Source organism: Planobispora longispora, assembly GCF_016863135.1.
Lineage (GTDB): Bacteria > Actinomycetota > Actinomycetes > Streptosporangiales > Streptosporangiaceae > Planobispora > Planobispora longispora.
Genome location: NZ_BOOH01000019.1, coordinates 1 through 57,553 on the forward strand (window position 1 = coordinate 1; position 57,553 = coordinate 57,553).

Genomic DNA, 57,553 nt, shown 5'->3' on the forward strand with positions numbered 1-57,553 from the left:
CCACAGGCCGGCCGCCATCCCGCCGCGGGGCGGGTGCCACAGGACCTCGCAGCTCAGTGGGCACGTCGGCGACCGTTACAGAACCTTGCTCTTGTCGCTCCGGCGCGCGGGTGCTATCACTGCTTATACGTATAACCATCGCGTCACCCCCCTGTGAACAGCGCGAAAGGATTCCTTCACCATGCCGACGAGCCGCATATGAGCGCCCTCAAGACTCCCCCCGCCGAGACCCGCAGGGACGGCCTGCCCAAGCTCCTGACCGTTCTGGGCGTCTCCAACGCCGTCATGTTCGCGCTCTACCTCGGCGTCGGCGGCCTGCTCGTGCAGACGCAGATCGCCGAGATCGACCCCGAGAACAAGGTGTCCAACGTCGCCCTGGTCGCGGGCGTCAGCGCCATCTTCGCCACGGTCTTCAACCCGATCGGCGGCACCCTGTCGGACCGGACCCGCTCCCGCTGGGGACGGCGCAACCCGTGGATCCTCGGCGGCGCCGTCGCGGCGCTGGCCACCATGCTGCTGATGAGCCAGGTCTCGACCATCCCGATGATCCTGCTCGGCTGGTCGCTGGCCCAGGCGATGATGAACCTCTACCAGGCCGCGCTGACCGCGATCGTCCCCGACCGGGTCCCGGAGGAACGGCGGGGCACCGCCTCGGCGGTCATCAGCGTGGCCACCTCCATCGGCATCATGATCGGCACCCAGGTCGCGGCGTTCTTCGTGGCCAGCGTCTCCCTCGGCTACCTGGTCTTCGGCTCGGCCGTGGTCCTCGGCGCGCTCCTGGTCGTCTCCACCACCCACGACCCGCGCCCGGGTGAGTACGAGGTCGCCGAGCGGCCCAAGGTCTCCCTCGCCACGGCGATCCGGGACTTCCTCTCGGCCCTCGCCCACCGCGACTTCATGTGGGTCTTCATCGGCCGCGCCCTGATCATCCTCGGCTACTTCATGGTGCTGCTGTTCACGCTGTTCATCTTCCAGGACTACATCGGGCTGCCGAAGGAGGAGGCTCCCCAGGCCGTCGCGACGCTCACCATCGTCTCCACCCTGGCCGCGATGGTCGCGGCGGTCGTCTGCGGCCCGCTCTCGGACCGGCTGAACCGGCGCAAGCTGTTCGTGACCGTCGCGGGCGTGGTCACCGCCGTCTCGATGCTGCTGCCGCTGCTCTGGCCCAGCATGACCTCGATGCTCATCTACGCCGTCATCCACGGAGCCGCGTTCGGCGCCTACGGCGCGGTGGACATCGCCATCGTCACGCTGGTGCTGCCCAGCAAGGGCGACGCCGCCCGCGACATGGGCATCCTCAACATCGCCAACGCCGGCCCGCAGATGATCGCACCGTTCATCGCGGGAATGATCGTGACCACCTTCGGCGGCTACGGCGCGCTCTGGGTCATCGCGATCATCGTCTCCCTCGTCGGCGCGGTCGCCGTACTCCCGATCAGATCGGTCCGGTAGCGGCCCGGCCGGTCCGCCGGGAGGCCGGATCCGACCGGCGGGAGAAGATGAGTCCGCCATCCATTGAAAGAGAGAAATCCCTGATGAGACTGAACACGTGCGAGTGGGGCTCCGGTGACCGGGTCGCCGTGCTGATCCACGGCATCATGGCCAGTTCCCGGTGCTGGTGGCGGGTGGGACCCGCGCTGGCCGAGCGGGGCTACCGGGTCGTCGCGGTGGACCTGCCCGGGCACGGCGGCAGCCCGCGCGGCGCGGACCCCGCGGACTACTCCCCCGAGGCGCTGGCGGCCTCGGTCCTGGAGTCGGTGCCCGCCGCGCCGGAGCTGGCGATCGGCCACTCGCTGGGCGGTCTGACCCTCGCCGTCGCGGTGGAGCGGCTGCGGCCCGGCCGGGCGATCTACTCCGACCCGGCCTTCCGGCTGCCGGTGCTCGACGGCGTGCCCATGACCGACCTGTTCGTCCAGGGCAAGAACGCCACGTTCGAGCAGATCGCGGCCGCGCATCCCGACTTCCCCCCCGACGAGGTCGAGGTCGAGCTGGAGATGCTCAAGGACTGGGACACCGGCACCGCGCTCGCGCTGGGCCCGTACTGCGGCCGGGACTTCACCCCCGAGCCGGTGGTGCCGTCCCTGGTCCAGCTGGCCGACCCCAGCTTCCTCGTCCCGCCGGACTTCGCCACCGAGCTGAAGGAGAAGGGGTTCGAGGTCCGGACCGTCACCGGCGCCGAGCACACCATCCACCGGCACCTGTACGACGACTTCACGGCCTCGATCGACGACTGGCTCTGACGGCCTCGTCCTCCGCACGGCCGCACGGTCAGGAGCAGATTCCGTCACCGGGAGCCTCGCCTCGATACACGCGAAGGCTCCCGGCTGCCGACAAGCACGGAAGCGCTGCCTCCCCAGGCGCGCGGAGTTCTTCGATCAAGTCCTGCAGATTCACGACCAGTGACCAAATGTAACGGGGATCGAGTTGCATTTCCCTAGGCCACAGTTGCATTTCCTCGGCTCACAGTTACATTTACGCTGTTTCAGTTACATTTGCGTGCGGTGCTGCGGTCAGGTGATGTCCACGATGGGCAGGCGGAGCGCGCCCGGGGCGGCGGCCGGGACGACCGGGTTCTTGGGGACGACGGGCGCCAGGCGCACGTAGGCCGTACCCAGCGCGGGGCGGGCGTCGGTCTCGCCCCGGTTGGGCCAGAACGCCATGGCGCGCTCGGCCTGGGCGGTGATGGTCAGCGAGGGGTTGACGCCCAGGTTGGCGGAGATGGAAGAGCCGTCCACGACGTGCAGGCCCTCGTGCCCGTAGACGCGGTGATAGGGATCGATCACCCCGTCGGACGGCGAGGCCCCGATGGCGCAGCCGCCCAGGAAGTGCGCGGTGGCGGGGATGTCGAACAGGTCGAGCCAGGAGCCGCCGGGCATGCCGCCGATCTCCTCGGCCGCGTGCCTGACGAACGTGTGACCGGCCGGGATCCAGGTGGGGTTGGGCTCGCCGTGGCCCGGCCGGGAGCGGAGCTTCCAGCCGAACGGGCCCTTGCGGGCCGACAGGGTGATCGAGTTGTCCTTGGCCTGCATGACCAGCGCGATGATCGTGCGCTCGGACCACCGGCGGTGGTTGAACAGGCGCGGGACCAGGTGCGGCCGTCTGGCGGCCTCTCCGAGGAACTTCAGCCAGCGCGGAGCGCTCCCGCCGCCGTCGATCAGCAGGCTGCGGAGCATGCCCATCGCGTTGGAACCGTTGCCGTAGCGGACGGGCTCGATGTGGGTGTGCGCGTCGGGGTGGATGGAGGAGGTGATCGCCACGCCGTGGTTGAGCTTCTCACCCTTGACGCTCAGTCGCTCGAATCCGAGCAGCGCCTCGGAGTTCGTCCTGGTCAGCGCGCCCAGCCGGTCCGAGAGCCGGGGCAGCGCGCCGGTGGCCTTCAGGCGGTGGAGCAGGCGCTGCGTGCCGTACGTCCCGGCCGCGAAGACCACCTGCCCGGCGGTGAGCGTACGGCGCCGCCAGGGCGCCCCGGTCCTGCGCACCTCGACCGTGTAACCGCCGCCGCGCGCCGGGCGGACCGCGGCGACCGTGGTCTCCGCGTGCACCTTGGCCCCGGCCTTCTCGGCGAGGTAGAGATAGTTCTTGATCAGCATGTTCTTGGCCCCGTGCCGGCAGCCGGTCATGCACTCGCCGCACTCGGTGCAGCCCCTGCGGCGCGGCCCGGCCCCGCCGAAGTAGGGGTCGTCGACCTCGACGCCGGGCGTGCCGAAGAAGACCCCGACCGGGGCCCGGTGGAAGCTGTCGCCCACGCCCATGCGATCGGCGACCTTCTTCATGATCTCGTCGGCGCGGGTGAGCGTCGGGTTCAGCACCACGCCCAGCATCCGCTTGGCCTGGTCGTAGTACGGCGCCAGCTCCGCCTTCCAGTCGGTGATGCCCGCCCACTGGGCGTCGGCGAAGAACGGGTCCAGGGGTTCGTAGAGGGTGTTGGCGTAGACGAGCGAGCCGCCGCCGACTCCGGCGCCCGCCAGGACCATGACGCCCGTGCCCTTCGCGCCGCGCAGCACGTGGATGCGCTGGATGCCCTTCATGCCCAGGCCGGGCGCCCACAGGAAGTCACGGGTCCGCCAGGAGGTCTTGGGCAGCGTGCTCTCGTCGAAGCGCCGTCCGGCCTCCAGGACGCCGACCTTGTAGCCCTTCTCCGTGAGCCGGAGCGCCGCGACGCTCCCGCCGAACCCCGACCCGATCACCAGCACGTCGTAGTCGAACACGTCGCGGTTTCCCTTCCGGCCCTCGGCCCCGTCCCCTGGCGTCCCCGGCGTTCTCCCGGCTCGCCGGCTCACTTCAGGCGGAGCGCCTTCATGGTCTTGAGCAGACCGGCGAGCGTGTCGGCGTACTTGTCGTAGGTCATGCCGAGGACCGGCTCGAAGCCCAGCCAGGAGGCCTGGCCGGCGATGTTCTGCACCTCGGTGTACTTCAGCAGGCCCTCGGCCCCGTGGCGGCGGCCCAGGCCGGAGGACTTCATGCCGCCCATGGGGGCGTCGTAGGAGGCGTAGGCGGAGCCGTACCCCTCGTTGAGGTTGACGGTCCCGGCCTTGATCCTCCGCGCCAGCGCCCGTCCGCGCGCCGTGTCCCGGGTCCAGACGGAGGCGTTGAGGCCGTAGACGGTGTCGTTGGCCTTCGCCACGGCCTCGTCCTCGCCGGAGAAGCGGTAGATCGAGACGACGGGGCCGAAGGTCTCCTCGCGGCACAGGTCCATGGTCTCGTCCACGTCGGCCAGGATCGTGGGCTCGTAGAAGAGCGGGCCGAGGTCGGGGCGGGCCCTGCCGCCCGCGAGCACCCGGGCGCCCTTGGCCACGGCGTCGTCCACGTGAGCGCTGACCGCGTCGAGCTGGCGCTGCGAGGTGAGCGAGCCCATCTGCACGTTCCAGTCGAGGCCGGAGCCGAGCCGCATGTTCTTGGCCTGCCGGACGAACTTGTCCGCGAACGCGTCGTACACGGCGTCGTGGACGTAGAGGCGCTCGATGGAGATGCACAGCTGCCCGGCGTTGGTGAAGCAGGCGCGCAGCGCGCCCTGGGCGGCCACGTCCAGGTCGGCGTCGTCCAGGACGATCATGGGGTTCTTGCCGCCGAGCTCCAGCGAGCAGCCGATCAGCCGCTTGGCCGCCTCCTCGGCGATCTTCCTGCCGCCCCGGGTGGAGCCGGTGAACGCCACGTAGTCGGCGTCGTCGAGCAGCGGGTCACCGATCTCGGCGGGCTCGCCGAGCACGACCTGCCAGATCTCGCGGGGCATGCCGAGGGAGACCAGCAGGTCGATCGTCCACAGGGTGGACAGCGCGGTCTGGGTGTCGGGCTTGTGCACCACGGCGTTGCCCGCGAGCAGGGCGGGGACGATGTCCGTCACGCCGAGGGAGAGCGGGTAGTTCCAGGGGGAGATCAGCGCCACGACCCCCTTGGGGTGGCGCTCCTCGGTCACCTTGGTGGCGACGGGGAAGATGCCCGCGCGCCGCCTGGGCGCCAGAAGGCCGGGCGCCCGCCGGGCGTAGTAGAGCGTGCAGCCCGCGACGTCGAGGACTTCCTCGAAGGCGTGCCGGCGCGCCTTCCCGGTCTCCCACTGGACCACGTCGAGGATCTCCTCGCGGCGGTCGAGGAGCGCGTCGTGCAGCCGCAGGAAGGGCCTGACCCGCTCCCGCACCGGCAGCGCGGCCCACGCCTCCTGCGCCGCGCGCGCCCGGGCGTGGGCGGCGCGGACGTCCTCGGCGGTGGAGACGGGCAGCTCGGCGAGGGTCTCGCCGGTGAACGGCGCGATGATCGCCTGGGTCTTCCCGCTGGAGGTCACCTGCCGGGAGACGCGCTCGATCATCAGCGGGTCGAGTGTCCGGTTCGCTCCGATAGTGGCAGCCATGACCGAAGGGTATGCGGGGGAACGCATCCATGGCTACTGGTCGGTAGCTATCCGGGCCGAGCGGTGACCGGGCATCCCGGACCGGACGGCGAACCGGACATGCCGGACCGGATGGTGAACCGGGCAGGCGCGGCATCCGTCATGGGGGCATGAGGACATCGATTCGTACGGCGACGCGCGCGGGCGCCCCCTCCGGGACCCTCCGGTGGGGCGCCGTCACCCTTGCCACCGCCCTGCTCGCCACGGCGTGCACCTCCACCGGGACGGACCCCGGCGCGGCCCCTACGAGCGAGCCGGTGAAGCTGGGGAATGTGAAGCTGGTCGCCTACAGCGGATGCGACGACATGCTGACCGGACTGCGCGCGGCGGCAGCCAAGGTCGTCGGACCGTGGGGGCTCGGCCGGCCGGAGATCTACCGCAGCGCCATGCAGGAGGACGCTTCGGCCTCCCGCGGCAAGCAGCAGCCCACGGCTCCGGAGCACTCCACCACGAACACGCATGAGGCCGGGGTCGACGAGCCGGATCTGGTGAAGACCGACGGCAACCGGGTGATCACCGTGAACCGGGGCGTGCTGCGCGTGGTGGACACCGCGACCCGGAAGGTCACCGGGACGGTGAAACTGGTGGACGCCGAGCAGGCGTGGGCCCCGGCGGACCTGCTGGTCAGCGGGGACCGGGCACTGGTGCTGTTCTCCGGCGGCGGGATCATCCCCTTCGGCGCGACCGCCAAGCTCGCCCCCAGCCCGGGACCGCGCTACACGCTGGTCGACCTGTCCGGGGAGCCGAAGGTGCTCGGCTCGATCACCCCGGACGGCTCGCACGTGGACGCCAGGATGGTCGGCTCGACGGTACGGCTCGTGGTGCGCAGCGAGCCCCGCATCGAGTTCCCCGACCCCGGTCCCGACGCCACGGAGACCGAGCGCACGCGCAGGAACGCCGAGACGGTCTCCAAGGCGCCGCTCGAGGCGTGGCTGCCGACGTACGAGGTGACCGACGCGAGCGGCGCCACGACGAAGAAGTCCGTCGCGTGCGAGCAGGTCAGCCACCCGCAGGAGTACACCGGCGCCTCGATGCTGAGCGTGCACACCCTCGACCTGGGGCAGGGCGCCGCGGCGCTGTCGGAGAGCGCGCCGATCAGCGTGGCCGCCGACGGGGACACGGTCTACGGAACCGGCTCCAGCCTGTACGTCACCAGCAACCCCCGCTGGTGGTGGCCCATGCCGGTCGAGCCGATCATCATAGAGGAGGCGCCCGCGGCCTCCCCCGAGGAGACGTCCGGCGGGGCCCCGAACGTGGAGCCGACCCCGGCCGAGGAGACCGTCGCCCCGCCGCCCGAGGGCCAGCCCACCCTCCTTCCCGACCCGGTGACGCCCACCCCGACGGCTTCCGCCTCCACCTCCGCCCCGACTCCGACGCCCACCCCGACCCCCACCCCCACGCCGACGGACACGCCCGACTCCGCCAAGACCCCGGTCGCGCCTCCGGAGGAGACCGAGGTCCACCGCTTCGACATCACCGCGCCGGGCGCGCCCCGCTACGTCGCCTCAGGCAAGGTCCCCGGCAGGCTGCTCAACCAGTACTCGGTGTCCGAGCACGAGGGGCACCTGCGGATCGCGACCACGCTGAACACGGAGAAGAGCAGTTCCAGCGCGGTCTACGTGCTCAACGCCGACACGCTGGCCGAGGTCGGCGAGGTCGGCGGCCTGGGCGAGGGCGAGCGGATCTACTCCGTCCGGTTCATGGGCCCGGTCGGCTACGTGGTGACCTTCCGGCAGGTGGACCCCCTCTACGTCCTCGACCTGCGTGACCCTGCCGCGCCGAAGAAGACGGGCGAGCTGAAGATCACCGGATACTCCGCCTACCTCCACCCGGCGGGTGACGGACGGCTGATCGGCATCGGTCAGGAGGCCGACAAGAACGGCCGCACGCTCGGCACCCAGATCTCCCTGTTCGACGTGAGCGACCCGGCCGCCCCGCGCCGCCTGTCGCAGCTGTTCCAGAAGGACTCCGGCTCCGAGGCCGAGTGGGACCCGCACGCCTTCCTCTACTGGGCCAGGACGGGCATGGCCGTCCTGCCGCTGAACACCTGGAACGGCACCGAGCAGACCAACGGCGCCGCCTTGGTCCTGAAGATCGACGACTCCGCCGTCGCCAAGACCGGCACCGTCGTCCACCCCAAGCCCAAGCCCGTGGGCGACACCCGCGTCGTCCCGTACGACCCGGGCATCCGCCGCTCGATCGTGATCGGCGACAACCTCTGGACGGTCTCCGACCTCGGTCTCAAGGTCAGCTCCATGGCCGACCTGTCCGACCAGGCCTGGATCCCGTTCGACTGATCCGGTCCGGTACGGCCGAGCCGTACCGTCTCCCGCCGCCCCGGAGCGCACGCCGCGCCCGGGGCGGCCGCATGACCGGGTCGCCCGCGATGATCGAGCCGATCGCAAGCCGGCTCCAAGACGGGCACCGGAGACTGCCGGTTCATGAAGGTTCCGGTCATACTCCAGCACAGCATGGTGGAATGCGGCGCGGCGTGCCTGGCGATGGTCCTCGCCGCGCACGGGCGGCGCGTCCCGGTCTACGCCCTCTCCGAGGAGATGGGCATCGGCCGGGACGGGGTCAGCGCGCTGACCCTGGTCCGCACCGCCCGGGCGCACGGCCTGACCACCCGGGCCGCCTCCGTGCCCGCGGCGCGGATCGCCGAGCTTCCGCTGCCGGCGGTGGTGCACTGGCGCAACAGCCACTTCGTCGTGGTCGAGCGGGTCTCCCCCGGCCGGATCGGGATCATCGATCCCGCGCTGGGACGTGTGGGCACCACCCCCCGGGACTTCGCCGACAGCTACAGCGGGGTGGCGTTCACCTTCAGCCCGGGAGCGGATTTCCGCACGGGCCGCGTCGGCGACCGGACGGGCTGGTGGTCCCGGTACCTCCGGGTGATCGTGAGCCGCCATCGCGGCCTGCTGGCGCTGCTGGTCCTGCTCAGCCTGGCCCTGCAGGCCCTGGGCCTGGTGCTGCCCGCCGTGACCGAGACGGTCGTGGACCGGGTTCTCACCGCGGGCGAGGCGGACCTGCTGACCCTGCTCGGGCTGGGCATGGCGGTGACGGCCGCCGCCCAGTTCGCCGTGGGCGCGGCACGGTCCTGGGCGCTGGTCGCGCTGCGGACGCGCGCGGACACCACCCTCCTGGACGAGCTGGCCCGGCGCCTGCTCTCGGTGCCCTTCCGCTTCTTCGCCCACCGGGGCTCCGCCGACCTGGTCTCCCGGATCTCCGGGGTGACCCTGCTGCGCGAAATCCTCACCGGCCAGGCGCTGACCGCCCTGCTGGACGGGCCGCTCGCCGCCGGATATCTCATCGTGGTCGCCGTACGGTCGCCGCTGCTGGGCGCGATCCTGGTGGCTTTCGCGGCGGCGCAGATCATCCTGCTGACCATGACCCACCGCCGGCTCGCCGATCTGACCCACCGGGAGATGGAGGCCCGCAACGAGGCCCAGGGGCAGCTGATCGAGAGCGTCCGCGGCATCGAGACGATCAAAGCGGTGGGGGCCGAGGAACGCGTCCTCGGCCGCTGGTCACGGCTGCTCACGACGCAGATGCGGCGGGCGCGGCGGAACGGGATGGCGCAGGGCCTGCAGGACTCCGCCCTGGCGGCGTTGCGGTTCGGCACCCCCATGGCCCTGCTCTGGGCGGGAGCCTGGCAGGTCACGACCGATCAGCTCAGCCTGGGCGCCATGCTCGGCCTGCAGGCCCTGGCCGCGGCGGCCCTGGCCCCGCTGGCGGCGCTGACCGGCGGCCTGCGCAGCGCGCAGCTCGCCCGGGTGCACGGTGAACGGCTGGCCGACCTGTGGAACACCCGGCCGGAGTCCGGCGTCCGGAACGGTCTCTCCGGGCCCTCCCCCGACGCCCCCGCCGTTCCCCCGGCCGGTTCCGGAGAAGCCGCCGAGGTCGCCGATCCCGAGGACGTCCCCGGCAGGGCGTCCGGCGCTCCGGGCCGCACCGGTCCGGTGGAGATCGAGCTGCGCGGAGTCGGATTCCGGTACACACCCGAGAGCCCCTGGATCCTGCGCGGCATCGACCTGAGGATCCCTCCCGGCCGGAAGATCGCCCTGGTCGGCCGGTCGGGCTCCGGCAAGAGCACCCTGGCCAGGGTGCTGCTGGGCCTGCTCGGACCGGCCGAGGGCGAGATCCGTTACGGCGGGATCCCCCTGTCCGGAGCGGACGCGGGCCGGCTGCGCCGCCGGTTCGGGGTGGTGACGCAGGAACCGGCCCTCTTCACCGGGACGATCCTGGACAACATCACCCTGGGGGACCCGGACGCGCCCCTCGCCCGGGTGCGCGAGGCGGCGCGGCTCGCCCACGTCCACGACGACATCGACGCCATGCCCATGGGCTACCACACCCACCTGACGGAGGGCGGCGGCGTGTCCGGCGGGCAGCGGCAGCGCATCGCCCTGGCCAGGGCCCTGCTCACCGGCCCGGACATCCTGCTCCTGGACGAGGCCACCAGTCATCTCGACACCGACAGCGAGGCGGTCATCGACGCGAACCTCGGCACGCTTCCCCAGACCCGCATCGTGATCGCCCACCGGCTGAGCACCGTCCGCGACGCGGACCTGATCGTCGTGCTCGACGGCGGCCGGATCGCCGAGACCGGCACCCACGAGGAGCTTCTCCGGCTGGGCGGTCACTACGCGCGGCTCGCCGGGAGGCAGGCCGACGGCGAGGCCAGCGGGTTTGCACCCCTTCGCAAGTCGCTTCCAAGACGGCCCTGACAGCCTCTCGATCAAGGAAATCCCGAAAGGGATCCCGATCGGAGGGGGACCCATGAACGACGGTGCGCGCAGCCGGATCGAGGACCTCGCGCCGCTGGGCGAAGAGCTCGACGAGAGCGCCCTGCACGGCATCAGCGGTGGTGCGCCCAGGCTCATCGCGATGACCCACGTCGACCCGCCGGGTTACTGCGCAATGGACTGAGCCCGCGGTCGAGGTAGAGCCGGCCCTTCCCCGGAGACCGGCCCTTCCCGGAGAACAGCACATCCACGGAGAACAGGAGGAACAACGCCATGAACCGGACCGAACTGAACGACCTCGCCCCCGTCGGCGACGAGCTCGACGAGAGCGCCCTGCACGGCATCAGCGGCGGCCGGCCGCGAATCCTCGTCATCGAGGTGGGGGGCACCCAGATCGACCCCCCGGGCGTCTGCGTCGAGGACTGACCGGGCGGAGAGGGCCCGTGCCCTCTCCGTGAAACCCGCCTCATGAAACCCGTCCTCCTGTGCAGGACGGGAGCGGCGCGTCATCGGATCCGCGGCAGGAACCCGTGACGCGCCGCGCCCCACGTTCCGGCTCCCAACGGAGGAAACCCGTGTCCGCCCCGCATGTCCTCGTCCTCACCGGTGACGAGGACCCGCACGCCGCGCGAGTCGCCGGCCTGCTCACCGGACGCGGTGCCCGCGTCACGGTCTTCGACCACCGGCTCTACCCCGCGGAGGCGCACGTCGAGCTGGCCTACACCGGCCGGGGCCTCACCCGGCGCCTGCTGCGCACCGGGACCGGCACCGTGGACCTGAACGAGCTGACCGCCCTGTGGTGGCGGCGCCCGACGCCGCCGGAGGCGCATCCCGGGTTGACCGACCCCGCCATCGCGGCGTACGCCGCGGGGGAGAGCGCGAGCCTGATCTCGGACCTGTGGGAGCATCTGCCCTGCCGCAAGGTGCCCGCGGCCGAGTCGGTGCTGCAGCGGGCCAGGCGGAAGTCCTCCCAGCTGATCATCGCGGCCGAGCTGGGCTTCACCGTGCCGGACACCTTGATCACCACGCAGGCCCGGGAGTTGTGGGACTTCCACGACCGCCACGACGGCCAGATCGTCACCAAGCCGTTCGGCAGGCCGTGGGTGGAGAACCTCCGGAGCGGTGACACGATCTCCCGTTTCTGCGAGCCCGTCTCCCCGCGCGACCTGGCCTACGCGGACGCGCTGCGGTTCTGCCCGATCATCGTGCAGCGGTACGTCCCCAAGCGTCTGGAGCTGCGGGTCACCGTCGTGGGCGGCCAGATCTTCGCCGCCGAGATCCACTCGCAGGCGTCCAACCGGTCCCGGCTGGACTGGCGCCGCTACAACACCGACGTCACCCCGCACCGCGTCCACCGGCTCCCCGACGAGGTCGGCCGGCGCTGCCTGGCCATGGTGGACCGCCTCGGCCTGCTGTACGGCGCCTTCGACCTGATCCTCACGCCCGAGGACGAGTACGTGTTCATGGAGATCAACCCCAACGGCCAGTGGCTGTGGATCGAGCAGCTGACCGGCCTGCCGATCAGCCAGGCCGTCTGCGACCTGATTCTGGAGGGACCCCGAGCATGAGCCCGGAGACCGCGACGCCGCCGGACGCCTCGGCGCCGGAGAGCGCGACGCCGCCGGAGGCTCCCGGGACCGTGACCCCCGGGCTTCTCGGTGACGCCCTGACCTGGCTGCGCGGGCTGGACGGGGCCGCGCCCGAGGAGGCGCGCGGGCGGCTCGGCGCGTTGCGCTCCCGGCACCCCGGCGCGGACATGCGGCTGGTGTGGCAGCGTGAGGCCGCCACCGGCGACTACCACTACGACCTGCTCCTGCCGTCCGCCGGCGGCACCGTGTCCCTGGCCTTCGCCCCGGACCGGGCGATCCCGTGGCCGCTGCGCAACAGCCAGCGCTCCGGCGAGCAGGTCGTCCTCCGCGTCGACGGCGTCGACGTGGAGATCGAGCACGTCGTCTCCCTGCTCGACGTGTTGTGGGAGGACGCCGGTCTGGCCGTCCGCCTGGTCAACGCCTGCCTGGTCGAGCAGGAGGTGGCCGCCTCCGCCGATCTGACGGACGAGGAGCTGCAGGCCGCCACGGACTCCTTCCGCCGCGCCCGGGGCCTCCTCACCGCCCGCGCGACCGAGGAGTGGATGGCGGAGCGCGGCCTCGGCCAGGCACGCCTGGAGCAGATCGTCACCGTCGAGGCGAAGGTGGCGCGGCTGCGCCGCCGGGTGACCGGCGGACAGGTCGAGGGCTACTTCGCCGAGCACGGCGCCGGGCTGGACGTTCTGCGCGTGGTCCGCCTGCGCTACGGCGCCCGCGCCGACGCCGACGCCGCGGCGGCCCGGCTCCGGGAGCGGTCCCGGACCGCCACGGCGGAGGAGGTGGGCGCCCTGGCGACCGGCCTGGCGACGGAGGCCGCGCTCGCCGGTCTGGGCACCTGCCGGATCGAGGGGAACCCGCGGGAGGACCTCGCCGCCCTGCACGGTGAGGACGTGCACGACGCGCGGGCCGGGGCGGTCCTGGGGCCCCACGCGACCGGTGACGGAGGATTCGGCGTCACCGTCGTGCTCGCGGTGGAGCAGGCGATCTTGGACGTCGCGGCAAGGAAGATCGCCGAACGGCGGATCTTCGACGACTGGCTGCGTGAGCGGCGCCGGCGCGCTCACGTGCAGTGGTTCTGGGGGAGTACGGCCCGCACCGACGCGCTCGACACCGCCCTGAAAGCCTGACGCCGCGACCGGCACGCCTCCACCGGTCCGGCAGATCCTCGGCCGCATACCCGCCAAATCCCCGACAGCTCGACATCGATACGACCCTCGCCACAGCGCTGGTCGATCCCGTGGGGTTCGCCCGGCACGGCGCGATCCCCCGGGCCATCGACGAGGTCCAGCCCGGCGGGGACGCCCTGGTCCGCGCCATCAAAGTCCAAGTGGACGCCGACGACACTCCCGGGCAGTCCCTCCTCACCGGCTCGGCCGGCTTCCTCACCGTGCCGACTCTGTCGGAGTCCCTGGCCGGACGCGCGGTCTTCTTCGAGCTCTGGCCCTTCTCCCGGGGAGAACTGCGCAGCGAGCCGGACGGCGGCGTCATCGGCATCGAGGTCAAGTCGGGCCTGACCGTGACCGGTAAGAGCTTCGCCCACCTGGCCCATCTCCGCGACCGGATGGGCGACGCCTTCGTCCACGGCTACGTCCTCAGTTTCAACCCCGATCCCCTGCCGTTCGGCGACCGGCTGACCGCGCTCCCGATCTCCTACCTCTGGCAGGCGGGCTAATTTCGCCCTATTACACCGACTTATCAACCTTTACTAGATCTTGTCATGACACCGAACCAGTGTTACTTCTGGCGCAGCAGGCGTGCTCCACGCGCGCCATGGCCAACGGCGGCCATCTCCCCCAGGAGGCACGGTGTCAAGCAAGCCCTGGTTACGTATCACCGTCGTCGCCGCAGCAGCGGCATCCCTCTCACTCCCCGCTCTCGCACTCCCCGGCGCCGCCCAGAACGGGCCCGCCGGGAAGACTCCCGACATCCACGACTTCCAGGCCGAGCAGCACGGCAAGCCGGACGTGGACAACCGGAGCGGCTCCGTCGCGCCACCGCAGGCACGGGCCAAGGCGGCCGGCGCCGCCACGATCCGCTGGAACGCTCTAGGCACACCCGCCGTCGTCACCGGTTCCGCGCCGCTGGCCGAGGGGCTCGGCGCCGATCCCGAGCAGGCGGCCCGGGCCTACCTGAAGGCCAACGAGAACCTCTTCGGCCTGGACGCCGCGGCCGTGGACGCGCTGGAGAAGGTCGCGGTCAACCCGATCGGGGGCGGCCACGCCGTACTGCTCCGGCAGAAGTTCGGCGACCTGCCCGCGGGTGTGGACGGGCAGGTGGCGGTCGGCGTCCGGGACGGCAAGGTCCTGCACGTCACCTCGACGCTCTCCCGCTCCACCGCCGCTCCCCCGGTCGCCGCGCTCACCGAGCAGCAGGCGCTGGAGGCCGCCGCCCGGGACGGCGGGATCGACCTGGCGACGGCGACCGTCAAGAAGGTCACCGCGGTGGCCGTGCCCGCGCCCGACGGCACGCACAGCGCCTACCAGGTGGTCCTGATCGGCGGCGGCGACGAGCCCGCCGCCTACACCACCCACGTGGACGCGGTCAGCGGCGCGATCCTGACCCGCGAGAACCTCGTGGACCATCACGCCGAACCGGACAACCCGCAGTGGGAGGTCTTCCCCGCCAACCCGCCGGCCGACTACTCCTCCACCGACACCCGCGCCCGGTGGTGCTACGTCCCCGGGCCGGGCTGCGACTACGTCGTCGGCGGCGATCCGGCGACGGGACGGGCCTGGGACGTCGACCACGCCACGAACACCCCGACGAACACCAGCATCGGCAACGCGGCCCGGACGTTCGAGAACCGCGCCAGCGGCGACCCGTTCACCGTCGGCACCCGCAGCAACGTGCTCACGCCGAGCCGGAACTACGTCTACCCGTGGACCAACCGCTGGTACACCGCCAAGTGCGACCCGGCCGTCTTCGACCAGCCGGGCGAGGCCGACCTGGAAGCCGCCATCGCCAACCTGCACGCCATGCACAACCGCATGCACGACTGGTCCTACCGGCTCGGCTTCACCGAGACGGCCTGGAACATGCAGGACGAGAACGGCGACCGCGGCGGTCTCGGCGACGACCCCGAGCAGGGCAACGCCCAGGCGGGCGCGCGGGTGCTGAGCGTGCGCGACAACGCCAACCAGATCACCGGTCCCGACGGGGTCGCGCCGATCACCAACATGTACCTCTGGCAGCCGATCGCGGGCGCCTTCTACGCGCCCTGCGTGGACGGCGACTACGACATGTCGGTCATCGGGCACGAGTACACCCACGCGATCTCCGGCCGCATGGTCGCCGGCCCGAACGCCGGGTGGAGCGGGGCCCAGCCCGGCGCCATGAACGAGAGCACCTCCGACCTGTTCGCCATGGAGTACCTGGCCGAGTACGGCTTCCGCCCCGCGGGCGACACGCCGTACGTGACCGGCGGCTACGTCACCGGCGACAAGAGGGCGGGCATCCGCAACTACGACATGTCCAACTCCCCGCTGAACTACAGCGACATCGCCTACGACCTCGTCGGCCAGCAGGTCCACGCCGACGGCGAGATCTGGTCGGCCACCCAGTTCGACGTGCGCGAGGCGTTCGTCAGGCGGTACGGCAAGGGCACCCCGGCCCTCCAGCGGGCGTGCGCCGACGGGAAGATCGCGGTCGACAAGTGTCCCGGCAACCGGCGCTGGGCGCAGCTGTCCTTCGACGCGCTGCTGCTGATGGCCTCCGGCGCGGTCAGCTACGTCGATCACCGGGACGCGCTGCTCGCGGCCGACGCCATCCGCTTCGGCGGGAAAAATCAGGACATCATGTGGCGGGCGTTCGCCGAGCACGGCCTCGGCGAGGGGGCGGCGAGCGTGAACCAGAACGACCCCGACCCCACCCCCAGCTTCGTCAACCCGACCGGCAAGAACGGCAAGCTCCGGCTCAAGCCGCTCGCCGACGCCTCCGGCGCCGCGCTCCGGCTCTACGTCGGCCACTACGAGGGCCGCGCCGTACCCGTCGCCGACACCGACCCGGACACCGAGCTCGGCGACACCGTGGAGATGACCCCGGGCCTGTACGACTTCCTGGTCGTCGGCGAGGGCTACGGGCACACCCGGATCAAGTTCGCGGTGCTGCCCGGCGTGACGCTCCCGCTCCCCCTGGCGCTGCCGAAGAACCTCGCCTCCACCGCGCTCGGCGCGACGGCGACGGGCGACGGCGTCAACCAGGCCCGGCTGATCGACGAGACCGAGGCGACGAACTGGGCCTCGCTCACCGGCGCGGTCGCCGGCAAGTCGGTCACCGTGGACCTGGCCGGATCCGACCCGGTCAAGGTCCGGCGGGTCCAGGTCAGCGCCATGCTCCGGCCGAACACCGGCGACTCCGCCGACCCCGGCGGCCAGAACCGCTTCAGCGCCCTGCGCGCCTTCGAGGTCCTGGCCTGCGACGCCGGCGCGAAGGACTGCTCATCCCCGGCGAACTTCTCGGTCGTCTACACCAGCCCGGCCGACGCCTTCTCCACCCGCCTGCCGCGCCCGCGCGGCGCCGATCTGATCATCAAGTCCTTCAAGATCCCGACGACCGCGGCCACCCACCTGGCCCTGCGCGTCGTCTCCACCCAGTGCACCGGCAACCCGCTCTACGCCGGTGAGCAGGACAACGACCCCAACTCCGCCACCGACTGCGGCACCGCCAGCCCGGCCCGCGAGCACGTCCGCGCCGCCGAGTTCCAGGCGTTCGCCCACTGACGGTCCACCCGGCCCGTCTCGTACGGCTCCCGCTCCGTCCCGGGGCGGGAGCCGTCCCGCGTGCGGCGTCCCTCACTCCCCTGCCCCGGCGCCACTCACCGCGCCGTCTCCTCGGCGTCACTCCGTCCGCAGCGCGTGGGCCAGGCTCAGCCGGGCGGCGGTCGCGGCGGGGCGGGCGGCGAGCAGGTTCATCGCCAGGAGCGTGACCGGGCCGATGAGCAGCAGCGCCCACGTGGGCACCGGGGGCACGTAGAACAGGGGCGTGTTCTCCGCGACGGCCTGCCACAGGACGCGCCCGAGGGCGAGACCGGTGGGCACGCCGAAGGCCAGGCCGATCACGGCGAGGGCGCCGGCCTGGGTGGCCACGCTCCACCGGGTCTGGGCGGGCGTCATGCCCAGCGCGCGGAGCACGGCGATGTCGTGGCGGCGGCGCCGTACGGCCGTCACCGACGTGTACCCGGCCGAGGCCAGGGCGAGGAGCGCGAGGAAGGCGCCGAGGGCGACGGGGAGCGCTCGGACGCCCTGGACCTCGGCGAGCTGTTTGGGCTTGAAGGACGACAACAATCCGATGTGGTCGCCGCCGGGAAGGGCACCGACCGTCTGGCGGAGCCGGGCGGTCGCCGCCGTGACGTCCGCACCGGGCCGGAAGGAGACGAAGCCCATGCGGATCTCGAAGGACGCGAACAGACTGTCGTAGCCGGCGGGAGTTACCAGGACGCCTTCGGAATAGGTGTTGGACGGTCCTTCGGGGACGAATCCGATGCCCGAGACCGTGAAGCCCCGGCCGCCCCGCGCGCCGGTGAGATGGATGCGCTCGCCGACATCGTCCTTGAGCACGCCGGTGTCCCTGAGCTTGCCGGCCGTGTCGACGGCCAGCATGATCTCCTGGTCGGAGGCGGGCAGCCGTCCGATCTTGAGCTCGATCGGCGGGGGCGTGCCGACGGCCGTGTAGTCGTATACCGGGAACGTGAGGTCGCCGGACGCGGCGCTGAAAAAGCGCCGGTCCTCCACTCCCGCCACGTCCGGGTCGCGGGCCAGCGCCGCCAGCACCCGCTCGGCGGGCCCGCTCTGACCGTTGACCCCCAGGAAGACCAGGAGGTCGTGGGTCTGGCCGTACCGGGCGGGATTGCTCGCGGCGTCGCTCACCCCGGCGGAGAAGGTCAGCGCGGCCATCACCCCCGCGATGCCCGCGGTGGATCCGATCAGAGCCGAGCGCACCGGCAGGGCGGTACGGCCGTGCCCACGTTCCAGGGCCAGGCGGAGACCGACCAGGACCGGCACCGGCCAGCCCATCCGGCCGACGGCCGCGGCGACCGCCGAACGGCTGGACGTGCCCGCGGGCTTGGCGGTGACGGTGAGCCAGGCGTACCCGCCCGCGCCCGCGGCGACCACGACGGGGACCGCCACCAGACCCGCGAGCAGGACCGGCCAGTCCAGGTCGAGGCCCGGACGGGGTTCGAAGTTGGCCGCGACGCCGATCGGCGTCCATCGGGAGGCCAGAGCCGCCCCTATGACGCCGAGCACCGCGCCGAGCAGGGCGGCCGCCGACGGGCCGAGCGCGGCGGCGACCACGGCCTGGCGGGGCGTGAGCCCGGCCGGGCCCAGGACCCGCAGCTCCGCGAGGGAGACGGCGACCAACCGGGCGGCGAACTGCCCGATCACCAGGGCGGCGGCCACCAGCGCGGACAGCCCGAACGCCAGCAGGGCGATCGCCTCGTACCGGACCAGCCGCTGATTGTGGCGGAGACCGTCGGCGAGGTTGTCCACCCGGATCTCCGGACGACCCGTGGCGGCCGCGAGCCGGCTGCGGAATTCGGCCAGGCCGCCCTCGCCGTCCTTCAGGCGAACCAAGGCGTTGGTGAATTTACTGCGCCGCGTCCCCAGGAAGTTGTCCTGATATTTCAGGAACAATCCCGGCGAGGGGATGGCGAAGCCCTCGCCGGTGGCGCTGCCGGATGTCTCACCGACGCGGTCGGCGAACCACGGCGAGCGGATGACCCCGACGATCCTCGCCGTGACGCGCGGGCCGTTCGCCCTGATCTGCGTGTTGCCGGTATTGGCCACGTCCGCCCGGAGATCGAGATCCGCCTCCTGCGGGGTGGCGAGGCGGATGACCACGGAGTCGCCGACGCCTTTGCCGTACCGCTCGACGAACCGGGCGGAGACCGCCATCTCGTCGGCGCGGGCCGGGTCGGGCAGCCGGCCGGCGAGGAGCACCGGCCGTTCGACGTCCCGCCAGACGGATGGGTCGACAGGCGGTACCGAGTCCCAGCCGAGGTGGACGCCCTCGATGTACATGGCCGCGGCGACGAAGGGCGCGACCCCGAGGACCCCCGGAATCGCCCGGACCTCGTCCCAGTCGAACCCCGGATCCTGGATCAGCACCTGAGCGTCCGCGGGCAGCGTGCCGGCGCGCAGCCGATCCAGGGCGCTCTCCCCGCGCCGCGATCCGGCCACCGCCGCCAGGACCGTGGCCAGGGAGAAGGCGACGAGCACGACCAGCGCGGCCAGGGACCGCCGGCGGCGGCGGAATTCGAGCCCCAGCCAGGCACGCGGGAACCTCACGGGCCCAATCTCCTCCGGACCGGCGTGCCCCGCCAGGGTGCTAGCCCCCCTGAAGCGACGGGCAGGCGGTGGCGGCCACCCGGGAGTCACCGAACCCGCCCACCGCAACGTCCTGCGGGACCCGCCGCCTATCGTCCACCGATAACGACTCGCAACCGAGAGAATGCAAAGAGTATTCAAGATGGTGCATCATGAACGCATGGAAGTCCGTCAGACCCCCGTCCCCTTGACCCAGCACGACCTGGAGTTCCTCGAGGCCGTCCGCACCCCCGGCAGTCCCGAGTACACAGTCGTGCGCCGCCTGGCGGGAGGTTCGCCGAAGCTGGAGAAATCCTCCGCCGTCGCGTTGCACGCCCTGATGAGCATCGCCCACAAAGCCGTCCTCGAAGAGGTCATGCTGGCCGGATACGCCATGCTCGCCGCCGCGCAGACCGGCAAGGACCATGCCGCCCATCGGGCGGCGTGGCACCGGGCCGCCGAAGTGGCCGGCCGGGAATGACGCCCGGCCATGAATGGCCGCTCCGCGGCCGTGTCTATATGACCGACCTCCGCGGGGAGCGGGGTGAGAAGCCGTACCTCATCGTGAGCAACAACGCCCGCAACCGGATCCTGCCGAGCTATCTCGCCGTACGGATCACCACCTCGCAGACGCCCCCGCTTCCCAGCATCGTCGAGATGGCGCCCGAAGATCCCGTGCCCGGGCGCGCGCTCTGCGACGACATCGTGATCCTCTTCCCCGAGGACCTCCGGCGCGACCTCGGGACACTCAGCCTGGAGACGATGACGCGCATCGGGCGCGGGCTGCAGCACGCGCTCGCCCTGTGACACGGCGGCTCCCGCGAGGGCGATGACGACCGGCGCCGCCGCCATGGGCGGTGTCCGCGCGGCAACCCGACGCGTCTTCACCGGAGAGGCGAAGAGCACCCTGGAGCGGGTCCGCCGGAGATACCGCGGTGGATTGACCCCCGCCGGGGACATACCGCGGAAAGTGGAGAACGATCTTCAATCTCGGGGTTGACGTCTACCGTGCGGCAGCGCATTAGCCTCGGTCGCGATGCAGACACGTCGAGGCTGCGAAGAGGCGGCAGGCGCCGCCGAGCCGGAAGGGGTGCCATGAAGAAGATCTCGATCCTGCTCGGGGCGGCACTGCTCACGGCGGGTTGCCAGTTCTCCCCGGGTTCCTCGCCCAGCGCTTCCGGCCCGCCCGCCCAGGCCGCGTCGAGCCAGCCGCCGTCCCAGCCGCCGTCCCAGCCCCCGCCCTCACCGTCGGCGGCGGCGGCGAGCCTCCCGGCCGAGCAGGTCATCGGCAGCCGGGAGATCACCGGGAACAACTGGTACAAGGTCCGCATCGACCTGTACTCCATCCAGCGACAGGAAAAGCTGATCACCGTCAACTTCGCGGCGACCGTGCTGGAGCACGATCGCGCCAGCGGATGGGACGTGGGGAGCGCGTTCTCCGCCGTTCCCTCCGACGTGCCCACGGTGGACGGCGTCTATCTCGTGGACACCAAGAACGCCAGGAAGCATCTGGTGGCCACGGACGCCGAGGGCAAGTGCCTGTGCAGCTCCGGCCTCGTGGAGATCGACACGGATCGGACGATCGTGTTCTCCGCCACGTTCGCCGCCCCTCCGGCGGATGTCGGCACGATGGACGTGTTCATTCCGCAGGCGGGGACGTTCAAGAATGTTCCGCTCGGTTAGCGCCGCACTGGCCGCACTGGCCGTCGCCGCGCCCTCTCCCGCCCCCACCCAGGACCCCGGCCCCGCGCCGGGACCGCCGGCGCGGGCGCCCATCGTCGAAATCCGCGCGCCCGTGGTCGACATCGAGCTCCGCGTCAGCGACCTGGAGGAGTCGATCATCGACGCGGACACCCCCGCCAGGAGCAGGATCACGATGGCGGCCGACATCCTGTTCGCCTTCGACAGGGCCACGCTCACGGCGAGGGCCGACAAGCAGCTGGCCCGGGCCGCCGCCACGCTCAAGCAGGAGGCGGGCGGCAAGCGGGTCCAGATCGACGGCCACACCGACGCCCGGGGCGAGGACGCCTACAACCTCGCCCTCTCCCTCAGACGCGCGAAGGCGGTGGAGCGAGCGCTCGCTCCGCTGGTGGAGGGGTCGGGCATCACCTTCACCGTCAAGGGCCACGGCGCCGCCGTCCCGGTCGCGGCCAACACGGCGCCCAACGAGTACGGCCAGATCGTCGACAACCCGAAGGGCCGCGCGAAGAACCGGCGCGTGGAGATCACCTTCTCCCGCTGAGGACCCGCGCGCCCCGGCCCCGGAGAAGGAACTCCGGCCCCCGGAGGAGACACCCCGGCGCGCCCCGCCCGGTCGCGCGCTCGCGGGCTCGCGGGCGCGTCAGACGGGGTCGGGGGTGGCGACGGGGACGATCTCGGGGGCGCCCAGCCGGATGGCGTCGGCCTCGTGGTCGGTGTCCTGCTCCTGGGAGAGGCGCTCGGCCTCGATGCGCTTGGTGTAGTACTCCACCTCGCGTTTGACCTGCTCGGCGTCCCAGCTCAGCGGTCCGGCCATCAGCTCGGCGACCTCCTCCGCCACGGCCAGGCCCCGGTGGAAGGTCTCGATGGAGATGTGGGTGCGCCGGGCCAGCACGTCGTTGAGGTGGCGGGCGCCCTCGTGGGTGGCGGCGTAGACGACCTCGGCGCGCAGGTGGTCGTCGGCCCCGGAGAGCGGGCAGGCGAGCGACGGGTCCCGCTCGATCAGCGTCAGCACTTCGTCGATCATGGAGCCGTACCGCTGGAGGAGGTGCTCGATCCGCGCCACGTGCAGCCCGGACGCCTGGGCCAGCCGCTGGCGGGAGTTCCACAACGCCTGGTACCCCTCCGCCCCGGCGAGCGGGATCCGGTCGGTGCACGAGGGCGGGACCCGCTGGTCCAGGCCGTGCGCCACGGCGTCCACCGCGTCGCGCGCCATGACCCGGTAGGTGGTGTACTTCCCTCCGGCGATCATGACCAGCCCGGGCACCGGATGGGCCACCACGTGCTCGCGGGAGAGCTTGGAGGTCTCCTCCGACTCCCCGGCCAGCAGCGGCCGGAGCCCGGCGTAGACGCCTTCGACGTCGTCGCGGGTGAGCGGGACCGACAGCACCTGGTTCACGTGCTCCAGCACGTAGTCGATGTCGGAGCGGGAGGCCGCGGGGTGGGCCCGGTCGAGATTCCAGCGGGTGTCGGTGGTCCCGATGATCCAGTGGCGGCCCCAGGGGATCACGAACAGCACCGACTTCTCCGTGCGGAGGATGATCCCGGTGAGGGAGTGGATGCGGTCACGCGGCACCACCAGGTGAACGCCCTTGGAGGCGCGCACGTGGATCTGGCCCCGCCCGCCGACCAGCTCCTGGATGTCGTCGGTCCAGACACCGGTGGCGTTGACCACCTGCCGCGCCCGCACCTGCCGCTCGGTCCCGGTCTCCAGGTCGCGCACCCGGACCCCGGTGACCCGCTCGCCCTCCCGCAGGAAGCCCACCACCTGCGCCCGCGAGGCGACGTGCGCCCCGTAGGTGGCGGCGGTGCGCAGCACGGTCATCACGTAGCGGGCGTCGTCGACCTGGGCGTCCCAGTACTGGACCGCCCCGGAGAAGGCGGTACGGCGCAGCGCCGGGGCCAGCCGCAGCGCCCGCGTGCGGGACAGGTGCCGGTGGCCGGGCACGCCGCGGGTGAACCCGAAGGAGAAGCCGAGCGAGTCGTACATCACCAGTCCGGCGCCGACGTAGGGCCGCTCCCAGCCGAGGTGGGTGAGCGGGAACAGGAACGGCACCGGCCGCACGAGGTGCGGGGCGATCCGCTGCAGCAGCAGGGCGCGCTCCTGCAGCGCCTCCCTGACCAGGTCGAAGTTGAGCTGCTCCAGATAGCGCAGCCCGCCGTGGATCAGCTTCGAGGACCGGGACGAGGTGCCCGAGGCGAAGTCGCGCGCCTCCAGCAGCCCGACGCTCAGCCCGCGCGTCGCCGCGTCGAGCGCGACCCCGGCGCCCACGATCCCGCCCCCGATCACCACCAGGTCGAGCTCCTGGGCGGCCATCTGCTCCAGTGCGGTGGACCGCTCGGCAGGACCAAGCCGTGCGGTGCCCATTCGCGCCGTCATGTTGACTCTCCCCGAGATGCGCCGGTCATTCTGTGCGAGATCCGGTCCCGGCCGGGGCCGGGAGCGGGACCCTGGAGTATCTACCCTTTCACGCCGAACGTCACTACTCACGAGTAGCGGGCGCGGACGAGATTCCCGCCACACCCGGCCTCACCCGGCAGCTCCCCCACCCCGTCGCGTCCCGCCGCTCCCGTCCCCGTCGCCCCCCGGGCGTCTCGCGTCCGCCCGCAGGATCAGCCGGCCGCCGGATCGCCCGGCCGGTCAGGCGCGGACGACCTTGACTCCCGCGTCGGTGAAACGGGCGGCGGCCTCCTCGGAGAGGCTCTCATCCGTGATCAGGGTGCCGAAGGCGTCGAGGGAGCAGATGCGCGCGAAGGCGCGGCGGCCGATCTTGGAGGCGTCGGCGACCACGATCACCTCGGCGGCGCGGCTGATCAGCAGGTTGTTGACGCTCGCCTCGCCCTCGTGATGGGCGAAGGCGCCCGCCTCGGCGTCGATCGCGTCCACCCCCAGGAACGCGACGTCCAGCGTGACCTGCTCCAGCACCGGCGCGGCCAGCGGCCCGATCAGCTCGTAGGACTGCGGCCTGGCCACCCCTCCGGTCAGGACGATCTTCACGTGCTGGCGGACCGTCAGCTCCGCGGCGATGTTCAGCGCGTTGGTGACGATGGTGAAACCGATCTCGGGATCCGCCCGGATCGCCAGGGCGCGGGCGACCTCCGAGGTGGTCGTGCCGCCGTTCATGCCGACGATCGCGCCGGGCGTCACCAGCTCGGCGGCGGCCTCGGCGATGCGCTGCTTCTCCCCCGCGTGCCGGGCGGTCTTGTACCGCAGCGGCAGGTCGTAGCTCACGCTCTGCGCGACGGCCCCGCCGCGCGTGCGCATGAGCATCTGCTGCTGGGCGAGCTGGTCGAAGTCGCGCCGGATCGTGGCCGTGGAGACGTCCAGCGACTCGGCGGCCCGCTCGACCGTCAGCCGGCCCTCCTGAGCGAGCAGTTCGAGGATCGCGTTCCATCGTTCGTATCGGCTCACGGGGAACAGATTGACACAACGATCAACCAAAACCTACCGATGCACAGTTATGCTCATTTTTGCTATAAATCAGTCATAAACAAACCACGTAGGAGGCTCGCCGTGATCACCCACACCGAGACAGAGATCGCGTCGCAGCCCGCCTGCTGGCGGCGCGCCGTCGGCGAGACCCTCGGCGATGTCCCGGCCGACGCCCTCCCCCGGCCCGGAGAGCGGGTGGCCGTGGTCGGCTGCGGCACCTCCTGGTTCATCGCCCAGACGTACGCCGTGCTCCGCGAGCGCGCGGGCCACGGCGAGACGGACGCCTTCGCCGCGTCCGAGGCGCCCGCGGGCCGCTCCTACGACCGGGTGCTCGCGCTGACCCGCTCCGGCACCACCACCGAGGTGCTGGACCTGCTCAAGAGCCTCAAGAGCGCCGCCGTCCGGACCACCGCGATCACCGCGGACCCGGACACCCCGGTCATGACCCTGGCCGACCGGGCCGTCGTCCTCGGCTTCGCCGACGAGAAGTCGGTCGTGCAGACCCGGTTCGCCACCACTCAGCTGGCCCTGCTCCGCGCCCACCTCGGCGAGGACCTGACCGGCGCGATCGCCGACGCCGAGCGCGCGATCGCCGAGCCCCTCTCCCCGGAACCTCTGTCCGCCGAGCAGTTCACGTTCCTGGGCAGCGGCTGGTCGTACGGCCTGGCCCTGGAAGCCGGGCTGAAGATGCGCGAGGCCTGCCGCGCCTGGACCGAGGCGTATCCCGCGATGGAGTACCGCCACGGCCCCATCAGCATCGCCGGGCCCGGCCGGATCACCTGGATGCTCGGCGAGGCCCCCGAGGGACTGCGCGACGAGGTCGAGGCCACCGGCGGCACGTTCCTGCACAGCCCGCTGGACCCGATGGCCGAGCTGGTGAGGGTCCAGCGGGTGGCCGTGGCCCGGGCGCTGGCCCGGGGCCTCAACCCGGACGAGCCGCGCCACCTGACCCGATCGGTGATCCTCTCCTCATAGGTCCTTCCGGGAGAGGAGAGGATTGTGCCATGACCATGACACTCGCCGACGCCCGCGTCGTGACCCCCGAGGGTGTGCACGACGGCTGGCTGACCATCGAAGACGGCCGCATCACCCACGTCGGCCAGGGAACCGCCCCGGGACCGGGCCGCAGTCTCGGCGGCCGGTACGTCGTGCCGGGCTTCGTCGACATCCACAACCACGGTGGGGCGGGCGGTTCCTTCCCGACGGGCGACCCGGACGAGGCGAGCCGGATCGCGGCCCTGCACGCCCGGCACGGCACCACCACCCTCGTCGCCAGTCTGGTCACCGCCTCCCTCGACAACCTGGCCAGGGCCACCTCCGCCCTCGCCGACCTGTGCGAGGACGGCCTGCTGGCCGGGATCCACTTCGAGGGCCCCTACATCGCCAAGGCCCGCTGCGGCGCGCACGACCCCGCGCTGCTGCGCGAGCCCTCGGTCCGGGAGTTCCGTGAGCTGCTGGCGGCGGGCCGTGGTCATGTGCGGATGCTCACCATCGCCTCCGAGCTGCCGGGGGCGCTGGACACCATCCGGGAGGCGGCGGCGAACGGCGTGATCGCCGCGCTCGGGCACAGCGACGCCGACTACGGGCGGACCATCGCGGGAATCGAGGCAGGCGCCCGCGTCGCGACGCACCTCTACAACGCCATGCCGCAGCTCGGGCACCGCGACCCCGGCCCGATCGCCGCCCTGCTGGAGGACGAGCGGGTCACGGTCGAGCTGGTCAACGACGGCGTTCACGTGCACCCGGCGATGCTCCGCCTCGCCTACCGGGCCGCGGGCGCGGGCCGTACGGCGCTCATCACCGACGCGATGGCGGCGGCCGGCGTGGGCGACGGGAGCTACGGCCTCGGCCCGCTGAAGGTCGACGTGGTGGACGGCGTGGCCCGGCTGGCGGACGGCCCCGGCGCCGGCTCCATCGCGGGCTCCACCCTGACCATGGACGTCGCCTTCCGCCGCGCCGTCCACGAGCTCGGACTGTCCCTGCCCGAGGCCGCCGAGGTCACCTCCCGCACCCCCGCCCGGGTGCTCGGTCTCTCCGACCAGCTCGGCTCCGTCTCCGCCGGCAGGCGGGCCGACCTGGTGGTCCTCACCGACGGCCTGGAGGTCGCCGGCGTCATGAGGCACGGCGCCTGGATCACCGAACCCTGACCGGAGCACGAATCTCGATGACCTCCTCACCGTCCGCCCCGCACACCGGGACGATCCTCACCGTCACGCTGAACCTGGCCCTCGACGTCACCTACGTGGCCGACGCCGTCGACTGGGACGGCGTCAACCGGGTGCGGACGGTGCACCGCAGGGCGGGCGGCAAGGGCGTCAACGTCGCCCGCGTGCTCGCGGCCCTCGGCTGGGACGTCCTGGTCACCGGCCTGGCGGGCGGCGTCGTCGGCGATGCCGTCCGGGCCGACCTCGCCGCGGCCGCCCTGCCCGCCGCCCTGACCCCCATCACCGGCGAGTCCCGCACCACCCTCGCCATCACCGACTTCGCCCCCCTCCCCCCGACGTCACCGAACACCGCCCCGGGCCACGCCCTCACCCACCCCACGCCAGGCCAGCCACCCGCCCTTCCCGCGCCCGCCGCTGCTTCACCGGGTGGCGACGCGGAGCGAGCCGCGCTGTGCCCTCGGCGGCGGACAGCGCTTTTCAACGAGCCGGGCCCCGTTGTGTCCGCCGGGGAACTGGACCGGTTCGTCGATGACTTCGAGGCCCGGCTCCGCTCCGGCGGGATCGCGGCCGTGGTGATCTCGGGGAGCATGCCGCGCGGCGTGCCCGCCGACTTCTACGCGATCCTCGCCCGCCGCGCCCGCGGCCACGGCATCCCGGTGATCGTGGACGCCGACGGGGAGGCGCTCCGGCACGCGCCCTCCGGACGGCCCTCGATCGTCAAACCCAACATCGAGGAACTCGCCCGAGCCCTGGCACCGACACCGACGGTCCCGGCATCGGAAACGCCATCGGCATCGGCATCGGCATCGGCATCGGCATCGGAGGGAAGCTTCCACGGAGCAGGGCCCCCCGGCCCGCGGGAGGCGCTGCTCGGCGCCGAGGCGCTCCGGGCGGCCGGGGCCGAAGCGGTCGTCGTCTCCCTCGGGGCGGACGGGCTGCTGGCCGTGACACCCGAGGGCGCCTGGCGGGCCGCCATGCCGTACCGGGTCGAGGGGAACCCCACCGGGGCCGGGGACGCCCTGGTCGCGGGGCTCGCCCTGGGCCTGGTGGAGGGCACGCCCTGGCCGGAGCGGCTGCGCAGAGCAGCGGCCCTGGGCGCGGCGGCGGTGGCCGCGCCGGTCGCCGGGGACATCGACCGGGATGTGCTCCGGGCGGTCTCCCCGCAGATCCGGATCGAACCGGTGCACCCGTAGCCCGACCACCCGGTGAACTACACGAAAGGCCCAGCATGCCTGTTGTCGGCATAGGCGACATCGTCCGGGACGCCCCGGCGGGCGTCGGCGCGTTCAACGTCATCCAGCTCGAACACGCCGAGGCGATCGTCGCCGGGGCGGAGGCCGCCGGTGCCCCGGTCGTCCTGCAGATCAGCGAGAACTGCGTCCGTTACCACGGTGCCCTCGCCCCCATCGCCGCCGCCTCGCTCGCCGTGGCCCGGGCCTCCTCGGTCAGCGTGGCCGTCCATCTCGACCACGCCACCGACCGCGCGCTCGTCGAGGAGGCGGTCGAGCTGGGGATCGGCTCGGTGATGTTCGACGCGTCCGCGCTGCCCGACGAGGAGAACACGGCGCTGACCGCCGAGGTCGCCGCCTGGTGCCGCCGGCGGGACGTGTGGGTGGAGGCCGAGCTCGGCGAGATCGGCGGGAAGGACGGCGCGCACGCCCCCGGCGCGCGGACCCGCCCGCACGAGGCGGTCGACTACGTGGCGCGCACGGGCGTCGACGCCCTCGCCGTGGCGGTCGGCAGCTCCCACGCCATGACGACCCGCGACGCCGTGCTCGACCTCGCGCTGATCGCCGAACTGCACGCCGCCGTCCCGGTCCCCCTGGTGCTCCACGGCTCCTCCGGAGTGCCGGACGAAACTCTGCGCGCCGCCGTACGGCGCGGCATGAAGAAGGTCAACGTCGCCACCCACCTGAACAGGGCCTTCACCCGGGCGATCCGCGACCGCCTGGCCGCCGACGAGAAGCTTGTCGATCCCCGTAAGTACATGAGGGAGGCCCGTACGGCCGTCGCCGCCGAGGTCACCCACCTCCTCGGCGTGCTCGCGGGCTGATCGCCGCCCACCGGCGCCGGACCACGCCGTCCCCCTCCTCGCCGACCCGGCGTCGAGCAGGAAACCGGCGGAGCGACGAGTGAGCCGGGGCGATCCGGCGCTCTGCGCAAGGGCCGCGCGAGCGAGGCAGACGCCGTGACGCCCCAGCAGAAGAGACCGTGACGCCCCAGGAGAAGACGAAGGGACGCCCCGGGAGAAGACGAAGGGACGCCCCGGGAGAAGACGAAGGGACGCCCGGCCCACGAGGCCGTGCGTCCCTTCGGCGTTTCCGTCCGGTGGTCCCGGGCGGCGGGTCAGGGCTGCTGCGGGGCCACGACGACCTCGACCCGCTGGAACTCCTTCAGGTCGGAGTAGCCCGCGGTGGCCATCGTGCGGCGCAGCGCGCCCATCAGGTTCATCGAGCCGTCGGCGACCGAGGACGGGCCGTGCAGGATCTGCTCCAGCGTGCCGACCGTGCCGAACTCGACCCGCTTGCCGCGCGGCAGCTCGGGGTGCTGCGCCTCCGAGCCCCAGTGGAAGCCCCGGCCGGGCGCCTCGGTCGCGCGGGCCAGCGGCGAGCCGACCATGACCGCGTCGGCGCCGCACGCGATGGCCTTGGCGATGTCGCCGGAGGTGCCCATGCCGCCGTCGGCGATGACGTGGACGTACCGGCCGCCGGATTCGTCCATGTAGTCGCGGCGGGCCGCGGCCACGTCGGAGATCGCGGTGGCCATCGGCACCACGACGCCCAGCACGGTGCGGGTGGTGTGCGAGGCGCCGCCGCCGAAGCCGACGAGCACGCCGGCCGCGCCGGTCCGCATCAGGTGCAGCGCCGCGGTGTAGGTGGCGCAGCCGCCGACGATCACCGGGACGTCGAGCTCGTAGATGAACTGCTTGAGGTTCAGCGGCTCGGCCCGGCCGGAGACGTGCTCGGCGGAGACCGTGGTGCCGCGGATCACGAAGATGTCCACACCCGCGTCGATGACGGCCTTGTGGTGCTGGACCGTGCGCTGCGGGGACAGGCGGACGGCGGTGGTCACCCCGGCCGCGCGGATCTCCTCGATGCGGCGGCCGATCAGCTCGTCCTTGATCGGAGCGTTGTAGATCTCCTGCAGGCGCCGGGTCGCCGCCTCACCCTTGAGCCCGGCCACCTCCTCCAGCAGCGGTTCCGGGTCCTCGTAGCGGGTCCACAGACCCTCGAGGTCCAGTACGGCCAGGCCGCCGAGCCGCCCGACCTCGATCGCGGTCTTCGGGGAGACCACGCTGTCCATGGGGCTCACCACGAGCGGCAGGTCGAACCGGTAGGCGTCGATCTGCCAGGCGATCGAGACCTCCTCCGGGTCCCGGGTCCGCCGGGACGGGACGATGCCGATCTCGTCGAGCGCGTAGGCCCGGCGGCCGTTCTTGCCGCGGCCGATCTCCACCTGAGTCATATGTCTGTCTTTCCCATTTCATGCGAGTACGGCTCCCGCCGTCGGGGCGGAAGCCGTACGAGGAAACCTATCGACGGTGGTAGTTCGGGGCCTCGACCGTCATCTGGATGTCGTGCGGGTGGCTCTCCTTGAGGCCCGCGGCCGTGATCGGCATGAGCTCGCACCTGGTGTGCATGTCCCCGATGGTGCGGCACCCGGAGTACCACATGCCCTGGCGCAGGCCGCCGACGAGCTGGTGGGCGACCGCCGCGACCGGACCGCGGTAGGGGACCTGACCCTCGATGCCCTCGGGGATGTACTTGTCCTCGCCGCCGACGTCGGCCTGGGCGTAGCGGTCCTTGCTGAAGGAGGCGCCGCCGCGCTCGCGGTTGCGGACCGCGCCGAGCGAGCCCATGCCGCGGTAGGACTTGAACTGCTTGCCGTTGATGAAGATCAGCTCGCCGGGCGACTCCTCGCAGCCGGCCAGCAGCGAGCCGAGCATCACGGTGTCGGCGCCGGCCGCGATGGCCTTGACGATGTCCCCGGAGTACTGCAGGCCGCCGTCGCCGATCACCGGCACGCCCGCCGGGCCGCAGGCCAGCGAGGCCTCGTGGATGGCCGTCACCTGCGGGGCGCCGACGCCGGCGACCACGCGGGTGGTGCAGATGGAGCCGGGGCCGACGCCGACCTTGACCGCGTCGGCGCCCGCGTCGATCAGCATCTGGGCGCCCGCCCGGGTGGCGATGTTCCCGCCGATCACATCGATCCGGCTGTTGGCCTTCATCTTGGCGATCATGTCGGCGAGGCCCTTGGAGTGGCCGTGCGCCACGTCCACGACGACCACGTCGACGCCCGCCTCGATCAGGGCCATCGCCCGCTGCTCGGCGTCACCGCCGACGCCGATGGCCGCCCCCACGACAAGCCGGCCGTCGGCGTCTTTGGTGGCGAGCGGATACTGCTCGCTCTTGGTGAAGTCCTTGACCGTGATCAGACCGCGGAGCCTGCCGTCCGCGTCGACCAGCGGGAGCTTCTCGATCTTGTTCTTCCCGAGCAGGTCGAAGGCGTCGTCCCTGGAGACCCCGACCGGCGCGGTGACCAGCGGCATCGCGGTCATGACCTCGCGCACGGGACGGCCGTGGTCGTTCTCGAAACGCATGTCGCGGTTGGTGACGATGCCGACCAGCACGCCGTCCGCGTCGGTCACCGGGACGCCGGAGATCCGGTAGGTGGCGCACAGCCGCTCGACCTCGGCGAGCGTGTCGTCCGGGGAGCAGGTGACCGGGTTGGTGACCATCCCGGCCTCGGAGCGCTTGACGAGGTCGACCTGCCGGGCCTGGTCCTCGATGGAGAGGTTGCGGTGCAGGATGCCGATGCCGCCCTGACGGGCCATGGCCACGGCCATCCGGGCCTCGGTGACGGTGTCCATCGCCGCGGAGATGAGCGGGATCCGCAGGGTGATGTTGCGGGACAGACGGGTGGCTGTGTCGGCCTCACCGGGCTGAAGGTCCGAATACGCGGGCACCAGAAGCACGTCGTCGAACGTGAGCCCCTGCTCGGTGAACTTGGCCATTTCCAACCCTCCTGCCACGGCGCGCTATGGGTGGGGAGAGGCGCCGGTCCCCGGGGCACAGTTTAGAGCCTGGTGCCAAACGGACGGATGGCAGGGGAAAGACCCGAGGGACCGAGCGGTCGGTGACCCGCTCGGTCCCTCGGTCACCGGCAACACCAGCGGGACGCCTTCCACCGCCGAACCCCCCTCCGTGTCCGAACGGCGACGTCACACGCTCACGGTGCCGACGCTGAGTCAAGAGTGCGTCACCATGCGTCGGCATGCAATGGGCAAAGGTGCAATTGCACGAAGTTGCACCCGGGATCTACCAGTCCGTGCAAGACCCGGACAGGGCAAGCTCTCCGAGTTATCCTCGCGGGAGTCGTGTCACTTCAGGAGCCCCCCGCCGATGCGTACCGACTCACCTGATCCCCTGGAGGCGCTGGGTCTCACGTCGGCCCAGACCGCCCTGTACAACGCGGTTCTCCGCCTCCACCGCGCCACCTGCGCCGAACTGGCCGAGGCCACCGACCGCCCGCCCGGGCCGCTGGGCCGCGAGCTGACCACGCTGGTACGGCTCGGCGTGATCGACGAGCAGGCCGGAGAGTACCTCGCCCGGCATCCCGCCGCCGCCCTGGGCCGTCTGATCGCCGAGCGGCTGGACCACCTCGCCGAGGAGAGCCGCCGGATCGACAGCGTCCTCGGCTCCATCCGCGGCCTCATCCACCAGTACGACGCCGGCCGCGACTACCAGAACGGGCAGTTCCCGGTCGAGCTGGTCGGCGGGGCCGACGAGCTCTACGAGAGCGTGATCGGCATGGCGGTCCAGGCTCCGCCGCTGGAGCTGCTCTCGGCCGTGCCCGACCTGCGGACGATGAGCGACTTCACCCACCGCTACGCCGACCAGTGGATCTCGACGCACCATCGCGGCCTGCTCTCCTGCCGGACCGTCATCCCGGTGGGCGCGCTGGAGATCCCCGGCATCCGGGACAAGCTCGTGGAGTTCGAGCAGGCGGGGGCCATGGTCCGGACCCTCCCCTCGGTTCCGAGCTGGTTCCTCGTCGCCGGCTCCGACACCGCGGGCATGCCCGCCCAGTGGGGCGGGGCCCTGGCCGAGAACGCCTACAACTTCTATCTGGTCCGGGCGGCCGTGGTGGTGGCCGCGCTCCGCACCCTGTTCGAGGAGCTGTGGGCCCGGGCCGCGCCGCTGCCGTGGTCGCGCTCCGCCGACGCCGCGGTGCGCGTCCTCCGGCTGGCCGCCCAGGGAGTCGGCGACGAGATGATCGCCCGGAAGCTGGGGATCTCGGTGCGGACGGTCCGCGCCCGCTTCGCCGAGGCGATGGCCGAGCTCGGCGCCCAGTCGCGGTTCCAGGCGGGGGTGGAGGCGGCGCGACGGGGCTGGCTCGTCTAGATCGTGCCCGGCGGATCGGCCCGCGTGGACGGCGGGGTCGTGCCCGGCGGATCGGCCCGCGTGGACGGCGGGGTCGTGCCGGGCGCCCCCGTCCGGAGGCCCGTGTTCGCGGGGTTCCCCGTATGCCGCTTGCGTGAAGGCCATAAAGTGGGATCGTGCTGGAAGACGTCCCACGCGACCCGTTCGCGGACGACCCCGACGACCCGGCTGCGGCGCTGGGCGAGCCCGACGATCCCGAGCCCCTGACGCCCGCCGAACGCGACGAGGCCATCACCGACCTCGCCGACGTGGAGGTCTTCCGCGCCCTGCTCGAACCCCAGGGCATCTCCGGCCTGGTCCTCGACTGTCCCGAGTGCGGCGAGCGCCACTACTTCGACTGGGACCTGCTGCGCGGCAACCTCCGCCAGATGATCGAGAACGGCCAGCCGCAGGTTCACGAGCCCGCCTATCAGCCCAACCCCTCGGCCTACGTGAGCTGGGACTACGCCCAGGGCTACGCGGACGGCGTGATCGACACCGAAGAGCAGCGCTGATCGGAGGGGCCGCACTGGTCGACGTCGTCGATCAGCGCCAGCAGCAGCCTGACGGCCTCGTCGTTCCCGGCGGCCTCTGAGACGGGCCGCCTGAGCGACAGGGCCTGGATGACGGCCTCGGCCTCGGATACCGCCGGATCCTCCTCCGGCCCGTATCTCCGGGCCGGACGTCGCGGGTGGACAGCGGTCAAGCTATCGACTCCAGCTCCGCCATCGCCCGCAGCCGGGCCAGCGCCCTGTGCTGGGCGACGCGAACCGCACCTGGTGACATGCCCAGTACATTACCGGTCTCCTCCGCAGACAGACCGGACACCACCCGTAACATCAGCAGCTCACGCTGATTGTCCGGGAGCCGGGACAGCAGCCGGCGCGCGTGCTCGGCCTCGATGTAGCGGACCACGGTCTCCTCCGGGCCGGGGCCCTCGTCGGGTCCGTCGGGAAGGTCCTGCGTCGGCACGGCGGAGCGCACGGAGCTGCGCAGCGCGTCGGCCACCTTGTGAGAGGCGATTCCGAAGACGAAGGATGCGAAGGGGCGTCCCATGTCACGGTATCTGGGCAGCGCGGACAGAACCGCGATGCACACTTCCTGGGCCACGTCGTCGGCAATGTGATATTGACCGGAAACCCGGCCGAGACGAGCACGGCAATAGCGCACCACCATCGGTCGCAGCTGCGCGAGCAAGGATTCGATCGCGGTGCGATCCCCCTGAACGGCGAGGCTTGTCAGATCTTTGAGGTCATCCCTGTGGGCTGCCCCGTCAGATCTCGTCGCAAGCCTTACCCCACTTTTGGCGTCGGCGACGCATCCCTCGGTCACGTTAGGCATGATGCCCGCCCTGATCGGGCGTGTCGTCATAGCGAACGGCTACGGATTGGTCACATTGGGGCGGAGGTAGCGGAGCGTAATCAAATGACGACAGAAGGGCCTTTAATATGCCCTGATATTTCACCCGATCGTCATATATGTCGGCTATTTGTGATAACCAAGCGCATGCGGGAGCGCAAATCGGATGACGACGCGCTGCACCCTCTTTTGGTTTACCGCAAAACGCAACGGCCCGCCCCTCTTTCGAGGCGCGGGCCGTACGGGTCGATCGACCGGAGCCGCGCGGGTCGGACGGGCGGTGACGCGCGCCCTCCCCGCGGATCCCGGAAGATCAGTGGCCGTGACCGTGGCCGTGGCCGTGACCGGCGGCGGCCGGGGACTCCTCCTCGGGCTTGTCCACCACGAGGGCCTCGGTCGTCAGCAGCATGCCGGCGATGGAGGCCGCGTTCTGGACGGCCGAGCGGGTGACCTTGACCGGGTCGATGACGCCCTGGGCGATCAGGTCGCCGTACTCGCCGGAGGCGGCGTTGAGGCCGTGGCCGACGGGCAGGTCGGAGACCTTGGAGGTCACGACGTAGCCCTCGAGGCCGGCGTTCTCGGCGATCCAGCGGGCCGGCTCGACGAGCGACTTGCGGACCACGGAGACACCGGTCGCCTCGTCGCCGGACAGACCCAGGTCGTCCAGGACCTTGGAGACGTGCACGAGCGCGGAGCCGCCGCCGGAGACGATGCCCTCCTCGATCGCGGCGCGGGTGGCGGAGATGGCGTCCTCAAGGCGGTGCTTCTTCTCCTTGAGCTCCACCTCGGTGGCCGCGCCGACCTTCAGCACGCAGACACCGCCGGACAGCTTGGCCAGACGCTCCTGGAGCTTCTCACGGTCCCAGTCGGAGTCGGACTGCTCGATGGCGAGCTTGATCTCCTTGACGCGGTCCGCGATCGCCTGGGCGTCGCCGGAGCCGTCCACGACCGTGGTGGCGTCCTTGGTGATCACGACGCGGCGGGCGGTGCCGAGCACCTCGGTGCCCACGTGCTCCAGCTTGAGGCCGACCTCCTCGCTGACGACCTGGCCGCCGGTGAGGATGGCGATGTCCTGCAGCATGGCCTTGCGGCGGTCACCGAAGCCCGGCGCCTTGACGGCGACGGAGGTGAAGGTGCCGCGGATCTTGTTGGTGACCAGGACGGCCAGGGCCTCGCCCTCGACGTCCTCGGCGATGACGAACAGCGCCTTCTTGGTCTGGGCGACCTTCTCCAGCAGCGGCAGGAAGTCCGCGACGGAGGAGATCTTGCCCTGGTGGATCAGGATGTAGGGGTCCTCCAGGACCGCCTCCATCCGCTCCTGGTCGGTCACCATGTAGGGCGACAGGTAGCCCTTGTCGAACTGGAGACCCTCGGTGAACTCCAGTTCCAGGCCCATGGTGTTGGACTCTTCGACGGTGATGACACCGTCCTTGCCCACCTTGTCGAACGCCTCGGCGATCAGGTCGCCGATCTTGGCGTCCTGCGCGGAGATGGTCGCGACGTTCGCGATCTCCTTCTTGTCGGCGACCGGGCGGGCGGACTCGATCAGCTTGTCGCTGACGGCCTTGGCCGCGAGGTCGATGCCGCGCTTGAGGGAGAGCGGCGAGGCGCCGGCGGCCACGTTGCGCAGACCCTCGCGGACCATCGCCTGGGCGAGGACGGTCGCGGTGGTCGTGCCGTCACCGGCGATGTCGTTGGTCTTGGTGGCCACTTCCTTGGCGAGCTGGGCGCCGAGGTTCTCGTACGGAGCCTCCAGCTCGACCTCGCGGGCGATGGTGACGCCGTCGTTGGTGATGGTCGGCGCACCGAACTTCTTGTCGATGACGACGTTGCGGCCACGCGGGCCGAGGGTCACCTTGACAGCGTCCGCGAGGGCGTTGACGCCGCGCTCGAGCGCGCGGCGCGCGTCCTCGTCGAACGACAGGATCTTCGGCATGACAATCCTCCTAAAAGTACGTCGGCGCATCAAAGCCCCGGGTGCGACAGCAGCCCGGGGCTCGATGCGTCATCTCTGAAGCGTGGATTACTTCTCGATGATGGCGAGCACGTCACGGGCGGAGAGCACGAGGTACTCCTCGCCGCCGTACTTCACCTCGGTGCCGCCGTACTTGCTGTAGAGGACGACGTCGCCCTCGTTGACGTCGAGAGGGATGCGCTTGGCGCCGCTCTCGTCCCAGTTGCCGGGGCCCACCGCGAGGACCTTGCCCTCCTGCGGCTTCTCCTTGGCGGTGTCCGGGATGACCAGGCCGGAAGCGGTGGTCTGCTCCGCCTCGAGCGGCTGGACCACGATGCGGTCGCCGAGCGGCTTAACGGGAACCTTGGTGGCGGTCGTCACGTCGGACCTCCCCTTCAGATTTGAATGATCTAGAAGAGGCGACCAGCGGTCTGCCGTCGCGGGTGTCAGACCTGCCTCGTCGCATGGATTTGGCACTCTCACCGGGAGAGTGCCAATACGGAACAGTATGCAAGGAGCCCTTGACAGTCAACACGAACCGCCTCACTGCGCTCGCGGCGAACATCCCGTTCCCCTCCGGGACACGTCCGCGCAGGTGAACGGTCACGCAACAGCCACCTCGCAGAAAACCGCCGTCCGGCCCGTCCGCGCACCGCCCCGCCGGAGGTCATATCGGTGACGCCGCGGCCCGTTCGGGGGAACATACGAGGAGACGCGCGAGCCCCGACGGAGATGTGAGCAGATGACCACTGATAGTGACGGACAGGGCGCTACGGTGGACGACGTGACCAGCACGATGAGCGAGACGACGGACACCCGGCGTGACGCCGACTCCCTGCTCGCCAACTGGCCCTATCCCCCACCCGGCGGCTGGACGGCCGACGACCTGGACCTCCTTCCCCCGGACGGTCCCAACGGCGAGCCGGACTTCTTCAAGCGCGTCGAACTCCTCGATGGAGCACTCATCTTCATGTCCCCCCAGCGACGCATCCATGAACGGCTGATCCGAGGGCTCACGAACTACCTCGACGCCCAGGCGCCGGAGCACCTCGCCGCCGTCAGCCAGATGGACATCAAGATCAATAAGGTTCAGCGCCCCAGCCCCGACATATTGGTCATCGACACCGAGGTGGCCGACGACGACCGGACCTCCTACGACCCGGCCGAAGTCCACCTGGTCGTCGAGGTGGTCTCGCCTGAGTCGAAGTTCCGCGATCGCAAGATCAAGCCCCTGCGGTACGCGTCAGCGGGGATCAAGCATTTCTGGCGCATCGGGACTGAGAACGGAGGGCCGATCGTGTACGTGTACGAACTCGACCCCGCCTCCCAGACCTACGTCCCCAGCGGGATCCACCACGGCGAGCTCTCCCTTGAGGTGCCGTTCTCCATCAAGCTCGATCTGAACGACCTCCTGACGCGCAGCAGCGCCACCGGATGATCCGCAGCGCTGTTCCGCCCCGCCCGGAAGGCCGTCGGTAACCGCTAGTAGGAGCCGCCGGTGAGGTCGGCGACGAGGCCGGGGCGGGACGGGGTCCAGCCGAGCTCCTCGCGGGTCCGGGCCGCGCTCACCGTCTGGACGAGGGCGAGCGCCTCGGCGTAGGCCGGACCGAGTTCCCCTCCGGCCTCCTCCACCGGCCAGGGGTCGACTCCCCCGCCCGCGACGCCCGCCGCCTGCGCCGCGGCCTTCGCGACCGCCTCCAGCGGCACGGACTCCTCGCCCACACCGTGGAAGACCGCGCCGGACCCGCCTCTCTCCACGACCGTGACGTACAGGTCGGCCAGGTCGTCGACGTGGACCGTGGGCCAGGAGGGCTCCCGCCCGGCCACCGCGACGTAGCGGCCCCGGCCGTGCGCGGCGGCCGTGGCGACCAGGGAGGCGGGGATGCCCCCGCCCCCGCCGTACACGACCCCGGGCCTGATCACGATGCCGCCCCCGTCGAGCACCCGGCGCTCCACCGCGGCCCGGAAGCGGACGAGCGGGACGGGGTTCGTCGCGCTGCCCTCGTCGGAGGCCCCGGGGCCCAGCACCCAGATCCCGCTCGTGTAGACGAGCTTCGCCCCGCCGGCCAGCAGGGCGTCGACTGCCGCGAGCTCCACCGCCTCGTCACCGCTCGGAGCGGTGGCGTGCACGATCGCGTCCACGCCGGCGACGTCGAGGGAGGCGGGGTCGGTCAGGTCGCCGTACCGCACCTCCGCCGCCCCGGGCACGGTGCGGCTCTCGCCCGCCTTCGGCCGGACCAGCGCCACCACCTCGTGACCGCGCTCCGCGAGCCGCCCCGCGACGGCCGAGCCGATGTAGCCGGTCGCGCCCAGCACGAGAACCTTCATGTCTCCACCTCAAACACTTCAATTCTGAAAGATGCGATGGCGAAACGTTAAGCCGATGGTCGCGGCGATGTCAAACAGTTCGACGTTGAAAGGTTTGCTATCGTGGGGACGTGAACGACGCCGTGGACAAGATCCTTGAGCAGTGGGGCGCCGCACGGCCCGGCCTCGACGTCTCCGCCATGGGCGTCGTCGGGCGCGTCTCCCGCGCCTCCCGCCTGCTGGAGCGCGGCGTCAAGGCCCACTTCGAGGAGCACGGCCTCGAAGCCTGGGAGTTCGACGTGCTCGCGACCCTGCTGCGCGCCGACCGGACGCTGTGCATGAGCGACCTGGCCGGAGCCGCCATGGTCAGCTCCGGCGCGCTCACCAACCGGATCGACCGCCTCGTGGCCAAGGGCCTGGTCACCCGGGCCACCTCCGAAGACAACCGCCGCCTCGTCCTGGTCACCCTCACCGCCGAGGGACGCCGCCTGGCCGGCGATCTCCTCGACGGCCACGTCGCCAACGAGGAACGCCTGCTGTCCGGGCTCACCCCCGCCGAGCGGGCCGAGCTGGCCGCCCTGCTGCGCAAGCTGCTGTGCTCCCTGGGCGACACCGACCTCTGAGCGGGAGGCGGTAGCGTCGGGTGACGTGGACCTCGACGCATTCCGGCAGCTGCTGACCCCGCGAGGCCAGGAGGCCCTGCGGGCCGCGGCGGAGACCCCCGGGTCCGACCCGGTGGCGGCGGTGACCCGGCTCAGGAAGAGCTTCGACGCCGGCCTCACCTCGGCGGCGCTCACCCAGGCCACGCTGCGGCGGCGCGCGCGGGAGAAGTTCGGCGCCGACGCCGACCTGATGTACTTCACCCCGGACGGCCTGGAGCAGGCCACCCGCCGCGAGGTCGCCGACCACCGGGCCCGGCGGATCGCCCCCGGCTCCCGGGTCGCGGACGTCTGCTGCGGCATCGGCGGCGACCTGCTCGCCCTGGCCAGGGCCGGCTGCACCGTGGAGGCCGTGGACGCCGACCCGCTCACGGCCGAGGTCGCCCGCGCCAACGCCGAGGCGCTGGGGTTCGGCGACCGCGTCTCGGTCCGTACGGCGGACGCCGCCACGATCGACCCGGCCGCCTTCGACGTGCTGTTCGCCGACCCCGCCCGCCGTACCTCCCGGGGACGGACCTTCGACCCCATGGCCTACTCGCCGGCCTGGCCCGAGGTGCTGGACATGGTCGGCAGGGCGGAGGCGGCCTGCCTGAAGGTCGCCCCCGGCATCCCCTACCCGTTCATCCCCGCCGGGGCCGAGGCCGAGTGGGTCTCCTACCGGGGGGACGTCAAGGAGGCCGTGATCTGGACCGGCACGCTGGCCGGTGAGACGGCCGGTGAGACGACCGACGCGGCGACCGGTGAGACGGCCGGCGGGGCGGGGCGGCGGGCCACGATGCTGCCGTCGGGCGTGACGATGGCCGCCGGCCCGGTGGAGCTGCGGGCCGGCGCGGGCCCCGTGTGCCGCTACCTCTACGAGCCGGACGGCGCGGCGATCCGGGCGCACCTGGTCGCGGAGGTCGCCGCGCTGGTCGGCGGGCACCTGCTCGACCCGAACATCGCCTACATCACCTCCGAGGCCCCCGCCGAGACCCCCTGGGCCTCCCGCTACGAGGTGCACGAGGTGCTGCCGTTCTCCCTCAAAAGGCTCCGGGCCGCGCTGCGGGAACGCGACGCCGGAAATGTGACGGTCAAAAAACGCGGTTCAGCAATCGACATCGAACGGCTAAGGAAAGATCTACGGCTCTCGGGGAACGCATCGGCGACGGTCGTCCTGACCAGGATCGGAGAAAAGCCGTTCGCCCTTGTCTGCTCTCCGATCTGACCTCGCCTTCTCACGTTGATCTGCCCGAACGGCCATTAATGGCATTCCGCAGACAATCGCGATCTTTCAAATTCGACACCGGAAAACCTTGATCCAGAGGCTAGGGTTGCCGGGCGGGAATTCTTCCCGCCTGCGGTTCACCCGCATTCACAGCAAACCGGACCAATGGCACCGCTCGGCTGTCCGTCGGCGAGTGAAGGAGTTTTTCGGTGGATCACGCCAATCACACCACCCTGCTTCAGGCCGGCGGCCACAACCCGATACCGGACCGCATGCGCGAACTCCTCGCCCGCGCCGCCCAGGACCACGTCTACGAGAAGCGCACCCAGGGCGCCGTGCTCGACGAGCTCCGCCAGCGCCTCGAAGGCATGGAGTGGCTGCTGCGGGAGGTCAGGGAGCGCGAGCTCAGCGGGTTGAACGGCACCCTGGAGTCCGTCCACGGGCGCCTGGACGACATCGCCGTCCGCCCTCCCTCCTGGGCCGAGAGCCTGGCCCAGCACGTCGAGGCCGTCCGCGACCACGTCGACGTGGTCGGTGAACGCGTCGACGCGGTCGGCGAGCGCGTCGGCTCGGCAGGGGAGACCGCCGGCGAGGGGATGGGCGGTCTCGGTGAGCGGATGGACGGCCTGGGCGAACGGGTGGACGGTCTGGGCGAGCAGCTCGGCCGGCTCCAGGCCAGCATGGAGGCCGCGGCCGTCCGGTTCACCCGTCTGGACAGGTCGCTGGCCGAGCTCGCCGAGCGCGCCGAACGCGTGGAGGACGGCCTGACGGCGCTGCCCGGGAGCGTGCAGGAGATCGTCGGCGCCGTCGCCGACCGCCTGCTGTCCGCCGTCGAGCGCGTCAACGACAAGGCCGACCACGTGATCACCCGGATGGACGACCGGATGGACGGCATCGAGAGCCGCGTCGACCGGGTGGACGGACACATCGTCGCCGTCGACTCCCGCCTGACCTCGGTGGACGGCCGCATCGAGACCGCGGACGCCATCCTCGCCGACATCGACACCCGGATGAGCGACACCGAGAGCCGCCTGGGCGGCCTGGACGTCCGGCTCGGCTCGGTCGACACCCGCCTGGAGTCGGTCGACTCCCATCTGGAGTCGGCGGAGACCCGCCTGGGCGGCCTGGACACCCGCCTCGGCGACGCGGCCACCCGCCACGACGGCCGGTTCGACACCCTGGACGAGCGCCTGGACGACGTCGAGGGACGCGTCACCAGCCGGATCGACGCCGTCGACTCCCGCCTGACCGCGCTGGACGGCCGCGCGGAGCAGGCCAGGGAGCAGCTCGAGGCCGTCGATGACCACGTCGAGGCCGTCAACCAGCGCATCGGCCAGCTGCCCGCGACCCTCGCCATCGGCGACGTCCACGAGCGCGTCGGCGAGCTGATCTCCGCCCAGACCGGCGACCAGGCCGGCCGGTTCGACCTCCTGGACGAGCGCCTCGCCCGTGCCGAGGCCGCGCTCGCCCCGCTGGCCGACATGCTCCGCACCCGGCCCGACCGCGAGCAGCTCACCGAGGCCCTCGGCGAGGTCGTGGAACCCGCCCACACCGACCTGACCCGCCGCCTGGCCGCCCTGGAGGAGACCATGCTCGCCCTCGCCGAGGCGCTCCTGCGCCCCAGCCGCACCACCGACTGACCGGGTACGGCGCGGGTTGCCCGGTACGGCGTGGGTTGCGCCGGTACGGCGCGCACTCGGACAAGGAGTCGGCGCCGGTACGGCGAGGCGCCGTACGGAGTCATCCGGCGCCGCACTACGGTGCGCAACCCGCCCCCGGGACCCGGCTCCCGACTCCCGGCTTCCGGTTTCCGGCTTTCGGCTGTGGAGGGGCAGTGGCCGGGCTTGTGCTGGGGTGGGGGCGTCTGTGTGGGTCATGGTCGCGCTGTGCGGGCGGACATTCCAGCCGGCCGTCGGGGTTCTCTCTGGTTTCTCAGGCCTCCGGCCTGGCGGGCGCGCAGGGTCCTGGCCCTTTTTCACGCCGGCTGGAATGTCCGCCCGCGCCGCGCTCCTCGCCCGCCGCCGTAGCCGGTGCGGGCCGCATGGATGCGACTCCGTCTCGGACGACCATGGTGCTCGCCGCCGCTGAAGCGCGCACGCGGCACCGTGCAGGGTTGAGCGCCGTCGCCTGCGGCCATGCCGTCGGGAAGGAGCTCAGGGCGGGCCGCCGTAGCTGCGCCCGCTCCCGGAGCGTTTCATCCGGGCGATCACCCCCAACGCCCCGCAAGACGATCTCCGCTCATCTGGACGGCACTGCCGGGTTGAAAGAGTTTCCGAATTATCCTGCGCACATGTTGATCACGGATGAGGAGCTGGCGCTGACGGCGGCGCAAGCAGGGGCTGCTGTCGTACACGCCATGTACAGGACGTCGCTGACGCGTTTCGAGAAACCTGGAGGTGATTTCGCCACGGCTGCGGACATCGAAGCGGAGCAGGCAATCCTCGACGTCATTCGCACCGCCCGGCCAGACGATGCCGTGACCGGTGAGGAGAGCGGACACACAGGGCGGGACGGCGCCGAGCGTATGTGGCTGGTCGATCCTCTGTGCGGCACGCTGAACTACGCCGCGCGAAACATGCTGGTCGCGGTGAACGTCGCTCTGCGCGTAGGTTCCGATACCACCGTGGCGGCCTCAGCCGACCCGTTCGCCGACGAGGTGTTCTGGACCGACGGCGCTCATGCTTACGTCCGCTGCGGCGGCGTGGACGAGCGCCTTGCGCCGTCACCCGACTCGCGACTGGTGGACGTCAATCTCGACCCGCCGTTCCCGAACGAACCGGACTTCCGGGCTGTCCGGCTCCTCGCCGACCCGGGATTCTCCGAGCGCTTCCGCCCGCGCGTCGTCTCCACCACCCTGGCGGTGGCGTGGGTCGCCGCCGGTCGGCGGGCCGGATATGTCACTGACGGAGATCTGCCGGACAGCGTGCACTTCGCCAGCGGAATCGCATTGTGCCAGGCCGCCGGGTGCGTGGTGACCGGCCTTCACGGTCAGCCGCTGCACACCGGTGCGGGCGGACTCGTCGTGGCGGCTGACGGGGAGACGCACGCCGCTTTGCTGGAACTCATCGGCAGCCAGTTCCCACCCGATCGATGAACTGTCCCCTCCTTGTCCCCGACGCGGGTACGGCCGGTGATTCACCACCAGCCGGCATCGGCGGTGTCTGTCGCACCACGAAGATTGTGCAGGGCACCTCCATCGTGTGGGGCGTTGGGGGTGATCGCCCGGATGAAACGCTCCGGGAGCGGGCGCAGCTACGGCGGCCCGCCCTGAGCTCCTTCCCGACGGCATGGCCGCAGGCGACGGCGCTCAACCCTGCACGGTGCCGCGTGCGCGCTTCAGCGGCGGCGAGCACCATGGTCGTCCGAGACGGAGTCGCATCCATGCGGCCCGCACCGGCTACGGCGGCGGGCGAGGAGCGCGGCGCGGGCGGACATTCCAGCCGGCGTGAAAAAGGGCCAGGACCCTGCGCGCCCGCCAGGCCGGAGGCCTGAGAAACCAGAGAGAACCCCGACGGCCGGCTGGAATGTCCGCCCGCACAGCGCGACCATGACCCACACAGACGCCCCCACCCCAGCACAAGCCCGGCCACTGCCCCTCCACAGCCGAAAGCCGGAAACCGGAAGCCGGGAGTCGGGAGCCGGGTCCCGGGGGCGGGTTGCGCACCGTAGTGCGGCGCCGGATGACTCCGTACGACGCCTCGCCGTACCGGCGCCGACTCCTTGTCCGAGTGCGCGCCGCACCGGCGCAACCCACGCCGTACCGGGCAACCCACGCCGTACCGGGCAACCCACGCCGTACCCGGTCAGGTGAAGCAGGCCCCGGCCTCGCGGCAGACGTTGTCGCGGACCACGGCCAGCAGCGAGGACAGCGTCTCCACCTGTTCGGGCGTCAGCCCGCGGGTCAGCTGCCGCTGGACCTCCGTCATGACGCGGTCGAGCTCGGGACGGAGCGCGTCACCCGCCGGGGTGGTGCTCACGATGCTGATCCGCCGGTTGGTCGGGCATGGGCTGCGGCTGACGAACCCGCTGCGTTCGAGGCGCTGCAGCATCTTGGTCATCGTCGACACGTCGATGCCGATGAGCCGGGCCAGCGCGTTCTGCGACTGCGGCCCGTTCTCCCAGAGTGTGAACAGCGCGCGGTCCTGACCCGGGTAGAGATCGATCTCAGCCAGGCGGGCGGCGAGCAGCACCCGGTGGCCCCGCGTCGCCTGGGCCATCACGCAGTTCAGATCGTCGGAACTCCCCCCGCACGCGTTCGGCGGCTCACCGGAGTGCTCTTCACGCGCGTTCGATCCGCTCGACTCCTCTGACATCGTCAGCTCCGCCATGTCCGGCCCCTCTCTCAGGGCCCCAGCCTACCGCTTGCATATTGGCCGACCAAGTTATATAACACTCTTGGTCAGCCAAGTTGGCTGCCCAAGAAAGGACGAAGAGTCATGCCGTTCACCCCGTTCGACCTCGGCCAGCTTCGACTCCCCAACCGCCTCGTCATGGCGCCCATGACCCGCTCGCGGGCTTATGCGGACGGGATCCCGTCCTCGCTGACCGCCCTCTACTACGCCCAGCGCGCCTCGGCCGGTCTGATCGTCACCGAGGGGATCCAGCCGAGCCCCGCCGGCCAGGGATACATGAACACGCCCGGCCTGCACACCGACGAGCAGGTGGCGGGCTGGCGCGAGGTGACCGACGCCGTCCACGCGGCGGGCGGCCGGATCTTCGCCCAGATCATGCACTCCGGCCGGATCGGCCACCCCGACAACACCGGCCGCCTGCCCGTCGCGCCCTCGGCCGTACGGCCCGCGGCGCAGATCTTCACGCCGTCCGGCATGCAGGACATCCCCGTCCCGATCGAGCTGTCCACCGCTGAGGCCGAGGCGACGGTCCAGGACTTCGCCGACGCCGCCCGACGGGCCGTCGACGCCGGATTCGACGGGGTCGAGCTGCACGGCGCGAACGGCTACCTGATCCACCAGTTCCTGTCGCAGAACGCCAACCTGCGCGACGACCGTTTCGGCGGCTCGGTCGAGAACCGGATCCGGTTCGCCTTGGAGACCGCCACGGCCGTCGCCGAGGCGATCGGGGCCTCCCGGACCGGCATCCGGATCTCCCCCGCCACCGGCGCCCAGGACCTCGTCGAGGACGACGCCCACGAGGTCTACCCGGCGCTGGTCTCCGCGCTCGCCGGGCTCGACCTGGCGTACCTGCACGCCCTGGCGTCCCCCTCGGACGAGCTGAACCGGCGGATCCGCGAGCTGTGGCCGCACACGCTCATCGTCAACGACCCGTCGGCCGGGCACCCGGACGAGGCGCTCGACCGGTGGCTGGGCCGGGGCGCGGACCTGGTCTCGCTGGGCAAGTACTTCCTCGCCAACCCCGACCTGCCGCTGCGCGTCCGGCTCGGCGCGCCGCTCAACGAGCCGGACTTCGGCACGGCCTTCGGCGGCGACCACCGCGGCTACACCGACTACCCGGCCCTCGCCCTGCACCCGGCCGGGGACCCCGCCTGACGGCGGGGGCTCCCGGCGGCGCTCAGACGTGGACGGTCGTGATGGGCATGGAGGAGTCGGCCGGGATGTCCAGCAGGGACGGGGTCACCCCGGCCGCGACGAGATCGGAGCCGAGCGCGGCGACCATCGCGCCGTTGTCGGTGCACAGGCCGGGCCGGGGCACCCGCAGGCGCACCCCGGCCGCGTCGCAGCGCTCCTGGGCCAGGGCCCGCAGGCGCGAGTTGGCGGCCACGCCGCCGCCGATCAGCAGATCCTGGACGCCGTAGCGCTTACATGCCTGCAAGGCCTTGCGGGTCAGCACGTCGACCACGGCCTCCTGGAACGAGGCCGCCACGTCGGGCACGTGGACGCTCTCCCCGGCCCGCTCCTTCGCCTCGACCCACCGCGCCACGGCCGTCTTCAGCCCGGAGAAGGAGAAGTCGAGCGTGCCGTCGTCCAGCTTCCCCCGGGGGAAGGCGACGGCGGAGCCGGACCCCTCCCGGGCGACCCGGTCGATGTGCGGCCCGCCGGGGAAGGGCAGGCCCAGGACCCGGGCCACCTTGTCGAACGCCTCGCCCGCCGCGTCGTCCACCGTGGAGCCGAGCGAGACGACCTCCCGCGCCACGTCCGGGACCAGGAGCAGGGAGGAGTGCCCGCCCGAGACGAGCATGGCGATGCACGGCTTGGGCAGGGCGCCGTGTTCGAGCTGGTCCACGGCCACGTGGGCGGCCAGGTGGTTGACGCCGTAGAGCGGCACGCCCAGGCCCAGGGCGTACGCCTTGGCCGCGGCCACCCCGACCAGCAGCGCCCCGGCCAGGCCGGGGCCGGCCGTCACGGCGATCGCGTCGATGTCGGACAGGCGCAGGCCCGCCTGCTCCAGGGCGCGCTCGACGGTCGGGGTCATCGCCTCCAGGTGCGCCCGGGAGGCGACCTCAGGGACGACCCCGCCGAAGCGGGCGTGCTCCTCGACGCTGGAGGCGATGGTGTTGGCCAGCAGGGTGTGACCCCGGACGATGCCCACGCCGGTCTCGTCGCAGGAGGTCTCGATCCCCAGGACCAGGGGTTCGTCACGCATGGAGATCCTTCTTCATGATGATGGCGTCGATGCCGCCCTTGTAGTAGCGCCGCCGCACGCCGATGGCCTCGAAGCCGAACCTGTCGTACATCGCCTGGGCGGGCGGGTTGTCGGCGCGCACCTCCAGGAAGACCTCCCGGGCCTCGCGCCGTACGGCCTCCGCCAGCAGCTCGGTCAGCATGGCCGCGCCGACCCCGGAGCGCCGCTGCCCGGCCACGACGGCGATGGTCTGCACGTCGGCCTGCTCCCCCGCCGCCGCGAGCCCGGCGTATCCCACGATCTCCCCCTCGACCAGGGCGACGATGTAGTGGCGGGTCCGGGGCTGGTCGTCCAGCTCGCCGCGGAGCATGCCCTCGCTCCACGCGTCGTCGGGGAAGGTCTCCCGCTCGATCACCATGACCCTGGGCAGGTCGGCCGCGGTCATCTGGCGCAGGACCGCGCGCGTGCCCGGGGGTGAGCTCACTGCGAGACCTTCTTGGGGGGCGAGGGCACCTGGGCGTCGGGACGGCGCAGGTAGATCGGGCGGGGCAGGCCCAGCACGGGGTGCGTGCCGCCCTCCGCGCGCTCTCCCGGCTCCGCGAGCTCCGCGAGCTCCTTGATCTCCGCGGCGTCCGCCCGGCCCAGCTGCTCGACGGCCAGCGCGGCCAGCGCGCCGGCGTGCGGGAACTCCGGCGCGTCCCGCAGCCGGGAGGCGCCGATCACCTCGGCGTACATGCGCGCGCCCGCGCCGACGACCGGGAGGTCGGGCGGGAGGTCCTGCGGCTTGTCCACCGCGGGCCCGGACAGCCGGGTGGAGGCGTCGGCGTAGCGGCCCCAGAAGACTTCCTTGCGCCGCGCGTCGGTGGCGACCAGGAACGGCTCGTCCAGCCCGCTGCCGTAGGCGACGGCGTCGAGCGTGCACACGCCGTACGCCGGGACGCCCAGGGAGGTCGCCAGCGCCTGGGCGGTCATCAGGCCGACCCGGAGCCCGGTGTAGGGGCCGGGGCCGCATCCCACCGCGATGGCGGTGACGTCGGCGAGCGCCGTCCCCGCCTCCGCCAGGACACGCTGGACGGTGGGCGCGAGCAGTTCGCCGTGACGGCGCGCGTCCACCGTGGTGGACTCGGCGAGGACCCTCTCACCGTCGTGCAACGCTGCGGTGACGGCGGGGGTTGCGGTGTCGAAGGCCAGGACCAGCACGGTGCCAAGCCTAGACCCACCGGCGCCGCCGGCTGCCGCAAAAGGCGGAGGCCGGGGCGGAGAGGGGCGTCCGCCTCCGCCGTTCAGAGAAACCTGAACAGAGTTCTAGAAAAGCTTGAAGCGTTTACTAACCCATCCCCATACAAATAGTGGATTTCCATGTCAATGACCGATATACCTCAACGATTGCCAAATATCTAGACATACATGTATAAACCTCGTTCAGCGGTCGATCACAACCAGGGAGGCCGGGTGGGAGCCTGTCGCGAGGTGCGAGTTCTGGGGCCGGTCGAGGCCGACGTGAACGGCGCATCCGTGGCAATACCCGGCCGTCGCCAGCGCATCGTCCTGGCCCTCCTCGCCCTGAACGCGGGCCGCGTGGTCCCCCTCGACGTGATCATCGACGCCGTGTGGGGGGAGAGTCCGCCGGCCTCCGCGCGCAACCAGATAGCGATCTGCGTGACGCAGCTGCGCCGCGCCCTGCAGGGCGCCGACGAGGAGCTCATCGCGGCCGTCCCGCCGGGCTACCAGCTGCGGTCCGACGCGGTGACGGTCGACCTGGGCCTGGCGGAGGACCTCGTCAGGGCGGGGCAGCTGGCCAGGAAGCAGGATGACGCCGGAACCGCCGCCGAGCACCTGCGCGCCGCCCTGGACCTGTGGCGCGGGGAGACGCTGAGCGGGCTCGCCAGCGAGACGATGGCCGCCGAGGCCTCGAAGCTGGAGGAGTGGCGCCTCACCGTCACCGAGGAGTACATCGACCTGAAGCTGGCCCAGGGCCTCGGCTCGGAGGTGATCACCGAGCTCACCGCGCTCGTCGGTCACCATCCCTTCCGGGAGACGCTCCGCGCCGCGCTCATGCGGGCCCTGTACGGCGCGGGCCGCCAGGCTGAGGCCCTGGAGGTCTACCGCGAGGGCCGCGCGATCCTCGCCGAGGAGCTGGGCGTCGACCCCGGGCCCGAGCTCCGGGCGGCCCACGACGCGATCCTCCAGGGCGAGCCGGCCGCGCCCGCTCCCCCGCCGCCCCGCCCGAACCCTCCCCTGGCCATCGCCCAGCTCCCGTCGAACATCGCCGGGTTCGTCGCCCGCGAGCGGGAGCTGGCCACGATGGACCGGATCTTCGCCGAGTGCCGGGCCGCCGGGGTGCCGACCTGCATCGTGGTGACCAGCATGGGCGGGGTCGGGAAGACGGGCCTGGCCATACGCTGGGCCCACCGGGTGGCCGAGCACTTCCCCGACGGGCAGCTCTTCATCGACCTGCACGGCTACACCGAGCAGGCCAGCCCGCTCACGCCGGAGGACGCCCTCGACCGGTTCCTGCGGGCGCTCGGCGTCCCCGGTGAGCGGGTCCCTGCGACGCTGAACGACCGCGAGGCGCTGCTGCGCAGTCTCCTGGCCAACCGGCGGGTGCTGTTCCTGCTCGACAACGCCCGCACCTCCGCGCAGGTGCGCCCGCTGCTGCCGGGCGCGCCCGGCTGCGCCGTCGTCGTCACCACCCGGGACCAGCTGACCGACCTGGTCGTACGGCAGGGCGCCCGCCCGCTGCGGCTGCCCACCCTGACCGAGGAGGAGTCCGCGGCGCTCCTGGACACCATCGTGGGCGCGGAGCGGATGGACGACGACCGCGCGGCGACGGCCAGGATCGCCGAGCTCTGCGACGGGCTGCCGCTGGCCCTGCGCATCGCCGGGGCCCGCCTCCTGGCCCGGCCGCACTGGACGCCGGCGACCCTGGCCGCCCGGCTCGACGACGAGCAGCGCAGGCTCGCCGAGTTCAGCCACGGCGAGGTCGGGCTGCGGGCCAACTTCTCGCTCAGTTACCGGGAGCTGCCCCGGCCGGCGGCGAAGCTGTTCCGGCTGCTGGGGCTGCTCGACGCCCCGGACTTCGCCGACTGGGTCCCCGCGGCGCTGCTGGACACCGGCCTCGCCGAGGCCCAGGACCATCTGGAGAGCCTCCTCGACGCCCAGCTCGTCCACACCGTGGGCCGCGACCCGGCCGGCCAGCTCCGGCACCGCATGCACGACCTGGTCCGGCTCTACGCCAGGGAGCGGGTCGTGGAGGAGGAGCCGCAGGAGAGTCGCAGGGACACGGTGGCCCAGGTTCTCCGGTGCCTGCTCACTCTCGCCCACGAGGCGAACCGCAGGGAGCGGGGCGGCGACTTCGCCATCGTCCGCGGCACGACGCAGGCGTGGTCGCCCCGGGGCATACCGGTCGACGACCTGCTCGCCGTCCCCTTGGACTGGCTGGAGAGCGAGCGGCGCACGTTGACGGCGGGGGTGGCCCAGGCCGCCCGGGACGGGCTCGACGAGCTCGCCTGGGAGCTGGCCCACGCCGGGATCGTCCTGCAGGAGACCCGCAACTACCACGACGAATGGCGCGCCGTGCACGAGTCGGCCCTCGACACGGTCCGCCGTGCGGGCAACCGGCTGGGCGAGGCGGTCATGCTGTACGGCCTGGGCGGGCTGGAGCCGTACCGGCGCGAGTCGTCCGATCCCCTCAACCGGGCGCTCGCGCTCTTCGACGAGCTCGAGCACTCCTACGGGCACGCGCTGGCCCTGCGCAACCTCGGTCTCGTCGACCACTTCGCGGGCCGGTACGGGGCGGCGCTCCCGCGCTACGAGGCCGCGCTGCCCGGGCTGCGCCGGGCCAGAGACCGTTCCACCGAGGCCCACGTGCTGGGCTGCATGGCGCAGATCGCGGTCGCCTGCGAGGACTTCGGGACCGCCGACGCCCGGCTCCGGGAGGCGCTGGACATCTGCCGGGAGATCGGCCACCAGCGCGGCCAGGCGCAGGCCCTGTGGCGCCTCGGCGAGCTGCACCTGCGCCGCGACGAGCCCGTCCAGGCCGCGGAGCGGTTCACCGCCGCCCTGGAACCGGCGCGCCAGCTGCGCGACATCCTCGGCGAGGCGTACATCCTGTGCGGGCTGGGCGAGACGCAGATCTCGCGCGGGCTCTTCGACGACGCCCGCAAGACCCTCGCGCACGCCCGCCGGCTCGCCATGGACACGGGGGAGTCGGTCGTGTGCGTCAGAGTGTGCTACTCGCTGGGCCGCGCCCTGGCCGCGGGCGGCGATCCCGAGGCGGCGAGGAAGCTGTTCGAGGAGGCCCTGACCGTCGGGAACGGCACCGCCCCGCTGTGGGAGAAGCGCGCGCTGGCCGCTCTCGACGACCTCTGAGCGGGCCGGGAAAGCAGAAAGCCCCGGGGGTCCGGGGCTTCGGTCGGTCGGGTGGGAACCGCGGTCAGATCCACTTGTCGTTCTCGGCGCGGCCGCCGCCCGGCGGGTGGGGCATCGGGAAGTTGGACGGCATGTGCCCGCACGTCGGGATCCCCGGCCGGCAGGCCGCGGAGACGTCCGCGACGGACGAGTCGATCCCGGTGGCGCCGAAGAAAGCTCCGCAGGCCATGGCGGCGAACAGCACCTGAATCTTACGAAGCACGGTGTCTCCTCTTTTCCCGTTCCGTGGTGGGCGAGAGACACTGTAGGAAAGAGCGATTTCTCCGCTATTTTCACGCGCTATCCTGCCGGAAAATCGTGGAGGCTCCCGCCGGAGACGGGAGCCTTCCTCATATCTTTCCGGGCTTTCCCTACGGTCAGCGCCGCCCCCGCCGCAGGGCCGCGATCACGAGGACGAGCGCCACGACGCCCCCCAGCGCCGCCCACGCCCAGGTCTGGCCGGCCGCGACGAGCCGGACGACGCCGAACATCGCGGCCGCGAACGCCACGGCCAGCGCGCCGGCGTACTTCGCCGGGACCTCGACCCTGCCTCCCGCCTTCCGCACGGCCAGCACCGCCTGGACCGAGCCCGCGATCAGCAGCGCCAGGCCGACGCCCCAGATCCACATGATGTCCTCGACGACGGTGAGCCCGCCGCCGAGCACGAGCGCGCCGGCGGCCGCGAGGAGCAGCCAGCCGCGGGCCGCCACCGGACTTTCCTGCACCGATCTGGTCATTGGTCTCTCCCTTGTCGTGTGATTCGTCATGCGATTCGTCATCCGATGAGCGCCTTCGTCTCCCGGTCGGCCGCGACGATCCCCAGCAGGGCCTCCTCCCTGGGCAGGAAGCCCAGGCGGTTCATCATCATGTGCGACTGGTGGAAGACCAGGTGTTGCGGAGTGAGCCCGACGCGCATCCGCTGGGCCCGTACGAGCGAGTCGTCGATGACCTCGCCCCACCGGCGCAGCCACGGATCCACCGTGCTGTCGGCGAACAGCGAGTCCGTGATGGAGCGCAGGCCGTGCGGATCCTCCTCGGCGCTGCGCCGCAGTTCCGCCTGGAGCTCGGGGGCGTGCCGCGCCAGATCGGCCGTCCACCAGGCCAGATGCCGGTCCCAGTAGCGCTCCCAGCTCACCGCCCGCCTGCGCCGGTCGCCCGGGGGCATCACCGGTTCGGCGCTGAGGTCGCCCGGGCGGCCGTCGATCAGCGCCCGGACGGCCTCCCGGAGCAGGAGGACCGCGAACGCGGCCCGCTCGGGGATCTTGCCGAACCGGGTCGTCGCCCAGATGGCCAGGTCGCTGGAGAACTCGAAGACCCGCTCGGCCAGCTCGACCCCCTGCGGCCCGCCGTACTTGCCGTACTCGGGCTCGTAGAGTCCCGAGGCGAGACCGGTGCCCGAGTCGCCGAGCATGCGGCCCATCGGGATCGACGCCAGCCAGGCCGCGTCGTCGTCCACCGCGGCCACCATGGCGTCGGCGTGGCGCTGGATCCGGGCCAGCGACCGGTGCATCCGGTCGACGGTCTCCCTCGGCCCGAAGACCCGCACCCGCAGGTGAGGCCCGGAGGGGTCGGTGTAGCGGATGAAGAACCAGCGGAACGCGCCGTGCGCCCGCGCCTCGGCGACCAGAGGCGGCAGCACCTCGGTGACCAGCAGGTCGCTGGCGGCGAAGCCGCCCGTGTAGAGCCGGACGAACCACCACTCAGGCGTGTCGAGCATCGGCTCACCCCCCGCCGGGGCGCGGGCGGTCCCAGCGCAGGTAGGACACGTGCTCCACCGCGTGGTGACGCCCGTCCGGGCCGGGCAGCCAGTAGCCGTGCCGTCCCGGCAGGGGCTCGGCCAGCGCCATCGCCACCACGCCGTCGACGGCCAGGCTAGCGACGGCGTGCAGCGAGTGGGGGCTGCGGAAGTCCAGGAGCACGGGCTTGCGCTTGCCGTGCTCCAGCGAGATGCCGGGGGTCTCCAGCGAGACGAAGACCTCCTCCGGGACGCCGAGCCGACGCCGCCACCGGTCGGCGCGGTGGAAGTAGCCGGCCGCGGACTCCCCGCGCTCCGGCCGGGGGAAGTCGGCGGGGCGGACCCGCCAGGTCGCCCTCCTGGTCACGACCCGGCCGAAGCCCTGGCGGGGGACCGTCTCCACCTCGCCGGCGGGTTCGGTGATCCGCTCGGAGGGGCTGCGCGCGCAGGACAGGCCGCTGCCCTGGATCCACGGGTCGCCGATCACCATCAGGTACCGGGCCGGGCCCAGCACCAGGTGCTGCGGCACGACGCCCAGGTAGACCGGGGCCACCGGGCGTCCGTGGGGGTCCAGCAAAGTGAGCGTGCCCGTCGCGGCGTCGTGGACGACGGAGAGCTCGCTGACCGCGATCGCGTCGCCGCCGTCGGCCAGCGGCAGCTCGCTCGGCCAGGTGAGCGCGGGGATCGCGCCGCAGCAGGCGTACTGCAGGCCGTTGACGTCAGCGGAGATCACCAGCTCGCGCGGCTGCGCCTCCGGGAAGTTCCCGCCCGTCCAGGCGCGCAGCCGGTCGGCCAGCCCGTCGGGGCCGTCGAGCACGCCGCGGAAGCGCGCCACCAGGCCGCCGGAGCCGGGATTGAGCTGGTTGACCACCAGCCGGTGGTCACCGCGGCGCAGCGCCTGCTCGGACTCCGCCACGACCTGGTAGGCGACCGCCACGGTGGGCGGCGCCGAACTCGGCCCGACCGGCAGCCAGGCCCGCTCGGTGGCGCGGCCCCGGGTCTGCGCGTCGGCGCGGATGGCCGCGTAGAGCCTCCGGGTGAGATCGGGACTGCCGGAGACCTCCATGCAGAAGCGCAGGGCGTCCGGGCAGCGCCCGCCGGCGCCGTACCGCTCCACGAAGATGTCGACCAGCATGTCGTACATGTGGCTGCGGAAGATCATCGGTCGCATGCGCGCGGCCAGCTCCCGCAGGTCGGCCTCGACGGAATCGCCGAGGGACGGAACGTCCACGATCGCCTCGGCGTCGTCGTAGACGGCGAAGCCGGTGCGGTCCGCGGAGACGCCCAGCCTCTTCAGCTCCGTCCGCGCCCGCTCGGCCATCGCCTCCAGGGTCGTCACCCGCCGCGGGCCGTCCTCGGCGGCCAGCGCCACCGCGTCGGCGTGCAGTCCCCGCAGCAGGTCCGCCATGGCCGCGGCGTACTCGGTGCCGACCCGCCGCACGCTGTCGGCCACGGCGAGCAGCGGGGCGGGGTCCCCGCGCCGCCACGGGGCCACCACCCGCAGCATCCCGGCGTCCAGCAGCCGCTGCAGCGCCGCGAAGGGGTCGGCTCCGCCCAGCCGGATCATGTACTCGGCCGCTCCGGCCCGGCCTATCCCCGCCAGCGACCGCATGATGTCCCGGTACACGGAGACGTCGGTCATCTCGTCGGTGCGCCACGCGAAGGCGTCCCCGATCCGGTAGGCCGACACCAGCGCCCTCGGCTCGCCGTCGATCGTGCGCGCCGCCTCGATCGGTTCGAGGTCGAAGGCGGTGACCAGCCGCTCGTCCCTGACCAGCGCCTGCAGCCAGGCGAAGACGTGGGTCTGGGAGAGGGCGGTGTTGCTCCGCCCGCCGCTGCGCCTGCCGTACAGGGAGATGCCGGTGAAGGTCGAGAAGGGGCTGGTCTTGCGGGCCGCCCGGACCGCGTAGGAGAACACCGAGCGGGAGGTCTTGCTCCCGGGGTGGAAGGCGTCGACGTCGACGTGCTTGATCAGGTCGGCGCTGGCGTGGGCGATCCCGGTCGAGAGCGCGGGCGCCGCGAGCAGGGCCCGCAGGCGCCGCCCGGCCTCGGCCGTCTCCCGCTCGTAGACGCCGGGGAGGCGTTCGAGCAGCCGGGCCCGGGCCAGCGCGGCCGCCGCCCACCGGCGGAACACTCCCGCCCCGTCGGCGGGCAGGGCCTCGGCGATCCGCTCCAGCCCCGCCTCCTCGATGTTCAGGGGCTTGTCGCTGCGGGTGGCCCGCCTGATCTTCAGGACGGTACGACGCAGCCCCGGGTCGTGGTCGAGCAGCGGGACCAGCCCGTAGAGGATGTCGCTGACCTGGTCGGCCACCTCGGCGAGGAACGCGTCGTGCCCGGCGATCTCATCGAGCAGCAGGCCCGTCTCCGTCAGGCCGAGGTCGATCACCTCGACCGGGAGCCCGCACACGCGGTCCACCCGCGGGCCGGAGACCTCCGCGTCCGAGGCCGCGGGGCGGGGGAGGGTCATGGTCATCGGAACAGCCCCCCGACCATGGACCACAGGTTGTTGACGACGAGGACCGCGAGGCCGACCGCGTACAGCAGGCAGAGGGCTCCGAAGGTCAGGTAGCCCGCCCGCTTCCAGGCTCCCAGGCCGTGCATGCTGGAGGGCAGCGGGCTGCGCAGCACCACGTGCGACAGGTAGGCGAACGCCCGGCCCCGCAGGTTGACCGCCCGCACGGCCGCCGCGGCGGCGTGGTAGCCGTCCGAGGGCAGCAGCGGGTTGAGGTTGACGACGGTGAGCAGCGCCTGGAAGACGAGCAGGACGTAGGCGATGTCGCCGACCGTCCCGGGGACCGTGAGGGCGATCACTCCCGTGACGCCGAACCAGATCTGGTCGCTGAAGGGCCCGGCGAGCGCGATCATCACCCGGCCCGCCCTGCTCCTGATCCGGTAGGCGTCGGTCCGGTCGACGTAGGCGACCGGCATGAAGTAGAGCATGAGCCCCACCCCGGCCTCCCGGATCGGGGCCCGCAGGTACTGGCAGGCCAGCGCGTGCGCGGCCTCGTGGAAGATGACCTGGACGATCAGGATCGGCAGCGCCACCCACCACAGCGCCGGGTAGGCGCGGCCTTCGGGGTGGGTCAGCGCGTACCCCCCGATCACGAGACCGGCCAGCACCAGCGCCAGCACGGCGCCGGTCAGCAGCCGCGGGGGGATCCGGCGCAGCAGCGCGGCGACCGGCTCCATGATGTGCTCGATCCGGCCGGTCAGCTTGAGCCTGGGCATGTGCTCGCGCAGTGAGAAGCGCAGGATCCTGGACTTGCGGTCCGGCTCCTTCGGCTCGACGGTGAGCACGCCCGCCTGGCGGAGGTCGCCGAGGAAGACGTCGATGCGCTCGCGCAGGTCCTCGCGGCCGCCGGCGAGCCGGTCGGCGATGGCGGCGCCCGTCCTGCTCCCGTCGAGCAGGCCGAGCATGCGCGCTCCCGCGGGGGTGAGGGCGACGTAGCGCCCGCTGTCCGGGTTGAACAGCAGCGGCCGGTCGTCGATGCCGGTGATGACCTCGACGTCGGGCTTGAGTTGGAGGGGGATGGTGCGCATCCAGTCGGTGTCCGCAGCGACCGTGCCATGCGCTGCGGTTCCGGCGGAGTTATGCTGGGTGGCGGATCGCATAGTGCGCCTTTCTGGTCTTCGCGCCGAGCGTGCTGCCTTCACGCTCGGCGTGTTCGGAGTCGGAGCCGGCCGCCTGCGCCGACAGTGCCGGGACCTGCGACAAGGTCCCGGCACTACGTGTTCCTCGGGTCCGGTCAGTTGCCGGTGCTGGAGAAGGACGACGCCGTGCTGGCCGAGGAGGCCGGGCAGGAGGCGCTGCCGCCGGTGAAGGCGGTGTTGGCCGTGGTGAAGCCGGCCGAGGTGACCTCGCCGAGCTCCTCGGCGCCGACTTCCTCGGCGGCCAGGTCGATGCGGTCGGCGTTCGGGTTCTGGTCGGTCATCTTCCGTGCCTTTCGTCTAGGGAAGTTCTTCGGGGTGTTACGGGGTGCTTCAGGAGTCCTGCGGGAGCCGGACGCCGCGGGAGCGCTGCCTTCGTTCCCGGGGCATCCGGCGGAGCCCGGTCAGTTGCCGCTGGTGGAGAAGGTCGACGCCGTGCTGGCCGAGGATGTCGGGCAGCTGGCGGTGCCGCCGGTGAAGGCGGTGTTGGCGGTGGTGAAACCGGC

At 71.9% G+C, this 57,553-nt stretch carries 50 protein-coding genes (1 of these 50 cut by a window edge); 27 read left to right on the forward strand and 23 right to left on the reverse strand.

The genetic code is table 11. The features are described 5' to 3' along the window. Positions 1-198 precede the first annotated feature (198 nt). On the forward strand, positions 199-1,452 hold the full coding sequence (locus Plo01_RS10965) for an MFS transporter (protein WP_203890443.1): 1,254 nt from the start codon (positions 199-201) through the stop codon (positions 1,450-1,452). Positions 1,453-1,535: 83 nt separating this feature from the next. Continuing rightward, positions 1,536-2,240, forward strand: coding sequence for an alpha/beta fold hydrolase (locus tag Plo01_RS10970; RefSeq protein ID WP_203890444.1), 705 nt, complete (start codon positions 1,536-1,538; stop codon positions 2,238-2,240). 270 nt (positions 2,241-2,510) lie between these two features. Here Plo01_RS10970 and Plo01_RS10975 read toward each other — a convergent pair whose 3' ends face one another. After that, a complete protein-coding gene (locus Plo01_RS10975) occupies positions 2,511-4,208 on the reverse strand; it encodes a GMC oxidoreductase (protein WP_203890445.1) in 1,698 nt (565 codons plus the stop codon). A 68-nt stretch (positions 4,209-4,276) separates the two neighbouring features. Beyond that, on the reverse strand, positions 4,277-5,842 hold the full coding sequence (locus Plo01_RS10980; RefSeq protein WP_203890446.1) for a succinic semialdehyde dehydrogenase: 1,566 nt from the start codon (positions 5,840-5,842) through the stop codon (positions 4,277-4,279). Positions 5,843-5,991: 149 nt separating this feature from the next. Between Plo01_RS10980 and Plo01_RS10985 the strand changes: the two genes are divergently transcribed. The 8 genes from Plo01_RS10985 to Plo01_RS11020 all read left to right on the forward strand — a co-directional run bounded on the left by Plo01_RS10985 (position 5,992) and on the right by Plo01_RS11020 (position 16,930). After that, positions 5,992-8,178 (forward strand): beta-propeller domain-containing protein, encoded by a 2,187-nt coding sequence (locus Plo01_RS10985; protein ID WP_203890447.1) that lies wholly within the window; start codon positions 5,992-5,994, stop codon positions 8,176-8,178. A gap of 144 nt (positions 8,179-8,322) precedes the next feature. Further along, positions 8,323-10,608 (forward strand): peptidase domain-containing ABC transporter, encoded by a 2,286-nt coding sequence (locus tag Plo01_RS10990; RefSeq protein WP_203890448.1) that lies wholly within the window; start codon positions 8,323-8,325, stop codon positions 10,606-10,608. Between the two features lie 52 nt (positions 10,609-10,660). Further along, positions 10,661-10,810 (forward strand): hypothetical protein, encoded by a 150-nt coding sequence (locus Plo01_RS10995; protein WP_203890449.1) that lies wholly within the window; start codon positions 10,661-10,663, stop codon positions 10,808-10,810. A gap of 89 nt (positions 10,811-10,899) precedes the next feature. Next, a complete protein-coding gene (locus Plo01_RS11000) occupies positions 10,900-11,052 on the forward strand; it encodes a hypothetical protein (protein ID WP_184942403.1) in 153 nt (50 codons plus the stop codon). 149 nt (positions 11,053-11,201) lie between these two features. Further along, positions 11,202-12,194 (forward strand): MvdC/MvdD family ATP grasp protein, encoded by a 993-nt coding sequence (locus tag Plo01_RS11005; protein ID WP_203890450.1) that lies wholly within the window; start codon positions 11,202-11,204, stop codon positions 12,192-12,194. After that, positions 12,191-13,339 carry a TIGR04500 family putative peptide maturation system protein gene (locus tag Plo01_RS11010; protein ID WP_203890451.1) on the forward strand — a complete coding sequence of 383 codons (1,149 nt, stop codon included), beginning with the start codon at positions 12,191-12,193 and terminating at the stop codon, positions 13,337-13,339. The genes Plo01_RS11005 and Plo01_RS11010 overlap by 4 nt, the downstream gene beginning before the upstream one ends. Before the next feature lie 110 nt (positions 13,340-13,449). Beyond that, positions 13,450-13,884: an AAA family ATPase gene (locus Plo01_RS11015; RefSeq protein ID WP_203890452.1), complete on the forward strand. Its 435-nt coding sequence runs from the start codon at positions 13,450-13,452 to the stop codon at positions 13,882-13,884. A 133-nt stretch (positions 13,885-14,017) separates the two neighbouring features. Continuing rightward, complete coding sequence (locus Plo01_RS11020) at positions 14,018-16,930, forward strand: M36 family metallopeptidase (RefSeq protein WP_239316150.1); 2,913 nt, start codon at positions 14,018-14,020, stop codon at positions 16,928-16,930. Between the two features lie 117 nt (positions 16,931-17,047). On the opposite strand, the gene Plo01_RS40920 is transcribed toward Plo01_RS11020, so the two are convergent. After that, positions 17,048-19,495, reverse strand: a complete 2,448-nt coding sequence (locus Plo01_RS40920) for an ABC transporter permease (protein ID WP_203890453.1) — start codon at positions 19,493-19,495, stop codon at positions 17,048-17,050. Between the two features lie 199 nt (positions 19,496-19,694). Here Plo01_RS40920 and Plo01_RS11030 point away from each other — a divergent pair, with 199 nt between their 5' ends. The 4 genes from Plo01_RS11030 (at position 19,695) to Plo01_RS11045 (ending at position 21,755) form a co-directional block, all read left to right on the forward strand. Beyond that, complete coding sequence (locus Plo01_RS11030) at positions 19,695-19,994, forward strand: hypothetical protein (RefSeq protein ID WP_203890454.1); 300 nt, start codon at positions 19,695-19,697, stop codon at positions 19,992-19,994. Next, positions 19,991-20,320, forward strand: a complete 330-nt coding sequence (locus tag Plo01_RS11035; RefSeq protein WP_203890455.1) for a type II toxin-antitoxin system PemK/MazF family toxin — start codon at positions 19,991-19,993, stop codon at positions 20,318-20,320. The genes Plo01_RS11030 and Plo01_RS11035 overlap by 4 nt, the downstream gene beginning before the upstream one ends. 288 nt (positions 20,321-20,608) lie before the next feature. After that, positions 20,609-21,196: a hypothetical protein gene (locus Plo01_RS11040; RefSeq protein ID WP_203890456.1), complete on the forward strand. Its 588-nt coding sequence runs from the start codon at positions 20,609-20,611 to the stop codon at positions 21,194-21,196. Then, on the forward strand, positions 21,180-21,755 hold the full coding sequence (locus Plo01_RS11045) for an OmpA family protein (protein ID WP_203890457.1): 576 nt from the start codon (positions 21,180-21,182) through the stop codon (positions 21,753-21,755). The genes Plo01_RS11040 and Plo01_RS11045 overlap by 17 nt, the downstream gene beginning before the upstream one ends. 99 nt (positions 21,756-21,854) lie before the next feature. Here the strand turns inward: Plo01_RS11045 and Plo01_RS11050 are convergent, their stop codons facing one another. Together Plo01_RS11050 and Plo01_RS11055 are read right to left on the reverse strand one after the other, a co-directional pair. Continuing rightward, positions 21,855-23,591, reverse strand: a complete 1,737-nt coding sequence (locus Plo01_RS11050) for a glycerol-3-phosphate dehydrogenase/oxidase (RefSeq protein WP_239316154.1) — start codon at positions 23,589-23,591, stop codon at positions 21,855-21,857. A 261-nt stretch (positions 23,592-23,852) separates the two neighbouring features. Next, positions 23,853-24,623, reverse strand: coding sequence for a DeoR/GlpR family DNA-binding transcription regulator (locus Plo01_RS11055; protein ID WP_203890458.1), 771 nt, complete (start codon positions 24,621-24,623; stop codon positions 23,853-23,855). 102 nt (positions 24,624-24,725) lie between these two features. Between Plo01_RS11055 and Plo01_RS11060 the strand changes: the two genes are divergently transcribed. From Plo01_RS11060 to Plo01_RS11075, 4 genes are read left to right on the forward strand one after another with little or no spacing between them, the layout of a single operon-like run. Beyond that, complete coding sequence (locus tag Plo01_RS11060; RefSeq protein ID WP_203890459.1) at positions 24,726-25,619, forward strand: SIS domain-containing protein; 894 nt, start codon at positions 24,726-24,728, stop codon at positions 25,617-25,619. Positions 25,620-25,648: 29 nt separating this feature from the next. Next, entirely contained in the window at positions 25,649-26,791 is a 1,143-nt protein-coding gene (nagA, locus tag Plo01_RS11065) for an N-acetylglucosamine-6-phosphate deacetylase (RefSeq protein WP_203890460.1), read from the forward strand. A 17-nt stretch (positions 26,792-26,808) separates the two neighbouring features. After that, a complete protein-coding gene (locus tag Plo01_RS11070; RefSeq protein WP_203890461.1) occupies positions 26,809-28,002 on the forward strand; it encodes a 1-phosphofructokinase family hexose kinase in 1,194 nt (397 codons plus the stop codon). Between the two features lie 35 nt (positions 28,003-28,037). Then, positions 28,038-28,862 carry a class II fructose-bisphosphate aldolase gene (locus Plo01_RS11075; protein WP_203890462.1) on the forward strand — a complete coding sequence of 275 codons (825 nt, stop codon included), beginning with the start codon at positions 28,038-28,040 and terminating at the stop codon, positions 28,860-28,862. Between the two features lie 293 nt (positions 28,863-29,155). On the opposite strand, the gene Plo01_RS11080 is transcribed toward Plo01_RS11075, so the two are convergent. Next, positions 29,156-30,274 carry a GuaB3 family IMP dehydrogenase-related protein gene (locus tag Plo01_RS11080; RefSeq protein ID WP_203890463.1) on the reverse strand — a complete coding sequence of 373 codons (1,119 nt, stop codon included), beginning with the start codon at positions 30,272-30,274 and terminating at the stop codon, positions 29,156-29,158. 67 nt (positions 30,275-30,341) lie between these two features. Then, complete coding sequence (guaB, locus tag Plo01_RS11085; RefSeq protein WP_239316156.1) at positions 30,342-31,823, reverse strand: IMP dehydrogenase; 1,482 nt, start codon at positions 31,821-31,823, stop codon at positions 30,342-30,344. Between the two features lie 388 nt (positions 31,824-32,211). Between guaB and Plo01_RS11090 the strand changes: the two genes are divergently transcribed. Both Plo01_RS11090 and Plo01_RS11095 read left to right on the forward strand, forming a co-directional pair. After that, positions 32,212-33,213, forward strand: a complete 1,002-nt coding sequence (locus tag Plo01_RS11090) for a helix-turn-helix transcriptional regulator (RefSeq protein WP_203890465.1) — start codon at positions 32,212-32,214, stop codon at positions 33,211-33,213. A 155-nt stretch (positions 33,214-33,368) separates the two neighbouring features. After that, a complete protein-coding gene (locus Plo01_RS11095) occupies positions 33,369-33,746 on the forward strand; it encodes a DUF5319 family protein (RefSeq protein ID WP_176728374.1) in 378 nt (125 codons plus the stop codon). Here the strand turns inward: Plo01_RS11095 and Plo01_RS11100 are convergent. The 4 genes from Plo01_RS11100 to groES all read right to left on the reverse strand — a co-directional run bounded on the left by Plo01_RS11100 (position 33,707) and on the right by groES (position 36,925). Next, entirely contained in the window at positions 33,707-33,937 is a 231-nt protein-coding gene (locus tag Plo01_RS11100) for a hypothetical protein (RefSeq protein ID WP_203890466.1), read from the reverse strand. The two genes, Plo01_RS11095 and Plo01_RS11100, sit on opposite strands and share 40 nt — an antisense overlap. Then, positions 33,934-34,572, reverse strand: coding sequence for a sigma-70 family RNA polymerase sigma factor (locus Plo01_RS11105; RefSeq protein ID WP_203890925.1), 639 nt, complete (start codon positions 34,570-34,572; stop codon positions 33,934-33,936). The genes Plo01_RS11100 and Plo01_RS11105 overlap by 4 nt, the downstream gene beginning before the upstream one ends. 331 nt (positions 34,573-34,903) lie before the next feature. Next, positions 34,904-36,526 (reverse strand): chaperonin GroEL, encoded by a 1,623-nt coding sequence (gene groL / locus Plo01_RS11110; RefSeq protein WP_203890467.1) that lies wholly within the window; start codon positions 36,524-36,526, stop codon positions 34,904-34,906. Between the two features lie 87 nt (positions 36,527-36,613). Continuing rightward, entirely contained in the window at positions 36,614-36,925 is a 312-nt protein-coding gene (gene groES / locus Plo01_RS11115) for a co-chaperone GroES (protein WP_068921225.1), read from the reverse strand. A 403-nt stretch (positions 36,926-37,328) separates the two neighbouring features. On the opposite strand from groES, the gene Plo01_RS11120 reads away from it, so the two are divergent. Then, positions 37,329-37,982, forward strand: a complete 654-nt coding sequence (locus Plo01_RS11120; protein ID WP_239316158.1) for a Uma2 family endonuclease — start codon at positions 37,329-37,331, stop codon at positions 37,980-37,982. Between the two features lie 44 nt (positions 37,983-38,026). Here the strand turns inward: Plo01_RS11120 and Plo01_RS11125 are convergent, their stop codons facing one another. After that, a complete protein-coding gene (locus Plo01_RS11125; RefSeq protein WP_203890469.1) occupies positions 38,027-38,872 on the reverse strand; it encodes an NAD-dependent epimerase/dehydratase family protein in 846 nt (281 codons plus the stop codon). Positions 38,873-38,982: 110 nt separating this feature from the next. On the opposite strand from Plo01_RS11125, the gene Plo01_RS11130 reads away from it, so the two are divergent. From Plo01_RS11130 to Plo01_RS11145, 4 genes are all read left to right on the forward strand, one after another. Continuing rightward, positions 38,983-39,474: a MarR family winged helix-turn-helix transcriptional regulator gene (locus tag Plo01_RS11130; RefSeq protein ID WP_203890470.1), complete on the forward strand. Its 492-nt coding sequence runs from the start codon at positions 38,983-38,985 to the stop codon at positions 39,472-39,474. A gap of 25 nt (positions 39,475-39,499) precedes the next feature. Next, positions 39,500-40,714 carry a class I SAM-dependent methyltransferase gene (locus Plo01_RS11135; RefSeq protein ID WP_203890471.1) on the forward strand — a complete coding sequence of 405 codons (1,215 nt, stop codon included), beginning with the start codon at positions 39,500-39,502 and terminating at the stop codon, positions 40,712-40,714. A 209-nt stretch (positions 40,715-40,923) separates the two neighbouring features. Next, a complete protein-coding gene (locus Plo01_RS11140) occupies positions 40,924-42,354 on the forward strand; it encodes a hypothetical protein (protein WP_203890472.1) in 1,431 nt (476 codons plus the stop codon). A gap of 650 nt (positions 42,355-43,004) precedes the next feature. Next, positions 43,005-43,808: an inositol monophosphatase family protein gene (locus Plo01_RS11145; protein WP_203890473.1), complete on the forward strand. Its 804-nt coding sequence runs from the start codon at positions 43,005-43,007 to the stop codon at positions 43,806-43,808. Between the two features lie 709 nt (positions 43,809-44,517). Here Plo01_RS11145 and Plo01_RS11150 read toward each other — a convergent pair. Beyond that, positions 44,518-45,042 carry a MarR family winged helix-turn-helix transcriptional regulator gene (locus Plo01_RS11150; RefSeq protein WP_203890474.1) on the reverse strand — a complete coding sequence of 175 codons (525 nt, stop codon included), beginning with the start codon at positions 45,040-45,042 and terminating at the stop codon, positions 44,518-44,520. Positions 45,043-45,150: 108 nt separating this feature from the next. Here Plo01_RS11150 and Plo01_RS11155 point away from each other — a divergent pair, with 108 nt between their 5' ends. After that, complete coding sequence (locus Plo01_RS11155) at positions 45,151-46,221, forward strand: alkene reductase (RefSeq protein WP_203890475.1); 1,071 nt, start codon at positions 45,151-45,153, stop codon at positions 46,219-46,221. Positions 46,222-46,243: 22 nt separating this feature from the next. On the opposite strand, the gene tsaD is transcribed toward Plo01_RS11155, so the two are convergent. Genes tsaD through tsaB form a run of 3 tightly spaced genes read right to left on the reverse strand, consistent with a single transcriptional unit; the run spans position 46,244 to position 48,454 of the window. Beyond that, positions 46,244-47,275: a tRNA (adenosine(37)-N6)-threonylcarbamoyltransferase complex transferase subunit TsaD gene (gene tsaD, locus Plo01_RS11160; protein WP_203890476.1), complete on the reverse strand. Its 1,032-nt coding sequence runs from the start codon at positions 47,273-47,275 to the stop codon at positions 46,244-46,246. Then, positions 47,268-47,699: a ribosomal protein S18-alanine N-acetyltransferase gene (rimI, locus tag Plo01_RS11165; protein WP_203890926.1), complete on the reverse strand. Its 432-nt coding sequence runs from the start codon at positions 47,697-47,699 to the stop codon at positions 47,268-47,270. Before rimI ends, tsaD begins: the two co-directional genes overlap by 8 nt. Before the next feature lie 35 nt (positions 47,700-47,734). Next, complete coding sequence (gene tsaB, locus Plo01_RS11170) at positions 47,735-48,454, reverse strand: tRNA (adenosine(37)-N6)-threonylcarbamoyltransferase complex dimerization subunit type 1 TsaB (RefSeq protein ID WP_203890477.1); 720 nt, start codon at positions 48,452-48,454, stop codon at positions 47,735-47,737. Positions 48,455-48,706: 252 nt separating this feature from the next. Between tsaB and Plo01_RS11175 the strand changes: the two genes are divergently transcribed. Then, positions 48,707-51,625: an AfsR/SARP family transcriptional regulator gene (locus Plo01_RS11175; RefSeq protein WP_203890478.1), complete on the forward strand. Its 2,919-nt coding sequence runs from the start codon at positions 48,707-48,709 to the stop codon at positions 51,623-51,625. A 64-nt stretch (positions 51,626-51,689) separates the two neighbouring features. Here the strand turns inward: Plo01_RS11175 and Plo01_RS11180 are convergent, their stop codons facing one another. The 7 genes from Plo01_RS11180 to Plo01_RS11210 form a co-directional block, all read right to left on the reverse strand. Further along, positions 51,690-51,887 (reverse strand): hypothetical protein, encoded by a 198-nt coding sequence (locus Plo01_RS11180; protein ID WP_203890479.1) that lies wholly within the window; start codon positions 51,885-51,887, stop codon positions 51,690-51,692. Positions 51,888-52,041: 154 nt separating this feature from the next. Next, entirely contained in the window at positions 52,042-52,401 is a 360-nt protein-coding gene (locus Plo01_RS11185; protein WP_203890480.1) for a hypothetical protein, read from the reverse strand. A gap of 38 nt (positions 52,402-52,439) precedes the next feature. Beyond that, positions 52,440-53,381, reverse strand: coding sequence for a thiopeptide-type bacteriocin biosynthesis protein (locus tag Plo01_RS11190; protein WP_203890481.1), 942 nt, complete (start codon positions 53,379-53,381; stop codon positions 52,440-52,442). A 4-nt stretch (positions 53,382-53,385) separates the two neighbouring features. After that, a complete protein-coding gene (locus Plo01_RS11195; protein WP_203890482.1) occupies positions 53,386-55,872 on the reverse strand; it encodes a lantibiotic dehydratase in 2,487 nt (828 codons plus the stop codon). Continuing rightward, complete coding sequence (locus Plo01_RS11200; RefSeq protein WP_203890483.1) at positions 55,869-56,939, reverse strand: PqqD family peptide modification chaperone; 1,071 nt, start codon at positions 56,937-56,939, stop codon at positions 55,869-55,871. The genes Plo01_RS11195 and Plo01_RS11200 overlap by 4 nt, the downstream gene beginning before the upstream one ends. A gap of 206 nt (positions 56,940-57,145) precedes the next feature. Then, positions 57,146-57,331 carry a thiocillin family RiPP gene (locus tag Plo01_RS11205; RefSeq protein WP_203890484.1) on the reverse strand — a complete coding sequence of 62 codons (186 nt, stop codon included), beginning with the start codon at positions 57,329-57,331 and terminating at the stop codon, positions 57,146-57,148. A gap of 120 nt (positions 57,332-57,451) precedes the next feature. After that, a protein-coding gene (locus tag Plo01_RS11210) for a thiocillin family RiPP (RefSeq protein WP_203890485.1) crosses the window boundary here: on the reverse strand, positions 57,452-57,553 show its 3' portion. Its footprint extends 84 nt past the window's final position; 102 of the gene's 186 nt are visible here — the last part of the coding sequence; the start codon falls outside the window, past its right edge; the stop codon is at positions 57,452-57,454.

What these genes read in the sequence shown, in the direction of transcription:
- Plo01_RS11145 (WP_203890473.1), top strand. Translation starts at nt 43,005, where the DNA reads ATGTTGATCACGGATGAGGAGCTGGCGCTGACGGCGGCGCAAGCAGGG.
- Plo01_RS11105 (WP_203890925.1), bottom strand. Translation starts at nt 34,572, where the DNA reads ATGCCTAACGTGACCGAGGGATGCGTCGCCGACGCCAAAAGTGGGGTA.
- Plo01_RS11070 (WP_203890461.1), top strand. Translation starts at nt 26,809, where the DNA reads ATGACCTCCTCACCGTCCGCCCCGCACACCGGGACGATCCTCACCGTC.
- Plo01_RS11185 (WP_203890480.1), bottom strand. Translation starts at nt 52,401, where the DNA reads ATGACCAGATCGGTGCAGGAAAGTCCGGTGGCGGCCCGCGGCTGGCTG.
- Plo01_RS11080 (WP_203890463.1), bottom strand. Translation starts at nt 30,274, where the DNA reads ATGACTCAGGTGGAGATCGGCCGCGGCAAGAACGGCCGCCGGGCCTAC.
- Plo01_RS11035 (WP_203890455.1), top strand. Translation starts at nt 19,991, where the DNA reads ATGACGCCCGGCCATGAATGGCCGCTCCGCGGCCGTGTCTATATGACC.
- Plo01_RS11040 (WP_203890456.1), top strand. Translation starts at nt 20,609, where the DNA reads ATGAAGAAGATCTCGATCCTGCTCGGGGCGGCACTGCTCACGGCGGGT.
- Plo01_RS11200 (WP_203890483.1), bottom strand. Translation starts at nt 56,939, where the DNA reads ATGCGCACCATCCCCCTCCAACTCAAGCCCGACGTCGAGGTCATCACC.
- Plo01_RS11195 (WP_203890482.1), bottom strand. Translation starts at nt 55,872, where the DNA reads ATGACCATGACCCTCCCCCGCCCCGCGGCCTCGGACGCGGAGGTCTCC.
- Plo01_RS11150 (WP_203890474.1), bottom strand. Translation starts at nt 45,042, where the DNA reads ATGGCGGAGCTGACGATGTCAGAGGAGTCGAGCGGATCGAACGCGCGT.
- rimI (WP_203890926.1), bottom strand. Translation starts at nt 47,699, where the DNA reads ATGACCGCGGCCGACCTGCCCAGGGTCATGGTGATCGAGCGGGAGACC.
- Plo01_RS11190 (WP_203890481.1), bottom strand. Translation starts at nt 53,381, where the DNA reads ATGCTCGACACGCCTGAGTGGTGGTTCGTCCGGCTCTACACGGGCGGC.
- Plo01_RS11155 (WP_203890475.1), top strand. Translation starts at nt 45,151, where the DNA reads ATGCCGTTCACCCCGTTCGACCTCGGCCAGCTTCGACTCCCCAACCGC.
- Plo01_RS11050 (WP_239316154.1), bottom strand. Translation starts at nt 23,591, where the DNA reads ATGACGGCGCGAATGGGCACCGCACGGCTTGGTCCTGCCGAGCGGTCC.
- Plo01_RS10985 (WP_203890447.1), top strand. Translation starts at nt 5,992, where the DNA reads ATGAGGACATCGATTCGTACGGCGACGCGCGCGGGCGCCCCCTCCGGG.
- Plo01_RS10965 (WP_203890443.1), top strand. Translation starts at nt 199, where the DNA reads ATGAGCGCCCTCAAGACTCCCCCCGCCGAGACCCGCAGGGACGGCCTG.
- Plo01_RS11125 (WP_203890469.1), bottom strand. Translation starts at nt 38,872, where the DNA reads ATGAAGGTTCTCGTGCTGGGCGCGACCGGCTACATCGGCTCGGCCGTC.
- Plo01_RS10980 (WP_203890446.1), bottom strand. Translation starts at nt 5,842, where the DNA reads ATGGCTGCCACTATCGGAGCGAACCGGACACTCGACCCGCTGATGATC.
- Plo01_RS11000 (WP_184942403.1), top strand. Translation starts at nt 10,900, where the DNA reads ATGAACCGGACCGAACTGAACGACCTCGCCCCCGTCGGCGACGAGCTC.
- Plo01_RS10970 (WP_203890444.1), top strand. Translation starts at nt 1,536, where the DNA reads ATGAGACTGAACACGTGCGAGTGGGGCTCCGGTGACCGGGTCGCCGTG.
- Plo01_RS11030 (WP_203890454.1), top strand. Translation starts at nt 19,695, where the DNA reads ATGGAAGTCCGTCAGACCCCCGTCCCCTTGACCCAGCACGACCTGGAG.
- Plo01_RS11045 (WP_203890457.1), top strand. Translation starts at nt 21,180, where the DNA reads ATGTTCCGCTCGGTTAGCGCCGCACTGGCCGCACTGGCCGTCGCCGCG.
- Plo01_RS10990 (WP_203890448.1), top strand. Translation starts at nt 8,323, where the DNA reads ATGAAGGTTCCGGTCATACTCCAGCACAGCATGGTGGAATGCGGCGCG.
- Plo01_RS10995 (WP_203890449.1), top strand. Translation starts at nt 10,661, where the DNA reads ATGAACGACGGTGCGCGCAGCCGGATCGAGGACCTCGCGCCGCTGGGC.
- guaB (WP_239316156.1), bottom strand. Translation starts at nt 31,823, where the DNA reads ATGGCCAAGTTCACCGAGCAGGGGCTCACGTTCGACGACGTGCTTCTG.
- tsaD (WP_203890476.1), bottom strand. Translation starts at nt 47,275, where the DNA reads ATGCGTGACGAACCCCTGGTCCTGGGGATCGAGACCTCCTGCGACGAG.
- Plo01_RS11090 (WP_203890465.1), top strand. Translation starts at nt 32,212, where the DNA reads ATGCGTACCGACTCACCTGATCCCCTGGAGGCGCTGGGTCTCACGTCG.
- nagA (WP_203890460.1), top strand. Translation starts at nt 25,649, where the DNA reads ATGACCATGACACTCGCCGACGCCCGCGTCGTGACCCCCGAGGGTGTG.
- Plo01_RS11075 (WP_203890462.1), top strand. Translation starts at nt 28,038, where the DNA reads ATGCCTGTTGTCGGCATAGGCGACATCGTCCGGGACGCCCCGGCGGGC.
- Plo01_RS11010 (WP_203890451.1), top strand. Translation starts at nt 12,191, where the DNA reads ATGAGCCCGGAGACCGCGACGCCGCCGGACGCCTCGGCGCCGGAGAGC.
- Plo01_RS11205 (WP_203890484.1), bottom strand. Translation starts at nt 57,331, where the DNA reads ATGACCGACCAGAACCCGAACGCCGACCGCATCGACCTGGCCGCCGAG.
- groL (WP_203890467.1), bottom strand. Translation starts at nt 36,526, where the DNA reads ATGCCGAAGATCCTGTCGTTCGACGAGGACGCGCGCCGCGCGCTCGAG.